This is a genomic window from Saccharopolyspora montiporae (assembly GCF_015209505.1).
GTDB classification, from domain to species: domain Bacteria; phylum Actinomycetota; class Actinomycetes; order Mycobacteriales; family Pseudonocardiaceae; genus Saccharopolyspora; species Saccharopolyspora montiporae.
In genome coordinates, this window is sequence record NZ_JADEYC010000045.1 from 1 (window position 1) to 45,950 (window position 45,950).

Below are 45,950 nucleotides of genomic sequence, written 5' to 3' on the forward strand. Positions count from 1 at the left end.
GGCACCCTGAAAACCTGGGCACCCTGAAACCTGCGTCCCTGAAACCGGGGCAGCTCACTCCCGGATGCGGCGGAACAGGCTGCGCAGCGGGTCGTAGCGGCGGTCGGCCACCCGCTCCTTGAGCGGGATCAGCGCGTTGTCCGTGATGTGGATGTGCTCCGGGCAGACCTCGGTGCAGCACTTGGTGATGTTGCACATGCCCAGGCCGCCGTCACCGCGGGCCCGCTCCGGCCGGTCGGTCGCCTCGTCCAGCGGGTGCATCTCCAGCTCGGCCACCCGCATCAGGAACCGCGGCCCGGAGAACGCCTCCTTGTTCTCCTCGTGGTCGCGGATGACGTGGCAGGTGTCCTGGCACAGGAAGCACTCGATGCACTTGCGGAACTCCTGCGAGCGCTGCACGTCCACCTGCTGCATCCGGTACTCGCCCGGCTCCAGGTCCGCGGGCGGCGTGAAAGCCGGGACTTCGCGGGCCTTCACGTAGTTGTAGGAGACGTCGCAGACGAGATCCTTGATCACCGGGAACGTGCGCATCGGCGTCACGGTGATCGTCTCGTCCTCCGCGAACTCCGACATCCGCGTCATGCACGTCAGCCGCGGGCGGCCGTTGACCTCCGCCGAGCACGAGCCGCACTTGCCCGCCTTGCAGTTCCAGCGCACCGCCAGGTCCGGGCACTGGGTGGCCTGCAGCCGGTGGATGAGGTCCAGCACGACCTCGCCCTCCTCGGCCGCCACCTCGTAGTCCACCAGCTCGCCGCCGCTGTCCGAACCCCGCCACACGCGGAAATGCGCCTGATACGCCACGCCGGTTCCCTCCTCACACCTGCGCTTCGCCCAGTTCGTCCGGCACGAAGTACTTGCGCAGCTCCTCGATCCGGAAGAGCTCCAGCAGGTCCGCCCGCACCGCGGGCTGCTGCTGCTCGGACACCCGGATCCCGTCCCCGTCCCGCTCGCAGACCAGCAGCGTGCGGCGCCAGGGCGCCTCCATCGCCGAGTGGTCGTCGCGGGTGTGCCCGCCGCGGCTCTCGGTGCGCAGCAGCGCCGCCCGCGCCACGCACTCGCTGACCAGCAGCATGTTCGCCAGGTCCAACGCCAGGTGCCAGCCCGGGTTGAACTGCCGGTTGCCCTCCACCGCGAGATCCGCTGCGCGGCGGGCGATGTCGTCCACCCGCTCCTGCGCGCGCCGCATCTCCTCGTCCCGGCGGATGATGCCGACCAGATCGTTCATCACCCGCTGCAGCTCGGCGTGCAGCGAGTACGGGTTCTGCGCGTTCTCCCGGCCCGCGCGCTCGAACGGGAGCTCCGCCCGGCGCGCCGCATCGTCCACATCGGACTGATCTGCCTCGGGGCGGGCGTCCAGCGCGGCCACGTGCTCGGCCGCGCCGACGCCCGCGCGGCGGCCGAACACCAGCAGGTCGGACAGCGAATTCCCGCCCAGCCGGTTGGATCCGTGCATACCGCCCGCGACCTCGCCCGCGGCGAACAGCCCCGGCACCCGGGACGCGGCGGTGTCCGGATCGACCTCCACCCCGCCCATCACGTAGTGGCAGGTCGGGCCGACCTCCATCGGCTCCGCGGTGATGTCCACATCGGCCAGTTCGCGGAACTGGTGGTGCATCGACGGCAGCCTGCGCAGGATCTCGTCGGCGGACAACCGGCTGGACACGTCCAGGAACACACCGCCGTGCTCGGTACCGCGACCTTCCTTGACCTCGGCGTTGATCGCCCGCGCCACCTCGTCGCGCGGCAGCAGCTCCGGCGGCCTGCGGTTGTTGTCCGGATCCTCGTACCAGCGGTCGGCCTCGTCCTCGCTGTCCGCGTAGTTGTCCTTGAACACCTCGGGGATGTAGTCGAACATGAACCGCTCGCCCGCGGAATTGCGCAGCACACCGCCGTCCCCGCGCACCGACTCGGTGACCAGGATGCCCTTCACGCTCGGCGGCCAGACCATGCCCGTCGGGTGGAACTGCACGAACTCCATGTTGATCAGCGCCGCACCCGCGCGCAGCGCCAGCGCGTGCCCGTCGCCGGTGTACTCCCACGAATTCGACGTGACCTGGAACGATTTGCCGATCCCGCCGGTGGCCAGCACCACCGCGGGCGCGCTGAACCGCACGAACCGGCCGGACTCGCGCCAGTAGGCGAACGCGCCCGCGATCCGCCCGGCCGGATCGGTGAGCAGCTCGGTGACCGTGCACTCCTGGAACACCTTGATCCGCGCCTCGTAGTCACCGTGCTCGGCGTGGTCGGCCTGCTGCAGCGACACCACCTGCTGCTGCAGCGTGCGGATCAGCTCCAGGCCCGTGCGGTCGCCGACGTGCGCCAGACGCGGGTACTCGTGCCCGCCGAAGTTGCGCTGGCTGATCCGGCCGTCCGCGGTGCGGTCGAACAGCGCGCCGTAGGTCTCCAGCTCCCACACCCGCTGCGGCGCCTCCTTGGCGTGCAGCTCGGCCATCCGCCAGTTGTTCAGGAACTTCCCGCCGCGCATGGTGTCCCGGAAGTGCACCTGCCAGTCGTCCCGCGAGTTCACGTTGCCCATGGACGCGGCGATCCCGCCCTCGGCCATGACGGTGTGCGCCTTGCCGAACAGCGATTTGCACACCACCGCGGTGCGCAGCCCGCGCGAGCGCGCCTCGATCGCCGCGCGCAGCCCGGCGCCACCGGCACCGATCACGACGACGTCGTAGTCGTGCCGCTCGATGTCCACCATCGACGATCCTTCCGGGTCAGTTGATCAGCCGCGGATCGGCGAACACGCCCGCGGCGATCAGCATCACGTACAGGTCGACCAGCGCCACCGACACCAGCGACAGCCAGGCCAGCAACATGTGCTTGCCGTTCAGCCAGGTCGCCTTCATCCACAGCCAGTAGCGCACCGGGTGCCGCGAGAAGTGGTTGATCCGGCCGCCGACCAGGTGCCGGCACGAGTGGCAGGACAGCGTGTACGCCCACAGCAGCACGATGTTCACCAGCATCAGCACCGTGCCCAGGCCGACGCCGATCCCGCCGTCCGTCCCGCGGAAGGCGATCGCGGTGTCCCAGGTCAGCACCAGCGCCACCAGCAGCGCCAGGTAGAAGAAGTACCGGTGCGAGTTCTGCAGGATCAGCGGCAGCCGGGACTCGCCGGTGTAACGGCGGTGCGGTTCGCCCACCGCGCAGGCCGGGGGTGACGCCCAGAACGACCGGTAGTAGGCCTTGCGGTAGTAGTAGCAGGTCACCCGGAAGCCGAGCACGAACGGCAGCACGAACACCGGCGGCGGCGCCCACGGGCTCAAGTCGGGGAACGGCTGGCCGAAGTGGCTCGCCCCCGGCACGCAGGCCGTGCTCAGGCACGGGGAGAAGAACGGCGCCAGGTAGTTGTGCTCCGGCACCCAGTACCACTGGTTGAGGAACACGCGGAACGTCCCGTAGAGCACGAACGCGGACAGTGCCAAGAAGGTGACCAGCGGCTGCACCCACCAGCGGTCGGTGCGCAGCGTGCGTGCGGAGATCGTGGCTCGACCGGTGGTGGGCGGTGCCGACATGCGCAGACCTCGTCGTCGTGGGTGTCGGACGGCAGGGGCCGGTGCGCGGCGGCACCGGTGCCGGGCTGGCTGGCTGGCTTTCGAGGGTGATCATTGTGCGGCGGCGGGCGGGCCCGCAGGTAGCCCGCCAACCGGCTCAACCCGTTCGAGCGATCCGCCGCGGCCCGGTTCGGTGACGGCGCGCGGCGCTACTGGTACGTGCGCCCGCCGAGGCCCTCGTCGTCGGCATCCCGCCACAGCGACGGGTCGTAGGGGGTGTCCGGCACCAGCACCACGTCGTCCGCGGGTGCGGCGGCACCCCGCTGCTGGGGAAGTTGGCTGGACAGCTCGGTGATGTCGATGTCCAGCCGGTCGATGTCGTTGCTGATCCGGCGCACCTGGGCCGTGTCGCCGTGGTGCGAGCGCAGGGTCGCGACGCTGCCGCGCAGCTGGGACAGCGCCCGCTGCAGCTCGGCCAGCGGGGTCGTCGAGGCCATGCCGAACACCTCTTCCGGCTAGGGGATTCCGGCCTCGACTCTGCCCCGAACCGACCGATGTGACAAGTACCACACTTTTGATCACCGGCATTTCGCCCGACCGGGCTCGCCCAGCGCAGCGGGCCCCGCGCTGCTGCCGGTCAGCGCTGGGAGTCGGCGGTGGCGGGCGGCCGTGGCCTCCGCGCGGTTCGCGCGTAGGCGCTCCGCGTGCCGCCGCGACGACGAGCAGCACGATCCCGGTGCCGAGCAGCCCGACCTGCACCAGGTCGAGCCCCCGGGGCACCGGACTCGAACGGCCCCCGGAAGCTCAGCAGCCCGCGTTCGTGATCAGCACGACGTTCACCGCCACGTACAGGTCATCGACCGGGAGCCGCCGCTGTGCAGCACCGCCCGACGTACCAGCACGGCCACCGCGACCAGCGTGCATGCCAGCCAGCACCCGATCGCGGCCATCCAGCCCGCCGAGCCCTGGGAACAGGCAAAAGTTCCGCAAATCCTGGAGACGTCACCCCGAAAAGAGTTGCGGATGCGGCGGAGCGCGGAACCGTCAGCTGCGGAACACCTTCCGGACATCGGAATCGCGCAGCGCGGAGCGCACATCGGTGTACCGCGCGGCACGGCGGAAGTCGGGCGGACCGATTTCCTGCAGTTCCCCGGCTTCTCGTGCTCGGCGGTGCTCGCGCCGGAGCCCCGGCAACAGCAGCACCGAGACGAGCACACCGGCGGCGAACAGCGCGAACCGCCGCGCGGAACCCTCGGGCAGGAACAGCAGTCCGAGCAGGTTGCCCGCCGAGGGCGCCAGGAGTGCGATGACCATCCGCACCCGCACCCGGCGCGGCCAGCCGCCCGGTCGCGCCGTCATCGCCCGAACACCGCCCGGATCCCGGAGAACCGGGTGACCCCGCGGACATCCGAGGGGACCTGCGGCGGCAGCGCACCCGCCGCCCGCGCCCGTCGGAACTCGCGCAGCTGCAGCGGCACCACGATCAGCATGCCCGCACCGGCGACCAGCACCACCGCGGTGCGCCACGCGTCGTCCGGCAGGTACATCCCCAGCAGGTTCATCAGCACCAGCACGATCACGGCCAGGGACAGCCCCTCATGCATCCGCCTGCGCCGGCGCTGCTCCGGCAAGCCGCGCAGCACGGGACCGGGTTCGGCAGGCATCCGGCCAAGCTGACCCGACCAGCAGATCAACAGCAACGCGGCGAGACCCGCACCACCCGGCCTCGGGCGGCGAGTATGCGCTCGTGCTTGCCCCATCCCGCGATCAGCAACGCCTCAATCTTGTGATTGTCGCCATATGCTCCAAACGGGTCATCTACTGCGAGATGGCCACATAAGCCATTCCTCGTCCGGATCATGAACAGCCAGCTGCAACAAGGAGGGGCGCGCCGTGACGGGACCAGGGTTCGAGGCCGACTACGAAATCATGAACAACGCGAGGCTACGAATTGAAAGCGTCAAGGAAAACCTTTCGGCCAGGCGATGCGTCAACTGGAACACAATGCGGAGAAGGCCACCAGGAATCCTGAAGCCGTCCTAAACGGAAGCTTCTCCGCCACATCAGGAAACGTGACGGTATGGGTGGATACCCTTGGCCGGACGGAATATTACCGAATCGCCCCGAACAGTGTCTTCGAAGGCGACGAAATCCGGCTGATCGAAGGGTTAAACGCGGCAACCCAGGAAGCACGCCGGAAGGCTGATCACCTCGAGTTTGACGAAGAGTCGGACGATGCACGCGCTCAGCCTGCGAGCGAAAGACCGAAACAACAGCCCTCGTGGTACCAGGAGCCTCCGCACGAAGGGAACGCGACGTGGCTGCATTGAACGGGATCCGCGCCGGGGTGCTCTGCCTCGGCCTCGTCGTGGTCGCCAGCGGGTGTGCGCCGCCTGCGCAGGGGTATCGGGACGAACCGGGCGCTTGTTCAGTGCTGTCGGACGCCAGTGTCGTCGAGCAACTCGGTCCGGAAGCCGTGGACATCCCGAACACCGCCGATGTCGAGGACGGGGACGAATCCCGGTCGAGCACCTGCGAATGGGAATCGCTCCACCCACCGCACTGGGGATCGCCCGCCACCGCGTGGATCAAGGTCACCACCCACGTATCGATCACCGACAACCGCGAACCCGACCCGGAAACCGCACGAGAACGCTACCGGTACAGCGGCCTCGCCGGTGAGACTCCCGATGCGCCACCGGACGTGATCGGCGACGCATCCCGGCAACGATTCCGCCCCGGCGACGGAGGGCTCCAGATTGTCGAGGTCGACGCCCTGCGCGCCAATGCACGCATCACCGTCGAATACTCCGGGGGAGGAAACAGGGACTTCGTCCCCTACTCCATCCCCCGCGAGCAGCACGAACGCGCCACCCGGGACATGGCGCGGGACGTGCTGCGCGGCCTGGGGCCGCCGCAGTAGTCCCCGGTCAGCCGTTGCGGGACGGGGCCAGGGGTTCTTCCGCGTCGTCGAGCGGTGGGAAGTCGCGGGTGCGCTTCCGGCGGCGGGCGAGCGCGGTGCCCGCGGCGCTCGCCGAGAGCGCGATCCCGGCGAACGCACACACCACGGCCGGCAGCGAGCCCGTGCCCAGCACCGCGCCGAGCAGCACCAGCAGCAGGCCACCGAAGGCCAGCCCGCGGATCAGCTCGCCGCCCGGATCGGCCTCGTCACGCATCGAGGGCATGCGATCACGCTCCGTCCTGCACGCGGCGGCGGTCCAGCACGAACGAGACCACCCCGGCGATCATCAACAGCAGCCCGCCGACCGCGCACACCAGCCCCGGCACCGAGCCGTTGCCCGCGACCAGGGCGCCGATGACGACGACCCAGGCGACGGCGACCAGCACCATGGTCCGTCGCGACACATCCGACCTGCCCGCACGTTGTCCAGCCACAGCTGGATCCTCGCCCGCCCGAGAGATCGACGGCAAATCGGGTCCCCGCCGGCCACTCGAACCCGGTCCGACCTGCTCGTCCACCGGCACAACCCGCCCGTTTGGTCCACTGTGGACGGATGATCACCCCCGCGAAGTCGTGCTCGCGAATCATTGTGACGGCGTTCGAACCGTGCAACGCTGATCAGACCGGGTCCATCCGGACGGCACCCCGCGTCGGAGGCGGCTGAGCTGCGCAGCACCGCCGGGCGCGGAAGCCGGGACGACCACGCGAGCCGGAGGTGATGCCGCGGCGAACATCCGCCCGCGCAGCGGCGGACCAGCGTGCGCCGGACGAACCGGCCCACGTCCCACCACTTCCCGAACGCGACTGCGATGACTGCGAGGCAGCATTGAGCATCCTCGGTACGCGGGTCGAACGCCGCGAGGACCCGCACCTGCTCACCGCGGGCGGGGTCTACGTGGCCGACCTGGCCGACCCCGCCCTGCACGGGGCGTTGCACGCCACCTACGTGCGCAGCCCCCTGGCCCACGCTCGGATCACCGAGATCGACACCGCCGACGCCCGCGCCATGCCCGGCGTCGCCGCCGTCTACACCGGCGCCGACGTGGACCTGCCGCCGTTCCCGCCGGGCGGCGGGATCAGCGGACCGCCGCCGGAACAGATGGGCCGACCGCACCTGGCGCACGACACGGTCCGGCACGTCGGCGAGCCCGTCGCGGTGGTGCTCACCGAAACCGCCGCCCAGGGCGAGGACGCCGCCGAACTGGTCTCCGTCGACTACGACCCGCTGGACGCGGTGGTCGACGTGGACGACGCGCTCACCGACGACACCCTGCTGTTCCCGGACGCGGGTACCAACACCACCGGCAGCATCGGCGACGCGGACGACGCGCTGTTCGACGGCTGCGAGGTGGTGGTCAGCAAGCGCATCGAGAACCAGCGGGTCGCCCCCGTTCCGCTGGAAGTGCGCGCGGCCGCGGCCGCCTGGGAAGGCGACAAGGTCACCCTGTGGCTGTCCAACCAGAACGCGCAGGCGTGCCGGGACGCGCTGATGGAGAACCTGTCGCTGCCCGCCGAGCGGATCCGCGTGGTGACCCCGGACGTCGGCGGCGGGTTCGGCGCCAAGATCGGCGTGGAGAACGAGGCCGCGCTGCTGGCCTGGCTCGCGCAACAGGCGCAGCGGCCGGTGCGCTGGGTCGAGGACCGCGGCGAGAACATGGTCGGCATGACCCACGGCCGCGCCCAGCGGCAGCGGATCACCGTCGGCGGCGACCGGGACGGCCGGATCAAGGCCTACCGGCTGGACATCGTGCAGGACACCGGCGCCTACCCGCGGATGGGCGCGTTCCTGCCCATGTTCACCAAGATGATGGCCAGCGGTGTCTACGACATCCCGCGGGTCGAGTGCACGGCCCGCTGCGTGGTCACCAACACCACGCCCATCGCCGCCTACCGCGGGGCCGGGCGGCCGGAAGCCACCGCCGCGGTCGAGCGTGCCGTGGACCTGTTCGCCGCGGAGACCGGCATCGACCCGTCCGAGGTGCGCAGGCGCAACCTGATCCGGCCCGAGCAGTTCCCGTACGCCACGCCCGGCGGGATGACCTACGACACCGGTGAGTACATCGCCGGGCTGGACGCGGTGCTGGACGCGGCCGACTACCCCGCGCTGCGCGCCGAACAGGACGAGCGCCGCCGCCGCGGGGACGCCAAGCAGCTCGGGCTCGGCCTGGCCAGCTACGTGGAGATCACCGCGCCGAACAACACCGAGGGCGAGCACGGCAGCGTCGAGATCCGGCCGGACGGCAGCGCTCTCGTGCTCACCGGCAGCTCCCCGCACGGCCAGGGGCACTGGACCTCGTACGCGATGCTGGTCTCCGACGAGTTGGGCATCGACCTCGACCGGATCGAGGTGGTGCACGGCGACACCGACCGCATCCCGAACGGGGTGGGCACCATGGGGTCGCGCTCGCTGCAGCTGGGCGGCTCCGCGGTGCACCGGGCGGCCACCGACGTGCTGGACAAGGGCCGCAAGCTGGCCGCCGAACTCATCGAGATCGACGAGTCCGACCTGGAGCTGACCGGCGGGAACTGGCAGGTGCGCGGCACGCCCGGGGTCACCGTGTCCTGGGCGCAGCTGGCCGAGCGCGCGGGCGGGCTCAACGCCGAGGTGCACTTCACCGAGGATCGGCCCACGTTCCCGTTCGGCACCCACCTGGCCGTGGTGGAGGTGGACACCGAGACCGGCAAGGTCGACTACCTGCGGCACATCACCGTCGACGACGCGGGCCGGATCATCAACCCGGTGCTCACCGAGGGGCAGCGGCACGGCGGCATCGCGCAGGGCGCGGCGCAGGCGCTGCTGGAGGAGGCCTCCTACGACGCCGACGGCAACCCGCAGAACGCCACGCTCGCCGACTACGCCATCGTCACCGCCGCGGAGCTGCCCAGCTTCGAGCTGCTCACCATGGAGACCGGCACGACGCTGAACCCGCTCGGGGTCAAGGGGATCGGCGAGGCCGGGACGATCGGCGCGACGCCCGCGGTGCAGAACGCGGTCGTGGACGCGCTGGCGCACCTGGGTGTCCGGCACATCGACATGCCCACCACGCCCCAGCGGGTGTGGACCGCGATCAACGAGGTCTGAGGAGGACTTCCGTGCACGTTTCCATCACCGTCAACGGCGAGCAGCGCGGTCACGACGTCGAGGACCGCACGCTGCTGGTGCACCACCTCCGGGACGACCGCGGGCTGACCGGCACCAACGTCGGCTGCGACACCACGTCCTGCGGCGCGTGCACCGTGCTGCTGGACGGCGAGTCGGTCAAGTCCTGCACGGTGCTGGCCGCGCAGGCCGACGGGCGCTCGGTCACCACCATCGAAGGTCTGGCCGAGGGCGAGCAGCTGCACCCGATGCAGCAGGCGTTCCGCGAGCACCACGGCCTGCAGTGCGGGTTCTGCACTCCGGGCATGGTCATGGCCTCGGTCTCGCTGCTGGACGAGAACCCGGATCCGACCGAGCAGGAGGTGCGCTCCGGGCTGGAGGGCAACCTCTGCCGGTGCACCGGGTACCACAACATCGTCCAGGCCGTGCTCAGCGCGGCGGAGCAGAAGTCGGGAGCCGCCGAATGATCCCTGCACCGTTCACCTACAAGAAGGCCGGCTCGATCGACGAGGCGCTGCAGCTGCTCGGCGAGCACGGCGATGACGCGAAACTGCTGGCGGGCGGGCATTCGCTGCTGCCGCTGATGAAGCTGCGGCTGGCCGTGCCGGAGGTGCTCATCGACCTCGGCGCGCTGCACGACCTGGCGCACATCACCGCGGACGGCGACCAGGTGCGGATCGGGGCGCTGACCCGGCACCGCGAGCTGGAGTCCTCGGCGCTGCTGGCCGAGCAGGTCCCGCTGCTGGCGCACGCGGCGGGCACGATCGGCGATCCGCAGGTGCGGCACCGCGGCACCATCGGCGGGTCGCTCGCGCACGGGGACGCGGCGTCCGACCTGCCCGCGGTGCTGCTGGCGCTGGACGGCGTGCTGGTGGTGCGCGGGCCGTCCGGGCAGCGCGAGGTCCCGGCGGCGGAGTTCTTCACCGACTTCTTCGAGACCGCGGTCGGCGAGGACGAGCTGCTCACCGAGATCCGGGTTCCGGCGAATCCGGGCGAGGGCTGGGACTTCCAGAAGTTCACCAAACGCGCCATCGACTGGGCCATGGTCGGCGCCGCCGTGGCCGGGGACCGGATCGGCCTGATCAACATGGGGCCGACCCCGCTGCGCGCCCGCGGGGTGGAGGAGGCGCTGGCCTCCGGTTCGGACATCAGCGCGGCGGCGCAGCGGGCCGCAGAAGGCACGTCCCCGCCGGACGAGCCGGGCGCGAGCGCCGAGTACCGTGCGCACCTGGCCCGGGTGCTGGTGCGCCGCGGTCTGGAAACCGCGCGGGCCCGCCGGGCCTGACCGGCTGCGGTGACCGCCCGAGCGCTCGGGCGGTCACCGCCGCGCCCGCGCCACGGCAGCGGTGAGCAGGAACAGCACCCCGCCGAGCAGCCACACCGGGTCCCAGACCAGCACGAAGTACCAGTACCAATGCGTCACCGGGCGGCCGAGATCGAGCGCGCCGCTGAGCACGAGGGCATTGCCGACCAGGCCGAACAGCCCGTGCAGCGTCATCACCAATCCGGCCGCGACGTTCACCCCGGACACCAGCAGCCCCGGCAGCCGCGCGCCCCACGGCGCCACCGCCGCCAGCGCGAGCAGCCCGAGGAGCACCTTGACCAGCGCCGCACCCAGGTTCGCGGGCAGCAGCAGCGGATCCGGCTGCTGTTCGAACGGATGCGCTCCGGTGGTCCCGCCGAACGCCCAGAACACGTTCAGCGCGGCGAAGGCGAACGCCCAGACCGCCGCGGCCCGCGCGGACCACGGCTTGGCGAAGCGCGATGGTTCCTGCACCCCGCCATCGTCCCGCGCGGCGCCGGTGGTCACCCGCGGGCGGTCTCGGCGAGCTGCTCGGCCAGCTGCGGGGTGGCGGCGGCGATACCGGACCAGCGGCGGGTCAGGTCCGGATCGAAGTCCAGGTCCCGGCCGTGCAGGTCCAGCAGCGCACCACCGGCCGCGGGCAGCGCCACCAGCGCCGCGGCCAGGTCGACGATCCGGTGCGTGTCGGATGCGGCATCCAGGAACGCGTCCACCGACCCCTCGGCGACCAGCGCGGCCTCCAGGCAGCTGGTGGACAGCACCCGGATCCGGCCCGCGCGGCGCGCCACCCGCCACCAGGCGTCCGCGGTGCGCTCGTGCGGGCGCAGCAGGTCGACCGCGGCGCCGTCCAGCTCGGTGCGCCCGGACGTGCGGTGGGGGCTGCGTTCGCCGCGGCGGGCCGACCAGCAGCGTCCGGTGTCGAACCAGCAGGTCAGCGACTCGACGGCCGTCCGGTCCCGGACGAGCGTCGCCGCGAACGCGGACAGCGGGACGCCCGCCGCGGCGTTGGCGGTGCCGTCGACCGGATCGACCACCAGCGTCGTGGCCGAACCGCGGTCGACGAACCCGATCTCCTCGCTGAGCAGGTTCAGCCCGTGCTGCGCGGCGACCTCGGCGACCGGTTCCTCCACCAGCAGGTCCAGCCGCATCGCCGCGGTGCCGTCCGCGCCCACCGCACCGGTTTCCGCGAGCCGCGCGCGGCTGTGCGCGGTGCGGGCGGCGCGGAACGCGGTACCGGCCGCGCGCGTCGCCTCGGCCAACACCGGGTGCGTGTCCGACGGCAGCCGCGGATCCGGGTTCGACCAGCCGATCATGCTCATCGCGCACCTCCGGGCAGCACGTCGCGCACCACCGGCCACCGGCCACCGGACTCCACCAGCACCAGATCGGCGCGCAATCCGGACCGCAGCGCACCGCGGTCGTCCAGGCCGGCGACCTCGGCGGGACCGCCGGTGACCAGCCGGACGGCCCGCGCCAGCCCGGTCTCGGCGGCCAACCGCCACACCGCGCCCAGCAGCCCGGACGGCAGGTAGTCCGAGGCCAGCGCGGTCACCAGGCCGCGGGACACCAGTCCGGCGGCCGAGACGTTGCCGGAGTGCGAGTTGCCGCGCAGCACGTTCGGCGCCCCGGCCACCACCGGCAGCCCGTGCTCGCGGGCCGCTTCGGCGGCGTCGACGGTGGTCGGGAACTCGGCGACCGCCCCGCCGCGGGTGCGCAGCGCGACGATCTCCGCGGCCGACTCCGGATCGTGCCCGAGCAACCGGATCCGCTCGCGGCGCGCGAGAGCGCCCAGCCACGCCAGGTTCTCGTCCCGCAACTCGGCCAGCGAGCCGCGTTCGGCGACCATGTCGGTGACGTGCTGCTCGGCCTGCTGCGGACTCATCCCGTCCGCACCGACCAGGTACTCCTCCATCCGGGTGCGGTCGACGTACTGGCCGATGCCCGGGGTGTGGTCCTCGTGCGAGACGAGGGTCGTGCCGGGCAGCGAATCCAGTTGCCGTTCCAGGGCTTTCGCGCCGCCCACCGAGCGGACGTCCAGGCGCAGCAGCAGCCGGTGGTCCACCGGGCCGTCCCGGCGGCGTTGCACCGCCGCGCACAGCTCCTCGGCGGTGCCGATGGTGCGTTCGGTGCCGCGGGCGGTCTTGTGCTGGAACGCGGCGCCGTGGAAGGCGGTGGTGACCCCGGCAGCGGCGAGCTTGGCCTCCAGGGACAGCACGGCGAAATCCCAGGGCAGCAAGGCCGCCGGCCGGGGTGCGCGCTCGCGTTCCAGCGCGTCGCTGTGCACGTCGACCAGTCCCGGCAGGCACAGCGCGCCGTCGCCGTCGGCATCGCAGCCCGCACCCGGCGGGTGGTCCTCGACCGCGGCGATCCGCCCGTCCCGGACGACGATCCGGCTGTCCTCGGCCACCCGATCCGGCAGCACGGCGCGGACGTGGCCGAGCACGTAGTCGGCGGGCACGCGGCCCAGCGGCCAGCCGGTGCGCGTCTCGGTGCTGCTCATGCCGCCACCCCCAACACCTCGTCGGCGCTGCCGGAACGGACGATGTGCCCGTCGGCGAGCTCGACCACCCGGGTGGCCAGCCTGCGGATCGCGTCCAGGTCGTGGAACACGGCCAGCACCGCGACACCGCGGTCGCGCAGCGAACCGATGAGCTGCAGCGCGAGTTCCCGGTTGGCCGGGTCCAGCGCGGACACCGGCTCGTCCAGCAGCAGCAGCTGCGGTGGGCGCACGGTCCCCGCGGCCAGGTTCACCCGCTGCCGCTCCCCGCCGGAGAGCACGCCGCAGTCCACGTCCCACAACCCCTCGTCCAGGCCGACCCCGCGCAGGGCTTCGGCCGCCGCGTCGCGCGCCGGTTCCCGGTCCAGCCCGCGCCTGCGGGCCGCCGCGGCCACCACCTCGGCCGGGCCGGTGCGCGGGGGCGTGGCCAGGAACTGGGACACGTAGCCGAGGTTGCGCCCGCGCAGCCGGGCCAGGTCGCGGTCCGGCAGACCCGCCAGGTCGATCGGGCCGTGCTCGGTGCGCAACACCACGGATCCGGCGTCCGGCACGTAGCTGCGTTGGGTGCAGCGCAGCAGGCTCGACTTGCCCGCGCCGCTGGGCCCGGCCACGGCCACATGCTCGCCGGCCGCGACGTCCAGGTCCACGCCGCGCAGCGAGACGACCTGCCGCCCGTCGACGGTGTGCAGGGTGAACGTCTTGCGCAGCCCGCGCACGGTCAGCACTTGTTCCACTGTGGACCTCACCTTCGTGCCGCGGCGACGAGCCGCTGCGTGTAGGGGTGGTGCGGATCGGCGAACAGCTGGTCGGTCAACCCGCTCTCCACGACCCGGCCGAGCTGCATGACGATGCTGCGGTCGGTGAGCGCCTCGATCACCGCGAAGTCGTGGCTGACCACGACCGCGGCGGTGTCCCGTTCGCCGAGCAAGCCGCGCAGCAGGTCGAGCACCCCGGCGGCGACCGAGGCGTCCAGGCCGGTGGTGGGCTCGTCCAGCAGCAGCACCGGCGGATCGGTGGCCAGCGCCTTGGCGATCTGCACCCGCTGGCGCATCCCACCGGAGAACTCGGCCACCGGATCGTCCATCCTGGACAGCGGGACCTCGACCCGCTCCAGCAGTTCGGCGGCGCGTTCGCGGATCGCGCGGAACCCGCGCCAGCCCGCGGCGGTGAGCCGCTCGGCGACGTTGCCACCCGCGGTGACCCGCAGGTCCAGCCCCGCGGCCGGGTCCTGGTGCACCAAGGACAGCGTGTCCACCCGCAGCGCGCGGCGCACCGCCGGATCCAGTTCGTGCAGCCCGGACCGGCCGCCGTCCACCGCCGCCAGGTGCACGGTTCCCGCGGTGGCCGGCTCGTCGCCCATCACGCAGCGCAGCACCGTCGACTTGCCCGAGCCCGATTCGCCGATCACACCCAGCGCTTCCCCGGCCGCCACGTCGAAGGTCACGTCCCAGGCGGCCACCACCGCACCGGTGCCCGGGCTGATCGCGGTCCCGGTGTCCGGGCCGGTCCCGGCGACCGCGGCCGCCCCGCCGGCACCGTGCACCTTGCCGATGCCCTCCGCCCGCAGCACCCACTCCGGGCGGTCCTCGCCGACCGGGCGGCGTTCGCGCACCTCGGTGCGCTGCGGCGGTTCCGCGGGCAGCAGCGACTCCGGCAACGGGTGCACCTCGTCGGCGGCGTCCCCGGCCGCGAACCGGGTGCACCAGTCGGAGTCGCTGCACACGTACCCGGTCGGCCCGCCCTCGACCAGGAAGCTGGTGCCCGATCCGCAGTAGCCGCAGGACGCCCCGGGCACCTGCTCCACCTCGAACGGCACGTCGTCGAAGGTCAGCGGCAGCACATCGGTGTGCGGCGGGATCGCGTAGATCCGCTTCTCCCGGCCCGCCCCGTAGAGGTTGAGGTGCGCGCACCGGTGCAGCTTGGGCACGTCCCAGCGCGGCACCGGGCTCGTGGCCATCACGTACCGACCGCCCACCAGCACCGGATACCCGGTGGACTTGGTGATCACGCCGTTGCGCACCAGGTCCTCGTACAGGCTCACCCACATCGCCGAGTAGTCGCCGTCGGCGTGCATCCGGGCGCACTCGACCACGGACTTCTGCACACCGCGCAGCGGTTCCGGCACCGGGACCTGGTACACGAGCACCTGTCCCGCGCCCAGCGGTTCCTCCGGGATGCGGTGCCGGGTCTGCACCACCGTGGCCGAGCGGGTGTCGGTGTCCGCGGCGCAGCCGGTGGTCCCGGCGATCATCCGGCGCAGGTTGACCGCGTTCACCCCGCCGTCGTCGCCCTGGTCGATCACCTTCACGGTGTCCGAGCCGCCGACCACGGCCAGCGTCACCTGCAGCCCACCGGATCCCCAACCGCGGGCCACCGGCATCTCCCGCGACCCGAACGGCACCTGGTAGCCCGGCACGCACACCGCGACCAGCGCGGCGCGGCGGATCTCGCGCTTGGCGCCCTCGTCCAGGATGTGCGCGCGCTGCTCGGCGTCCACGGCCATCTCGCGGACCGAGCGCGTCGTCGGTGCGGCGGTCATCGGCACTCCTCCCCGAACGGCTCGGGCACGCGTGGTTGCTGCGGGGCATCCGCGGTGCGCCGGGCCAACTTTCGGTCCACCATGGACCGGAATGTCACGTAGTGCGGCAGTTTCAGGTGTTCCAGGAAGCCGCCCGAGTCCAGCCCGTCGGTGGTCAGCAGCAGCAGCTGCTCCAGCGGGCTGTCCGGTCCGGCGCGGCGCCAGGCGATGTCCAGGTTGGCCATCGCGATCGCCTTGCGCTCGTTGTGCCCGAAGCACAGGCCGTAGCCGACGTCGAACCGGGTGCGGTCCTCCTCGGCACCGTCCAGGTCCTCGATACCCTCGGCCTCGGTGACGCGGATCCGCCCGAACGACACCGGATTCCCGGTGTGCGGGTGCCGCACGTGCAGCCGGATCCGGCCGTGCCGGGTATCGCCGAGGGTGATCTCGTGCACATCGCCGTCCGGACCGAGGATCGAGCGGTACCACAAGCCCACCAGCGCACCGGTTTCCGCGCGCGCCATGCTGGACAGCACCGCCGAGCGCGGTGCGGGCGGGCGCGCGGCCGCGCGGGTGATGTCGAACGGTTCCGGGTCGTCGGCGGGCGGGTCGTGCTGCACGGCCAGGTCGAGTTCGCGCAGCAGGTCCAGGAACCTGCGCGGATGCCGCTGCTCGGCGGTTCCGCCGTCGTCGGCGGGGGTTTCCGCCGGTTCGGGCTGCTCCGGCGGGCCGTCCGGGCGTTCCAGCAGCCTACCGGTGTAGTCGGTGGTGCGGCCCAGCAACTGCGGGCCGTCCGGGGTGCGGTGCGCGGGCACGATCCGCCGCAGCACGGTCATCTGGTCCGGGTCGACCGGTTCGGTCACCGCCAGCCGCGGCAGCGTCGACCGGTAGGCACGGACCAGGTGCGCGGCCTCCAGCACATCGCCCTCGGCCTGCCGGAACGCGTCGGCGGCCACGTGTGGGTCGTACAGCCCGGCCTCGCCCATGATGCGGTCCACCGCCAGCCGGAAGCGCAGCACGATCTGCTCGGTGCTCGCCCACTCGGCGTCGGCGTGGTCGCGGCGGCGGCGCACCAGCCGTTCAGCGGCCAGAATCGCGTCCATCCCACCGCGGACTCCGGAATATCCCATCAGCTAGCTCCTTCGACGCGGGTCGATCGCGGCAGGCCGGCCAGCCGTCCGTCCGGGGCGACCAGCAGCAGGTCCGGTCCGGCCGGGAAACCGGACAGCGCGGCGCGCTGCGCGGTGAAGTCGTCCGGTAGCCCGCGCACCCGCAGTTCCCGGCTGCCCGGCACGCCCGGCCCGGTCAGCTGCAGCGCGGTTCCCGCGCTGAACCCGGCCACGGCCAGGGTGATCAGCGCCGCGCGTTCCGGGGCCGCGGCGCTTCCCGCGGGAAACCGGTGCAGCGGCACGGTGTCGCCGAGAACGGCGGCCAGCCGGGCCCGTTCCGGCGGCACGAGCGGGGATCCGGTCGCCGTGCGCACCGCGTCGTGCTCGGTGTCGGTGAACACCGGGGTGTCCAGATCGGCCAGCGACAGCAGCGGCAGCAGCGCCGCGGGCAGCCCGGCCTCCGGCAGCTCCCGGAGCTCGCCGGGTTCGGCGAGCGCGTCCAGGCTCGCCCGGAACACCAGCTGGGTGGTGTCCCGGTCCAGTTCGGTGGCAGTGGCCATGCGGGGTCCCTCCGGTGCGCCGCGATCCGCGGCGGGCGCGGTCACAGCTCCTCGAATTCGACGATCGTGGGCGCCAGTTCGGCCCATTCCTCCCGGTCGGCGGCCTCCCGCCGCGCCAGCACGTCCTGGCACAGCCGGTCCGCGGCGCCGCCGTCGAGCCCGGTGCGGGCAGCCGCGTCCACGATCGCGGCGGCCAGCGCGGCGGGCCGGTCGTCGCCGAGGCGCAGCGACCAGCCGCGCTGCCCGGCGAGTTCGACCTCGGCGCGGCAGGCCAGCGCATCGCCGAGCAGGAAGCGCTCCTGTCGGACGGGTTCGCGCACCTGCACCGGGACGCAACCCACTTGCGGGCGCACCAGCACGGCCGGTTCGGCGCCCGCGGCGAGGCAGTCGTCGGCCAGGTCGATCAGTTCGGCGGATTCGGCCTCGGCGAGCAGTTCTGCGCGCAGTTCGGTGTTCACTCGTCCTCCGGGGGTCGGTGCGGACCGTCCATCTCGACGACGATCCGCGCGGAATCCGGTCGCGACCACGTGTGACTGGCCAGCACCGGGCGGCCGGTTCCCTCGTCGCAGCTGAGGCTCTCCACCAGCCACACGGGCCTGCCGAGTTCGGTGGCCAGGCCTTCCACCACCTCGGTGTCGGGCAGGTCGTAGCTGACCCGGCACCACGCCCGCACCGGCCGCACTTCGCCGAGCTGGCGCAAGATCGCATCGACCGACTCGACGGCGTGCACGGCGATGGCCGGATCGGGCAGCACGTCGCCCGGCACCCACTCGTTCGACCACGAGGTGAGCAGTTCGTCCACGTAGTACTGCCGGACGAGCAGGTGCGCGGGATCGCCCGCGGGCCGGCGGAGCCGTTCGGCCACGCCCGGCGGCAGGCCCGCGCTGCGCACGTCGCGCACCACGGACCGCGGGTCGCCGCCCGCCTCGCGCACCGTGCGGTGCCAGGACGGGGCGCGGCTCTGCGAGATGGCGTAGTCGATGCGGCGGTTGACGAACGTCCCCGCACCGCGGACCCGCCGCACGAGCAACCGCTGTTCCAGCTCCTGCACGGCCGCCCGGGCGGCGGCCCGCCCGACGGCGAACCGCACGCCGATCTCGTGCTCGCTCGGCACCCGGGACCCGGCGGGCAGGTCCGCCAGTTCCCGGGCGAGTTCGTCGGCTATTTCCAGGTACCGGCTTCTGGCCACATCCGAGAGCGTGGTCGCCGAGCTTGTCCGGACATCTGCGGTGGCGTCAACGGCCGGGACCGGTCAGGTGAACAGCGGGAACACCTGTCGCGCGGATCATCCCGTGGTGCACTGCTCGTCGCGGGTGGTGGCGCACACGTCGCGCACGCTGTCGAAGGTGTGGTCGTCGACCGGGACGAATCCCCAGTACCCGCCGGTGCGGCAATCGCCCGCGCAGAAACCGTTCTCGCGCAGGTAGTCGGCGTTGGCCTTGTCCCGCAGCGCCCCGCTGATCTTCTCGCGCAGCTGCGGCGCGAGGTCGTCGGAGACCGCCAGCGGGGATCCCGGGATGGGATCGGACTTCCACACCACGCGCAGGTCCTCGCGGGCCAGGCCACCGCGTTCCGGGAGCAGCTCGTCGACCATGACGTCCTGCGCGAACCCGGCACCGCACTGCCCGCCGTGCACGGACAGCGCCGAGGCGTCGTGCCCGCCGGCCATGACCGGCTGCACACCGCGCTCCGGATCGATGCCCGCGTCCAGCAGCGCCGCCTTCGGGTACAGGTAACCGGAGGTCGAGTTCGGGTCCACGAAGCACACCTGCCGGTCGCGGAACCCGGACAGGTCCTGCACCGGTGAATCGGCGGGCACGACGCCGTAGGAGCGGTAGGTGGGGTCCTGCCCGCGTTCCTCGGTCTGCGCGGCGACCGGGGTGATCTCCGCGCCGTTGCGCTCGGCCACCACGTAGGACAGCGGTCCGTACAGCGCGATGTCCACCTTGCCGGTGCGCTGGCCCTCGATGACCGCGGCGTAGTCGGTGGCCTTCTGCATGCGCACCTTCTTGCCGGTCTCCCGCTCCAGCATGCGGATCAGCGGTTCGTAGTCCTGTTCCAGGTCACCGGAATCCTCGGAGGGGATGGAGGCGAACACCAGCTCGTCCGGATCGCGGTCGCCGTGCTGTCCCTCCGCGGCGCTCGGGCCGCAGGCCGACAGGACGAACGGCAGTGTGGCCGCGGCGAGCAGCACCCGCGTGCGCCGGGAGAATGGCAGCATGATCGGTCCTTCCGTCAGGTGTCGCGGCCAGCGTGCGCACCGCGGGTGGACCTGCGGCCGTCGCCGGGTGAACCCGCGGCGAACGGGCCGGGATGTTGTCGCCAACCCGACCGGACATGCCCGGCGGCGCGGCAGGTGACCGGGCCCGCGGCTACGGTCGGCGCATGCGCGGTCGCGTTCTGGTGGGCACCTCGGGCTGGGCCTACGACTCCTGGCGCGCCCGTTCTACCCGTCCGACCTGCCGCGGGACTGCGAGCTCGCGCACCTGGCGTCCCGGTTGCCCAGCGCGGAGATCAACGCCTCGTTCCACGCGCTGCCAACGATGCCGCCGCCCGCGCCCCGCTGGACGCGCTCGCCCTCACCGAACGCCTCGCCGCGCGACCATGACCGCCGGCCGCGGTCAGGACGGTGCGCGGGTGGCGTGCCGGGTGCGGAAGTGGTCGGCGAGGTCGTGCTGCTGCCGCTCGTCGAGCACCGCGGTCAGCGCGCGGACGAGTTCGGCGCGTTCGGCAGGAGAGCCGTCCATGCGCTCGATCGCCGCCAGCACGTCCTCGGCCGACTCGGGAACGCCTGCTGCGCCGCCGGTTCCGGCACTGCCGACGTCCGCGCCGTCGTGCGCAGCACCGTCGGTCCCGGTTCCGTTCGTCCCGGTTCCGTCGGTGCCGTTGGCTTCCAGGGCACCGGCGGGCGGCGAATACGCCGCGCGGAACGAGGTCTCCGCGCCCGGTGCGAACATCTCGGCCCACTGGGTGCGCAGCTGGTGCGCGCTCGGCTGCCCGGTGTCGGCCGCGGCCTCGGCGAGGCGGCGGAAGTCGTCGATGCGCGCCACGGCCTCGTCCACCCGATAGTCGTTGTGCACCAACCACCAGACCAGGGTGCTGCCGGGGGTTTTCAGCACGTCCTGCGCCAGGTGTTCCCGCTTGTCGCGCTCCGACTCGCGCCGGCGCTCCCAGAGCAGCTGATCCTTGCGCGCATCGGTGAGCTCGCGCAGCCGCTCGGCGTCTGAATCGGCCAGCGCCACCCGCACGTCCACCGCCCACGCCTCGACCCGCCCGGACTCGTCGTGCCGCACCGCACCGAGCAGCGAATCGAGCCGGTGCTGCAGCAGCGGGTAATCGTCCGGGCCGGTCAGTGCCGCTTGCTCGGCGGCCTGCTCCACCACCAGGTGCACGGCGCGCCCGCCCGGATCGGCGTGCGGCATGCCGGGCGCCTCGGGCACCTGCCGCCAGCACACCCGGGCGGAGAACCAGAACCGGTAATCGTCCGCCGAGCTGCGCAGCGGAATCTCCTGCACCGCGCGGGTTTCCGGATCTTTCGGTTGCGGATCCGGCTGCGGCGTACGGTTTTCCGGCTGCGGCGTACGGTTTTCCGGCTGCGGCGTGCGGTCCGCGGGATCGGTGCGGGCGCGGCGGTGCCGGAGCAGCAACAGCTCGGCGACCGGCACCGGCACCAGCAGCAGCACCACCGCGGACACCGCCCACGACCACACCGGAGCACCGGCCCGCACGCCGAGCACGACCGCCAGCAGGCCGGCGAGGAACGAGAGCACGCGCAGCAGGTTGCGCTGTTCCCGGGTCATCGGTGGGTCCTCCCGCCGTCATCGCCTCGGCACCGGGCCGTCCGGTGCGCGGCACGACCCCATTCGGTACCGGCAACGCGGCACCCTTGGCGAGATCCGAAGATCAGGTCGAACCGATGGGAGCAGGGACGGCGACCCAGCGTCGCGCATGATCATCGCGCCGGCAGCGCACCGGAGTTGCCGGGCGATCCCCGATCGGACGATCGGGTAGCTATCCGTCGCCGCAAGTGCAGCGTCGCGCACGTGCAGTACCGGTCCGATCACCCGTGGCGGGTGTGCGAGCTCTCCTACCTCGCCGCGCCCGGACATGCGACTATCTAGCGGACGGAGTTCCTGCAAGGTGGTGGCAATTGCGATTACCCGGTAGCGCGGTGCGCGGTGCGGCGTGCGCGGCGGCCCTGCTGGTGCTGTCCGGCTGCGGGTTCAGCGGTGCGGAAACGGGCGACCGGCCCCTGCAGGCGGCGATGGCGTTCAGCCCGCAGAGCGGCTGGGACCCGGCCTCGGACGACGCGCTGATCCTGTCCCGGCTCGGCGTGACCGAGACGCTGGTGGACGTCGCGCCGGACGGTGCGGTGCATCCCGACCTGGCCGAGTCCTGGCAGCGGGTCTCCCCCGTCGAGTGGCGGTTCACCCTGGCGCCCGGCGTCCGCTTCCAGTCCGGCGAGCCGGTGACCGCGCAGGCCGCGGCCGACTCGCTGCGCCGGGTGACCTCGTCGGCCGCCCCGCCCCGCGCGCTGCGCGACGTGCTGGCCGGCGTCGACGCGCCGGACGAGCGGACCGTGCAGGTGCGCACCGCGCAACCGGATCCGATCCTGCCGCAGCGGCTGGCCACCGCGAACGCGGCCGTGCTCGCCCCGGGCGCGGTCGGCGAGGACGGCACCGTCGACCCGGCCGCCGGAGCCGGCACCGGCCCGTTCGAGGTGACCCGCGTGCACGGCGTGCAGAGCGTCGACCTGCGGCGCAGCGACAGCTACCGCAGGCAGCCGGCGCACGTGGACGCGGCCCAGGTCCGATTCGTCGACGACGCCTCCGCCCGGGTCAACGGCCTGCGCAGCGGCGAGTTCGACCTGATCGACAAGGTCCCGGTGGCACAGCTGGAGCCGCTGCGCTCGGCCGAGGACGTCGAGATCGACTCGCTGGAGCTGCCGCGCACCACCGCCCTGCACATGAACACCGCGGAGGGACCGTTCGCCGACCAGCAGGTCCGCGAAGCCGCCGAACGCGCGGTGGACCGCACCGGGCTGGTGGACGGGGTACTGCAAGGCGAATCGCTCCCCGCCGCCCGCTACTTCGGCCCCGGCGTGCCGTGGGGCTCGCGGGAGAAGCCGCCCGCGGGCGATCCGGCGGCCGCGCAGCGCGCGCTGACCGCGGCCACCGGTGAGCGGCGGATCCCGGTCACCATCGCCACCTACCCGGAACGCCCGGAACTGCCCGCGCTGACCACCGCGCTGGCCGACCAGCTGGGGCGCGCCGGATTCGACGTGCGCATCGTGCAGGAACCGTCCGACCGGGTGGAACCGAAGATCTTCAACGGCGAGGTGGACGCCGCGGTCTACTCGCGCAACTACCTCGTCGACGTGCCCGACGCGGCGAGCTACCTGGCCAGCGACTTCAGCTGCGCGGGCGGGTTCAACCTGGACCACTGGTGCGATCCGCGGCTGGACGCGCTGCTCGGTGGGCTGGACGCGGTCGACGACCGGGAGCAGCGCGCCGAGGTCTTCCGCGAAGCCAGTGAGCTGCTGGACGAGCACGTGGTCGGCGTCCCGCTGGCGCACGACCAGGACCGCATCGCGCACAGCACCGCCGTGACCGGTGTCGCCACCGACCCGCTGGAACGCGAACTCCTGACCGAGGAGGTCTCCCGCCGATGACCGCGACCGCACAGGCCCCCGCGTCCGTGGTGTCCTATTGGGACGGACGTGCCCGGGACGGCTACGACGCCCAGCCCGGGCAGAACCCGGCCCGCGAGCTGTGGTCGCAGCGGGTGGCGCCGCTGGTGTCCGCGGCCGTCGGCGACGGAGCGCAGGTGCTGGATTCCGGCTGCGGCACGGGTTTCCTGGCCACGCTGCTGGCCGCGCGCGGACACCGGGTCACCGGGCAGGACGCCTCGCCGGGCATGCTGGCCGTGGCCGAGGAGCGCGGCGTCGCCGAGGCGCTGGACGTGCGCTGGCTGGTGGGCCCGGCCGGAGCGCCGCCGGAAGGCCCGTTCGACGCGGTGGTGACCCGCAACGTGCTGTGGACGCTGCCCGATCCCGCCGATGCGGTGCGCGCGTGGCGCGGGGCGCTGCGCCCGGGCGGACTGCTGCTGATCACCGACGGGTTGTGGGGCGCGGCCGAAACCGGTGAACCCCGCACCGACGAGCGCTTCGACACGCACTACTCGGACGTCACCGCGCAGCTGCCCTACGGCGCGGGCCTGGACTTCGACCGCTGCGCCGCGCTCGTGGCCGGCTGCGGATTCACCGGGATCGCCGAGCGCACCGGCGTGTTCGACACCGCGCCGTACCCCAGCGCACCCGGGTTCTTCGTGCTCTGCGCCCGCGCACCGCACGAGCAGCTGCCGGGTTGACCGCCGCGCGCGCAACCGTGCTGCGGCTCGCGCTCACCCCGTTCGTGCTGGCCGGGGTCGTGCTGCTGGCGGTGCTGCTGCCGGAGCTGACCGGGGTGGACGCGGCGCGCAGCGTGCTGTCCGGCCGCTACGCGGACGGCGATGCGGATCCGCAGGTGCTCGAAGCGCTGCGCGCCCAGCTCGGGATGGACCAGCCGCTGCCGCAGCGCATCGCCGACCGCATCGGCGGCCTGCTCACCGGTGATCTCGGCGCGTCGTGGGTGTCCGGGCAGGACGCGGCCGCCGAAGTGCTCGCGGCGGCGCAGATCTCGCTGAGCATCGTGGTCGGCTCGATGCTGCTGTCCTTCGCGCTGGGCTTCGGCACCGGCCTGCTGGCCGCGCGGCGCACCGGGTCGGCCGCCGACCGCGCGGTGCGGGTGCTGAGCAGGTTCGCCGCCGCGCTGCCGGAGTTCGCGCTGGCCCCGCTGCTGGTCGTGGTGTTCGCGGTCGGGTTGCAGCTGCTGCCCAGTTCCGGGTGGCGCGGCCCGGAGTACGCGATCCTGCCGCTGGCCTCGCTGGTGCCGTGCCTGGCCGCACCGATCGCGGTCACCACCCGCGAGCACGCGCGCTCGCTGCGCGAGCGGACGTTCGCCGCGGCGGCGCAGGCCAAAGGTCTCGGCACGGCCCGGATCTGGCTGCTGCACATCGGAAAGCCCGCGCTGCCGCCCGCGTTGGCGCTGCTGACCTACAGCGCGGCCGGTGCGGTCGCGGGCACCACGGCGATCGAGGTGGTCTTCGACATCCCGGGTCTGGGCAGCACGCTGGTGGAAGCGGTGCGCACGCAGGACGTCCCGCTGGTGCAGGGCGGGCTGGTGGCGGCGGCACTGGCCGCGCTGGCGATCGGCGCGCTCGGCGATGCCGCCGCGCTCGCCGCGGATCCGCGGACGAGACGGGGGGCGGCGTGATCGCGCAGTTGACCGCCCGGCCGGTGCGCGCGGGCCTGTCCGCGCTGGTGCTCGCGGTGCTGGTGGCGGGCTGGCTGCGCAATCCGCTGCGCACCGACATGGCCGCGGTGCTGGACGGCCCGTCGGCGCAGCACCCGCTGGGCACCGACGAACTCGGCCGCGACGTGCTGGCCCGGCTCGCGCACGGCGCACCGCTGACGCTGGGTGCGGCGGGGGCGGCCCTGCTGCTGTCGGTGCTCATCGGCGTGTTCGTGGGCGGGCTGACCGGGCGCAGCGGCGGCCGGATCGCGGTGCTGGTGCGCGGGCTGATCGATGTCGCGGTAGCGCTGCCGCCCGTGCTGGTGGCCATCATCGCCGGGCTCATCGGCGGACCCGGCCGGATCACGCTGGTGTTCGCGCTGGTCAGCGTCGGATGGTTGCCGTTCGCCCGGCAGGTGGATGCCCAAGTGGCCGCCGTGCGCGGCGAACCGTGGGTCCGCGCGCACGAAGCGCTGGGCGCTTCGCCGGTCCGCGTGCTGCGCGTGTCGGTGCTGCCGGCCGTGCTCCCCGCGGTCGGTGCGCTGGCCGTCGTCCGGCTGCCTGCGCTGATCAACACGGTCGCCGCCCTGGGCTTCCTCGGCCTCGGCCCGCCACCGCCCAGCCCGGAATGGGGCGCCATGCTGGCCGAATCGGTCGACCACCTGGAAACCGCACCCTGGCTGCTGCTGGCCCCGCTCCTGGCCGTCCTCGCCGTGCAAACCCTCCTCGCCGGCACCGGGCGCACCGACCACCGACCGACCTGAACGGCCTATCCGGGAATGCCGAGATCGCGCAGGTACGCGATCCGGGCGTTGACGGCCGCACGGATCGTGATCCTAGTCGGGCAGGTGATCAACACCGCACGCGCGCAAGGCGGCCCGGGTGGCGAGGTCGACATCGCGGCGCTGGAAGGCTGCCGCCAACGCGTCGGCGTCGCTCCGCGCCAACCGGCCCGGCTCGGGCACGCGGATCTTGCGCAGGTACTGCGACTGGAAGCGCAGGGTGCCGCCGCGCATCCGGCGGCTGCTTGCGGGCGATATGCCGCCCGGTGAGCTGTTCACCGTGCCGCGCGCAATGTTCCGCGAGGCGCGGGTAGCGCTCCAGATCCACGAGTTCGCCGTCGGGCGTCCACGGGTTCACCAGATAGGTCCCGGACCAGGCCAGGTGCCCACCTCTGATGTCGGCGACCATCGCGAGCGGCAGGAGCCGGTCGCGCTCGACCAGGTCGTCGTCCTGCGTCAGGTAGACCTTGTCGGCCCCCGTCGCGATCCCGATGCCCACCCGCGTGCCGGTCGCGGCATCGTGCAAAGGGGCGAGCCGTTTCTCCAGGTCCGCCAGGAAGGCCAGCCGCTCCGGGCTGCCGACCGGCCACGAATCGGCGTGCTCGAACCAGCCGGTCGTCCGGGAAGCGGTGAAGCTGCTCTCCCGAACGGAGGAGGTCGCCCCGCGGCGCGACCATTCCAGCAGTTCTGCGGCCTGCGCACTGCCGAATTCCGCGGTCGTGTCAGCGACGAGCGCGCTGCCTTGCCGGCCGTTGCGCAACACCGTGACCGCGGGGTAGGCGGACACGGGCTCCTCGAAGCAGTCGACCTCGTGCATGGAGAGGACGGCATCCACGGCGAAGTCGCGGCACACGAGCTGCCGCAGTGCCCGCCCGTACTGGTTGCGCATCCACCGGTCCGCGCAGATGAAGCCGAGCGCTCCGCCCGGACGCAGCGCGGAGAGCGCGGCTTCGAGAAAACCGACGTACAGGTCGGCCCGGCCGATCATGCTGGGCCAGCGTTCCCGGTAGGCGATCAACCGATCATCGGGGATGTCCTCCAGGCGAACATACGGCGGGTTGCCGACGACGAAGTCGGCTCCGTGCTCCGCCGGCCCGCGGAGCAGGAAATCCCCGGCCCGCACCCACATCCGCGCGACGCTTTGCGCATCGTCCGGCGGCCACCCCTGCTGCACCAGCGTCTCGGCGACGCGCTCGCGGCTGGCGACCACGTTCCGGGGCAGCAGGTCGTAGGCGCGCACGGATTCCGCCGCGTCGAGGATCGATCTCCCCGCCAGCCCGCACGAGCGGCCGACCCGCTCGGCTACGGCGCCGAGGAAAGCACCTTCCCCGCAAGCCGGCTCCACCAAGGTGCGCGCTGCCAGATCGGTGGACGGGACATAGCCGACCAGGTCGAGAACGAGGTCCACCACCCAGCTCCGGGTGAAGACTTCGCCCTGCTCGATCGCGTCATCGGGGATCCCGCCCACGCACGCGGTGGTATCGGCAGGCAGGTCGAACAAGGTCACCCGCCCCAGCGTAGGCGACTCCGCAGTGCTGCTCCGGGGGCGACCCGCAGCGCGGACCGGTCGACGTGGGCGCGCGGACCGGCACGAACTGCTCCACCGCAACCGGGAGGTCGGCACCGCGCAACCGGGGCGCCTCACCCGAGCCGGCGATGCCCTGGATCACCTGCTGGAGTGCCCCCGGGACGATCCGCTGACCTGCCCGGCGACCGGCGCGCACCTCACCGACCGGGTGGATCGGGTGCTGCGCGCACTGTCCGGTGATGCCTGACCGGACACCCCGGCCGCCCGCCCGAGTGGTACACGGACCCCATTCCCACCCTTCCCGGCGAACACCGCATACACGGCGTTCACCAGCGAATACTCGGCGAAATCCGAGTCCTGCTCGTATGATCCGGCCCATGTGATCGCCATCACTGATCCGCGACCGGGAGGGGGCTGCTCATGACGGGTGGCACCGCGAGCGAGCAGGACAACGACACCGGCGGCGCGCAACCGCGCAACGGCACGGCACTCGTCGTGGGCGCGTCGATCATCGCCGCGTTCGGCGGGTTGCTCTTCGGCTACGACACCGGCGTGATCTCGGCAGCGCTGCTCTACATCCAGCCCGAGTTCGGGCTCGGCGACATGATGCAGCAGATCGTGGTCTCGTCGATCCTCATCGGCGCCGTCGTCGGCGTCATCATCGGCGGTCCGCTCGCCGACCGCCTCGGCAGGCGCAACACCCTGCTCGGCGTCACGGTGCTGTTCACCGTGGCGACGCTGGGGTGCGCGCTGACCCCGTCCACGGGACTGCTGGTGCTGTCCCGCGGATTCCTCGGCGTGGCCATCGGCATCTCGTCACTCGTGGTGCCCAGCTACATCGCCGAGATGTCCCCGCCGCACCGGCGCGGGACGCTGGTCTCGCTGCACCAGTTCATGGTCACCGTGGGCATCCTGGCCTCCTACATCGTCGGCTACGCGCTGTCCTCGGCCGGGTCCTGGCGCTGGATGCTCGGCGTGGCGACGGTTCCCGCGGTGCTCATGTTCTTCGGCCTGCTGGGCCTGCCGGAGAGCCCGCGCTGGCTGCTCACGCACGGCAGGCCGGAACAAGCCCGCGCGGTCCTGGCCCGCACCCGGCCCGCCGACCACGTGGACGCGGAACTGGCCGAGATCCGCGAGGCGGTGCAGACCGAGGGCCGCATCACCTACCGCGACCTGCTGGGGCCCCGCTACCGGCGGTGGATCTCGGTCGGCGTGGCCGCGGCGGGCAGCAGCCAGGTCGTCGGGGTCAACGCGGTGATCTACTACGCGCCGACGATCCTGAAGAACGTGGGATTCGGCGACACCGGCGCGATCCTGGCCTCGGTCGGCATCGGGTCGCTGAACGTGCTGTTCACGATCTTCGCGCTGGTGTTCATCGATCGGCTCGGCCGCAGGCCGCTGATCCTGGGCGGCACGGCGGTGGTCATCGGCGCGCTGATCCTGATCGGTTTCCTGTTCACCCAGCCCGTGCAGGGCACGGTGGCGGTGCTGCTGATCCTGGCGCTCGTGGTCTACCAGTCCGCGTTCGCCTGCAGCCTCGGCATCGCGATCTGGCTGGTCAACAGCGAGATCTTCCCGAGCAGCGTGCGCGGCAAGGCCGGTTCGTTCGGCATCGTCACGCACTGGGGCCTGGACCTGCTGGTGTCCATCTCGGTGCTGACGCTGATCGACCTGTTCGGCGGGGCGTCCGGCGTGTTCTGGCTGTACGCGGTGCTCGGCGCCTGCGGGTTGGTCTACCTGTACCGCTGGCTGCCGGAGACCAAGGGCCGCACGCTCGAACAGATCGAGTCCGACCTCACGGCGCGCTCGGCCAAGCACACCCACGCGGGCTGACCCCCACAGCGCGACGTCCCCGGGTCGCGGCCCGGGGACGTCGCGCGTCGGGTCAGCCCTGCGGCGCCGAGTGGTCGAACGACGCCCAGACTTCGCCGTAGCAGAACGCCGGATCGAGATGGGGGAGCCGGGTGTTGACGGACCACGCCTCCGCCCCCATGCCGTTCGGGAAGAGCCCGGACGAGGGCATCTGCCCGGAGATGTCCTGCGAACGCCCCTCGATGCCCCTGATCCCCGGGATGAAGAACGCGCCGTCCGTGTAGATCCGCACGTTGCCGCCCACCGCAAAACCCCCGGTGAGCCGGAAGAAGTCATTCTTCCAGGTGTACGCGCCGTCGGAGTTTCCCCACAGGCTCATCGCCGAGCAGTCGGCAGTGGCCTCTGCATACCCCTCCTCGACGACCCGCTGCTGCGTCTCGTCCACACCGGCCGCGTCCAGGGCGTCGGACGCGCTCAACTCGGGATTCGCCTGCACCGCCTGCTCGATCAGGTCCGCCTGTTCCTGGGTGATCTCGACTCCCCGCGTCTGCACCTGCGCGAGGGGCTGCTCGTCGGGCTGCTCCGGTTGCGCCGCCGCTGGTCCGGCGGTCCCGACCGCGGAGAGCACGAGTGCCGCGGTAGCGATCTTGCTGAGCGCCTTCATCGGAACCCGGGAATTGCGCATGGATCCTCCGTTCCCGCCGCGCAGCGCGCGGGACTGCGGGCGAATGCCGACAGGTTGGCGAATCGAGTCCTTTATGACCGATTCCGCGGATCAGTCTCAGCCGCGCCGCACCGGTGCGCCACCGCGAACCGCGCACCGTGACCGGACGGGCGAGTTCGCCGCGCTCCGGGGTTCGATGTGCGAAAGATCAGCTCAGGGAGCGGGGGCGAGCGTGCAGGGGAGGCTGCGGTAGCGGCGGACGTAGTGGCCGGTGGCGAACTCGCCGCGCGCGGCGTGCACCGCGAATCCCGGGTACCGGGCGAGCAGTTCCTCCAGCACGACGCGGGCTTGCAGCCGGGCGGCGTGCGCGCCGAGGCAGTGGTGCGCACCGACGCTGAACGCGAGGACGTTGCGCGGTGCGCGGGTGATGTCCAACCGCTCGGCGTCCGGCCCGTACCGGCGCGGATCCCGGTTCGCCGCGGCGTACAGCAGCAGCACCTTGCGCCCGGCGGGGATCGTCCGGTCGCCCAGCTGCACGTCGCGCGTGGTGGTGCGGGCGAGTCCCTGCACCGGGCTGGTGAGCCGCAGCAGTTCCTCCACCGCTTCCGGGATCAGCCGGGGGTCGGCGGCGAGCGCGTCCCGCTGCTCGGGGTGCGCGGTGAGCAGTTCGGCGCCGGCGCTGAGCAGACCGGTGGTGGTGTCGTTGCCGCCGGCGACCATGGTGAACGCGAAGCCCAGGATGCGGATCGGGCCGAGCGGGTCATCATCGCCGAAAACGCCGATCAGGTCGGAAATCACGTCGTCCCCGGGGTCGGCGCGTTTCCACTCGACGAGCCGCTGGAAGTAGTCGAACAACCCGGCCACGGCATCCGGGGTGGCCAACGGGTCGCCGCCCGCCGCGGCCGCGACGATGTCGTCGGTCCACCGGTCGAACTGCACGCGGTCAGCCTCCGGCACGCCGAGGTAGTGCGCGACGACGAAGCTCGGCAGCGGTTTGAGCAGCTCGGCGACCAGGTCCACCTCGCCGCGCCCGGCCAGCCGCTCCAGCCGGCGCACGACGAACTCCCGCACCTGCGGTTCGATCGAGTCGATCCGGCGCGGGGTGAATCCCCGGTTGATCAGCGCGCGGAAGTCGGTGTGCTCGGGCGGATCGAGGAACACCATCGGCGTGGCGTCACCGAGCCCGGCCCGGCGCAGTTCATCGGATTCGACGGTGAGCCCGCGCGCCGAGGAGAACGTCGAAGGATCCTTGGCCGCCGCAGCCACGTCCGCGTAGCGGGACAGCACCCAATAGTCGCCGCGTTCGACGTGGTGCACCGGATCGCGCTCGCGCAGCTGCTCGTACATCGGGAACGGGTCCCGCCAGGTCTCGGCCGACCTCGGAACGAATCCCCGGAACTCGTGCGCAGCCACATCGCGACGGTGCGCCGGTGATCGGCGGGCCCGCACGGCCGGACACCACTCAGCGGGACGGCACTGCTCCGATCGGCGAACCCGGCCCCTCCGGCACCGCGCGACCAGTAACCTCACCGGGACGAGCCACCCAGGAGGAGACCGTGACCGAGGACAGCGAGCGCACCGACGGGCAGGATCCGATGGAGGAGAGCTTCGACCAGCTGCGGCTCAGCGCCACGAGGCTGCGCATGGTGCACGAGGAAGGGCGCAGGCACGTGGGATCCGTCGACACCGGCAACGCGGAGACCAATGCGCTGGTGCAGAGCGTGCTGTCGGAGCTGTTCGAGCGCACCGGCCAGCTCGCCGACGACACCGACCGCACGGTCGAGCACTTCCACCCGCTCTACCAAGCGGACAAACGCGCAGGCCGCGCAGGCCCCGACCGCGAGGCGAGCGAGGAGCCGTAAGCCGCCTCAAGCAGCGGCGCGGCGCCGGGCGCGTGGACACGGCGCCGCCCGCCCCGCAGTGCTTCTCGACCTAGGCCGACTGGTCGAACGTGCCTGCCTTCAGGTCGGTGATGAACGCCCGGAAAGCGGTTGCTTCGACTTCGAGGATGGGGCTGGCTTCGGCTAACTTCGAGTCCCGAATACCGACGAGCCCCGCGGCCGTGCCGAATTCGACGCAGTTGCCTTGATCGCTGCCGCTGTAGGACGACTTCGTGAACTCCACCTGCGTCCAGTTCATGCCCGAGTTGGCCATGCCGCTCAGTCCTTTCGCGCGTTGCTTCCGGCGAACCGGCGTGCCAGTTCGCGCACGAAGTTACGTGACTCCACGGGGCCCGAGGCGACGCCGTGGAGCCTGCCGAGCAACTCGGTATAGCGGTGCACGGCTTCAGGCGGCTTGTCGAGGTAGACCGCATCCCCGTAAATCTCGATGTAGACGATGTCGGTACTGGTGTCGGCGTCGAACCGGAAGATCACGAAGTCGTAGCCGACATCGCCGTAGGACCGGATGTCGAACGGGATGATTCGGATCGTGACGTTCGGCAACAGCGCCAGCTCCGCCAGATGGTGCAACTGCGCAGCCATCACGTCCCGGGTACCGATCTGGCGACGCAGCGCCGATTCACTGAGCACGAAAGAAGCGTGCGGAGCCCCCTCGCCCGTCAACAGAGCTTGCCGCTCTTGCCGCACCCGCACGGTGTCCTCGCCGGCTTTGCCACTGGAGTCATCCCCGCGGCCGTCGAAGATGGCACGGGTGTAGTCCTCGGTCTGGAGGTTCCCGGGCAGGACCTCGGAGGCGACCACCATCACCTCGGTGGCACTGCGTTCGAAGTCGCGGAACGCGCGGAACCAGCGCGGACCGAGGTAGAGCGCGGTCTCGTCTTTGGGGCGGCCGCGACGACGACGCGCGCCCTGCGCCAACTCCCGGCACCACTCCCGGTCCTTCTCAGGCGCCTCGTACAACGCCAGCAGAGCTTCGAGCTCAGCCTTGGAGATGCTGACCTTGCCGTTCTCCACCCGGCTGATCTTGTTGTGCGCCTTTCCCAAGTGCTCGGCGGCTTCGTCCTGGTTCAGGCGGGCGGTCTCGCGCAACCGACGCAGCTCATTGCCGAGCTGTCGCTGCTGCATCGTGATGGTCGCCGACGGGCTGGACACCAAGAGCCCCTTCCTTTGGCCGCTCGACGCGGACGCCACGTTCACCCAGACAGATGTATTTACATTATGTACTTACACTTTTAATCTGGCGATGCCCGGCAAGCCAAGCAGCAGAAAGTACAAGATGTACTTCCATATCACGTGCGCACCCAGCGATTCCCCCGCTCCCGACGCAAACCGAGGACGGACTGGCCACTCTCTCGCTAGGTAGCCCAGCCTTCCCACCCCGTTCGGGCCGAGCGTGAACTGCTGCGCCGCCACCCGAACCCCGTGAACTCCACGGTGCGCAGCCAACAGCAGGTGTGGTCGCCACAGATCGCGCCCCGCTGCGATCCGCCTGCTCGCCGCACCCGCCCGGTTCCGCGCGGCCTGACCTCCCCCGACCCCAGGCCGCGCGGAACCCCTTGCCCACTCACCGACCTCGGAGACACACATGTCAGCACCACCAATCCTGTGCAGCGCACAGCACAGGACAGCTCACGCCGAGATCGGAGCCGTCAGTGCCATCGCGAGGTCCTGCTACCGCGCGCCGATCCTGGTTGAGGCGCTGCAGGAACGGGAATGGCGGCAGCCGAGGTCGAACGCCAACACCGTGCCTGCTCCACCGGCGGTGCAGGCGTGATCCGCCCCTGGACCGACCGACACGGAACCGTACACATCCGCGCCCCGCGCGCCGGCGAGACGGAATGCGGACTGGACGCCGGACTGCACACGAACACCCCGCCCCGGCGGGCGTGCGACGACTGCGTGCGCAGATCGATGGGCCGGGTCGAGACTAGCCATGACGGGACGGCCGCAAAGACGCTCACCGGGCCGCCGATCCCCGGGCCAACGCTCATCGAGCGCGTTGATGCAGGGACAGGAGGGCACCCCGACAGCGAAGACTCGACGTCCACAGGGGATTAGTCGAGGTGTAGCTTGCTCATCGTTCGAGCGTTCGCACCCGCACCACTGGCGACCGAGTGCACGATCCCGTTGTAGACCAAATCCCACAGGTCCCGGTTGTACTGGATCTCCAACAAGCTCAGCAGAACGTAGCCGCCGTGCTCGTCCCGCATCTCCAGGTCCCCACTTCCCATCGTGCCACTGACCTTGACCTCGGCCAGCTCGTACGTGCGCACTCGGGACTTGTCGCTGCGGGCGAACCAATCCGCGCCCGCCGAGAACCCCGGCTGACGACCCCTGAAGTAGAAGAAGACCGGCTGAGCCAGCAGGATCAGCCACATGTACCACAGACCGACCCAGGCAAATCCCCACAACGCCACCGTCATGACAACGGCCAGGGCTGCGGCCACCCACAAGCCGGTCACCACACTGTCCTTCGGCGAGCGCTGGTACCACTCCAGTCTCGGCCTCTCGCCCTCGGCGGGCGACGGACACTGCGCCTGATCAGGGTCAATACCGTTCTTTTCAGCCATATCCGCACGCAGAACCGGCGCGCGCGGAGGACGCGGTTCGCCGGTGATCGTGTCGGGTCGTGGCGCTGCGTGCGGCACTGATCTTTCTCCATCCCTCAAGGCAGGAGATGAAGAACATTTCTGGTCTGCGTCCCAGCACTCGCCCCATTCGCTACGGAATACACGATTCCGTTGTAGACCAAATCCCACAGGTCTCGGTTGTACTGGACCTCCCGCAGGCTGACCTGTGCCCAACCATCATGCTTGTCCTTGAGCTCAAGATTCCAGCTACCGGCGGTGCCGTGGACGGCAACCTCGGACAGCTCGTACAACCGCACATATGTTTCCGACCGCACCGCAAACCATTCGGCCCCGGCCGAAAACCCTTTCGCGCGCCCCACGAGCGAATACAGGGGGATCGGCGACACGACGATCGCCCACATCCACCACACGTAGATCCACTCAAATCCCCACAAGGCCAGGCTCACGAAACCAGCAAGGAATACCGAAAACCATACCCCGATTACGAAGTACTCCCTGATGGAGCGTTGGTACCATTCCAACGCTGGCCCTTCACCCACGGGGGAACCTGGACATCTGGCGCGCGCTGAGCGTCCGTTGTTCTTTTCAGCCATGTCCGCACGGAGCACCGGTGCGCGTGGCGGCCTGGGCTCGCCCGTCGCACTGTCGGGGGTCGGACCTGATTCCGGCATCATCCTACCGATCCTCGTTCTCAGTCACTCGCAGCTGACCAAATGGCGTCGACCTGAAACCGATTCCGACACCAGCCACGCCACCAACGACCGCGCCCACTGGACCCCCGATGCAAGCGCCGATCACGGCTCCACCGACGAAACCACTCGTATTGGACACGACCGATTGCGTGGCGCCCTTGCCCTGCATGACGTCGACACCGACACCAGCAGCCGTAAACACCGCCCCGGCAATCGGAAGTTTCCCTCCCACCTTTGTTGCCCCTCGAAGGAACATGTTCGATGGGGGTTTTGTCCCCTCTGGAACAATCTTGGCGTCCAGGGCCTTGGTGATCCGTGGTGGCACGTACTTGTCCACGAACTGTGATGCCTTCGTGGCGGTTGCCATGTTCACGGCGAACTGCTTTTCCATGGTCCGTTCCGCCGCGATCGTGGCTGCTTTGAGCTTGCCTGCGGGGCTCATGATGCTCTCGCTGGCCATGTGCGAGGCGAGCGCGGGGCTCTTGACGTTGGCCGCGGCGGTCCGCCACGCGGAGGTGCGAGCGGCGATCGCGGCGCCGGCACCAGCGGAGATATCGCCGAGGGTCACCGCGAATTTCGCGGGATCGAAGGTGCCGGAGAGGAACTGGACGACCTGTGCCTGGGAGCTGGTCTCCTTGTCCCGCGCCTTCTGCACGATCTCGCTCGCCTCGCTGTACGCCTGGACCTTCTTGGTGTACTCGGCATTGGCGTGCGCGAGTGCGCCGTGCTGCGCTGCCTCGGCCGGGCTGGCGTTCTCCGGCAACGTGCCCGGGTCACGAGGTGCGGGCCCGGGATCTTGGATCTTGAACCCACGGACGGTGAGACCGCCTTCCCGTGCGATGTCCCGCGCGTCCTGCATCCACTTGTGCACGGTGTTCAGGTCGTCCTGGTGGGTCTCCAACTGAGTGAGCAGGCTGGCGATCAGCAGAGTCTGACTGCTCGCCAGCTTGTCGCCCTCGGTCATCAGCTGCCGAGCACGGTCACCTGCCTCCCCCGTCCACCCGCTTTCCGAGTCCCCGCGAGCGGACACGAAGGCACTCGCGATGTCTTCCAAACCGACGCACCGCTCGCGCATCCACCGCGCCGACTCGGTCAGGGAATCCGGGTCACCGTCGACCTCGGTGTCTAGCTCTGCCATCTCGGATATCCCCTGTTACCGGTCGTGCGGGTGGTCGGCGCCGGGCTGAGCGTCCTGCAGGTGCGCAGTGGAGTCGAGGTCGGTCTCCACGTAGAGATCACGCCCCTCGGCCACCGCATCTCCCACACCGCCTGCGCTGGCCGACATGTTCGCTACGCCCTCGCAGATCGTGCGCATGGCGGCTTCGATCACGGCCGTGATCTCACCCGCCTGCGGAATCGGTGGTTCGCCTGCGTGCGCATCCACATCAGTGCTGGCGTTGCGCAGTGTGCTCGCCACCGACGACAACGTTTCCGGGTCGGCACCGATCCCCATCAGCCCGATCGTCGGGGCGGGAAGCGGATCGGGCTCGGTCTCGGCGAAATCGGGCACCCAGCCGCCGTCGTCGGCGCGGTGCATGGTCCAGCAGTGCCGCGCGGGCTCGGCGAGGAAGTCCTCCTCCACCAGCTCGACCAGGTGCAGGTCCAGCAGCGACCAGGTCAGCTCGAACTGCCAGCCCAACAACGCACGACGATCCGCATCCATCTCCGAATCCTCGCAGAACCGGAACCGTTGATCTCTTCGAGTTAATCCCAGCGCCGTGCCCCCGTGCTGTCGGCGCCCGGCTCTACCGTGCCGTGTGCAGGATCCAGCACGGGCGAGGGACCGGGTCTCGGGGTCACGCGGCCTCCGCAGCCCGGCCACCTGTCCTATCCGGACATGCCGCGCCCGACGGGGTCCGAGCCGATGCCGCCCTGGACCGGGTGCCGGCTCGACGAACCTCTTCCAGACCGGTGCCCCACTACCCGGCACGACGGCCCCAGGTGCCGAAAACCTCGCATCAGCCCGATGAACAGGACGAGTGGCCTCTATGACCGTTCCCGCATCGACTCTCGTGGCCCTCCTCGCGATCAGCGTCTTCGCGGGTGGGGCGGGTGCGCTGGCCGGGATCGGCGGTGGTGCGATCATCGTTCCGGTGCTGGTGCTGGGGTACGGTTTCTCCTTTCAGACCGCCGTTGCCACCTCGCTCGCGGCCGTGATCGCGAACTCGGCGATGGGCGCGTCCACCTATCTGCGGCAGGGCCTCACGCACCTCCGGTTGTCCTTCCGGTTGGAAATCGCGACCACGATCGGCGGCATCACCGGGGGCCTGGCCAGCTCGCTGATCCCGCGGCCGATCCTGGAAGGGGTGTTCGCTGTGGTCCAGTTCTTCGCCGCGTGGTTGAGCAGGCGGAAGACGGCCGGGTCCGCGGTGATCCCGGACGACCGCGGTTCGACATTCCCGCCGGACACGCTGACGACGATGGGTCTGCGCGCGTGCGAGACGGACCGCGGGATCAGCGGTCTCGTCACCGACGAGCACGACGGCACGACCAAGCACTGGACGGCGCGGAAACTGTGGCTGGGCAGCGGGGTATCCGTGTTCGCCGGATTCATGTCCGGTCTGCTGGGCGTCGGCGGAGGATTCCTCAAGATTCCCGCGATGAACATCGGGATGGGGATTCCGCTGCGAGTGGCGACCGCCAGCAGCCAGTTCATGATCGGCATCACCGCCGTGTCCGGATTCCTGGTCTATTTCGCCAAAGGAGATGTGCTGCTGTTCGTCGTGGCACCGATCGTGCTGGGGGTGACGCTCGGATCGCGGGCCGGAGTCATCCTGGCCGGCAAGGTTTCGATCTCAGTGATCCGCTGGGTGTACGTCAGCACGATCGTCGCGTCCGGAGCAGCGTTCGCGCTCTCGGCACTCGGCGTCACCTCGTTGGGCGGTCCATGACGCGGAACGAGCACGCACACCGACCACCGAGGAGTTCGGCATGACCCCGAAAGACCTATCGTCAACGCAGGCGAACAACCTCGTCGTCGCCCGTTCGCTGCGCGCGGTGCTCTACCCGGCGCTGGCCCTGATCGCCTGCGGCCTGATCTTCGCCTTGGTCGAGGGGGAACCCCTCGATGCGGGCGCGGTCGAGTTGTCGCAGATCGTCGCGCTCGACTCCACCGGCACACTGCTCGTCGCACTCGGTGTGCTCGTGCTCGCCTGCGCACCGGTCGTCGCGGTCCTCGCGGTGCTGCCCAGGCTCGTGCGCACCGGACACTGGACCCCGGCCCGCGACGCGATCATCGTACTCCTACTACTCACCCTCGCCGCCACGATCTGACCCGTCGCCGCGTACAACCGTGGCGCCCCGAGGCACATTCGGCCATGTATCTGCCCGCAGGATTCGATTCTCATGTCAACGAAAGGTTCCACTCCTTTCCACAGCCTGCTTCTCACCTGACTGGCGGTACGAAACGTCAGACCGAGAGCAAGATCATCGGTTGATCGACGTCGACGACAAGAGGGGCACATGACGCGCGACGGGCACTATGCGAGTTGTGAGAGGGCCGAGAGCCACAACTGCGCTTGCGGCGTCTGCGGTGGTGCATGGCATGGCTGGACCGGCGCAGTGGAAATCGCCCGAAACCCTGATCCACAACCGCGCCGAGCATTGCGACAAACGGCCGACGACAGGTGGAACAAGGCGTTCGCAAAGTGCAAGACACCAGGACGAGCGACCCTTCCCAAAAAAGCCGCCAGCATGGATTCTGTCATTGCAGATCTCGTCGACCTGCTCTCCGACGACGACGGGCGGAATCGCGACGGGACGTGGCGTCCGCATCACGATGACCTTGCCTCCTCATCGCCCGCAGAACGTGGTCTTCCACTGCCCCGGCACACACGCGGCAGCCACACCCAACCAATGCCCCAGGGCCGAAAGCCCGATCACAACTTTTCGGTCGATGAGCTCCGGACGATCATGGAGTCCGGGTCAACGCTCGACCAGGTCGATGCGCTGGGCACGAAAGTGTTCCAGCAGGCGTTCGACGATATCGCCGAACAGTTCGGCGGAACCGTTCCCATCGAAGTCAAGAAGGCTCTCGCCGATCACTTTTGGTGCGACTTCTTAGCGAATTCCGCGAAATACCTTTCCAAGGGAATCACGATCGCCAAGCTGCTTCCGAAACGGGTTTCCGATTGGATCTCGAAACGGATCATCAAATGGCGACAGGATCAGGATCGACTCCCCCTCGAAGACGAGATAATCCGCACCGGAACGAGGAGCATTTGCAAGCTTCTCTTGGACATCACCAATAAAGTCGATTTGCGGACGGCTCTTCTGGTGGTACGGATCCTGGCGATCCTCACGTGCAAGTCGCCGGAACGCCACCAGGCCGTCAGCAAACATTGCGTGGCCCCCATCAGCAAACATCTCACAGCGGAGACGAGGCGGCGCTTGACCCAGGTCATCGAACAAGAATGGCTCCCCGCCGTGCAGGGGGACGCGGCGCAAACACTGCGCTGAGGACATGTTCCGTCGGCGTCAACGAGCAGCACCGCGTCACCTCCGCAGTAGGGTGTGCGTTCCAGTCATGGACCGCTTCCAGGGTGAGTTCGGTGTCCGGATCGGGTTCGGGCACGCCGAGCGCGGCTCGCCGGCCGCGGTAGCGGCACAGCAGGTCGTATTCGGCGGCCCGTCTGGTCGCCGTGGTCAGACTGGTCGCCAAGAACCGGGCCACATCGGTCATCGCGGCACCGCGTTGCGGGAACTGGAAGTCGACCAGCCGCACGGTTCCCGCACAGCAAAACGGTGCGGAGCCGCCACAAAGGCGACCACCGCACCGCGGGGCCTACGGGGGCTCGGCCCCCGTATGAACATCGACGCCCCGGGAGGATGACCGGAGGTCATCGAACACGAGGCATCACGTGGAGGTGCCGGGAATCGAACCCGGGTCCTCCGACGCATCACCGAGACTTCTCCGTGCGCAGTCCGCTCTGTCTCTACTCGGCTTCACCGGTCACGCGGACGAGCCGGTGTGACAAGCCCAGTCGCTGTTCGGTGTCCCACTAGCTCCCGCGACCGGACCTGGTGGTGAGCCTCCTAGCTGATGCCGGATTCCGGGGCGGAGGCTAACCCGGTCCGACAGAGTTGCTCCTCGCTCAGGCAGCGAGGGCGAACTCGCGCTGACTCTTGTCGGCGCTTATTGGTTGACGGCGACGCTTCACGGTGGTCTCCCGCCTGCACCGGCACGCTTCCCTCGGATCACCGTACGGAGTCGAAACCGTTCACCCCCTTGCGACCATCCGGCCGCTCGACCACGGACCGCGTCCCGGCCCGCTCACCCAGCATAACGCCCGCCCGGGCGGCGATCATTCCCGCATCCCGCACCGGTCACTCCGACAACAGGCGCGCCGGTGTGTCGTGCAGCACCCGGCGCAGGAAACCGTCCCCGAGCCGCTCGTCGCCGTCCGCCCAACCGATGATCGCGGACAGCTGCTCGGCGTACGGGTACGGGATGTTCGGGTAGTCGGTGCCCAGCACCACCCGGTCCTGCAGATCCGCGATCCGGCCCGGCCAATCCTGCGGCAGCGGCGCGAACCGCTCGCTGAACCCGACACCGACCATGGTGGTGTCCACGTGCACCCGCGGGTACCGGCGCACCAGGTCCAGCGCCGCCGCGTAGTCCGGCATACCCGCGTGCGCGAGCACCGCCGTCAGCCGGGGATGGGACCGCAGCACCCGCTCGAAGATGTCCAGACCGGTGTGCTGACCGGGCCTGGGCCCGTTCCCGCAGTGCACGACCACCGGAACCCCGGCCTCGGCGAGCAGCCCCCACGCCCGGTCGAGCTGCTCGTCCCGCGGGTCGAACGCGCCGACCTGGACGTGCACCTTCACGCACCGCGCACCCTCGCGCAGCGCCTCGGCCAAGTAGTCGGGCGCGCCGGGCTCCGGGAACATCGTCGCGGTCGGCACCGCCTCCGGCGTGCTCGCGGCGAACTCGCGCACCCAGCCGTTCAGCCACGCGGCCATGTCCGGCTTGTGCGGGTAGACCAGCGGCGCGAAGGTGCGCACGCCCAGCTCGCGCAGGATGCGGACCCGGGTCTCCTCCGGATACCGGTAGCGCACCGGCCACGCCATGCCGTAGTGCTCCTCGGCCAGGTCGAAGAACGCCCACACCTTGTGCAGCACCCGCTCGGGCAGGAAGTGCGTGTGCAGGTCGACCAGCCCGGGAAGGCCGAGTTCGGCGATCCGGTCCGGGACCCGCTCGTCGTCCGGCGGGCCGGCCACTACGTCCGCTTGCCCTTCCGAGCGCGGCCGATCGCGCGGGCCATCTCCCGCTCGGCGTCGCGCTTGGCCATGTCGCGGCGCTTGTCGTGCGCCTTCTTGCCGCGCGCCAGCGCCAGTTCGACCTTGGCCTTGCCGTCCGAGAAGTACAGCGACAGCGGCACGAGGCTCAGCCCGCTCTCCTGGATCTTGCCGACCAGCCGGACGATCTCATCCTTGTGCATCAGCAACTTCCGGGAGCGCCGCGGCTCGTGGTTGGTCCACGTGCCCTCGGTGTACTCCGGGATGTGCACGTTGCGCAGCCACACCTCGCCGTCGTCGACGGTGGCGAACGCGTCGACCAGCGAGGCCTTGCCCTGGCGCAGGCTCTTGACCTCGGTCCCGGCCAGCACGATGCCGGTCTCGTAGGTGTCGAGCACGGACCAGTCGTGCCGCGCCTTGCGGTTCTGCGCGATCAGCTTGCGCCCGCGTTCCTTCACCATGCGTCCAACTCTAGCTCCCGCCGCGAGCACGCCGAACGGGGTTTTCGCGCGGCGCGGACGGCCACGAGCGCCCCCGGACGCGAAACGGCCCGCGGCACCCGGTGTGGACCGGGCACCGCGGGCCGGTGCCGATGCTCAGAGCCGCACGTACAGCCGCAGCGTCACGTAGCCGGTGATCGCGGACACGGCCGCGGCGACCAGCGCGAGGATCGGCGACACGACGGCTATGTCGCCCCATTCGATGGGTGGGATCACCCCGGCCCCGAACACCGGGGACATCACGCTGTCGATGAACGTGGCCTTCGCGACCACCAGGCCGAGGATCGCCAGGACCGCGCCGATCAACCCGGACACCACCGCTTCCAGCAGGAACGGCAGCTGGGTGTACCAGCGCGTGGCGCCGACCAGGCGCATGATGCCGGTCTCCGTGCGCCGGGTGAACGCGGACAGCTGGATCGTGTTCGAGATCAGCAGCAGCGCGGCCATGGCCTGGATCAACGCGATCGCGAAGGTGGCGTTGCGCACGCCGTTGAGCACGTTGAACAGCTGCCCCAGGTAGTCGGCCTGGTCGACGACGCTGTCCACACCGGCCTTGCCCTGGACCTGCTGCTCCAGCGCCGGGAAGCGCTCCGGCTCGGAGAGCTTCACGCGCAGCGAGGCGGGCATGGCCTCGGCGCGGGCCACGCTCTTGAGCTCCGGCTGGGACTCGAACACCCGGTTGAAGTTGGCGAACGCCTCTTCGCGGTTCTCGTACTCCACGCTGTCCACCCCGGAGAAGCCCTCCAGGTCGGCGAGGATGTTCGCGCAGGGCTGCTGGGCGCAGTCGGTGTCGTTGGCGGAGACGTCATCGGTCATGAACACCACGACCTCGGCCTGGTCCTGGTAGGTCTCCTGCATCTTGTCGATCATCCGGATGACAAGCAGACCGCCGCCGAGCAGACCGACCGAAATGGCCGTCGTCAGAATCATCGCGATGGTCATCGTCACGTTGCGACGGAGTCCGTTGACGACCTCGCTGAATACGAAGCTCGCACGCATCTTGTGTCAGCTTTCCTACCGGTGTCGGGGGTTTGACTCGGGGTGCGGGGGTGGCGCGCTCAGCGCCCGACGCCGTAGACACCGCGCGCGTCGTCGCGGATCACGCGGCCGAGGCTGAGCTCGACCACGCGGCGGCGCATCGAGTCGACGATGGAGTGGTCGTGCGTGGCCATGATGACCGTGGTGCCGGTGCGATTGATCCGCTCCAGCAGCAGCATGATGTCCTGGCTGGTGTCCGGGTCGAGGTTCCCGGTGGGCTCATCGCACATCAGCACCAGCGGCCGGTTGACGAAGGCCCGCGCGATCGCCACCCGCTGCTGCTCACCACCGGAGAGCTCGTGCGGCATGCGGTCCGCCTTGCCGTCCAGGCCGACCAGCTGCAGCACCTCGGGGACCACCTTGCGGATGGTGTGCCGCGGCTTGCCGATGACCTCCAACGCGAACGCCACGTTCTCCGCGACGGTCTTGTTGTTGAGCAGCCGGAAGTCTTGGAAGACACAGCCGATCCGCTGGCGCAGTCGGGGAACGCGCCGGCGCGGGAGCTTGGCGACGTTCCAGTCGGCGACGAACAGCCGGCCCCGACTGGGCACGTCCTCGCGCAGCAGCAGGCGCAGGAACGTCGACTTCCCGGACCCGGACGGGCCGATCAGGAACACGAACTCGCCCTTGTCGATGCCGACCGAGACATCTTCCAGAGCGGGCCGGGTCGACGTCTTGTACGTCTTGGACACGTGCTCAAGCCGAATCACGGGGCGTGAGCCTACCTGCGACCGTTCGAGGGACCGCGCCTCACCCACCCCGCCGACCAGCCACCGGGCGCGCGGGCCCTGCGCGGAGCCCGCCGCCGTGCCTGCGGACGGGCGTCGGTCCGGACACCGCGGCACGTTCCACCCGCGGTGCAGCGCACGGTACGACCGGGACCGACCGGACACATCGGGCCGCCTCGCTAGAACTCCTGTTCGACTCAGCGGCCCCGGCGCACGGCCGGGTCACCGCGGGCGGCGCCGGATCAGGCCGCTTCCTGCTGGCGGCGCCAGCGGATACCGGACTCCAGGAAGCCGTCGATCTCCCCGTCCAGCACGGCCTCCGGGTTGCCGACCTCGTGGTCGGTGCGCAGGTCCTTGACCATCTGGTACGGGTGCAGCACGTAGGAGCGCATCTGGTTGCCCCAGCTGGAGCCGCTGCCCTTGAGCGCGTCCAGCTCGGCGCGCTCCTGCTCCTTCTGCCTGGTCAGCAGCTTGGACTGCAGCACGCGCATGGCCGCGGCCTTGTTCTGCAGCTGCGACTTCTCGTTCTGGCAGGACACGACGATGCCGGTCGGCTGGTGGGTGATCCGCACCGCCGAGTCGGTCGTGTTGACGCTCTGCCCGCCGGGACCCGAGGACCGGAACACGTCCACCCGGATGTCCTTCTCCGGGATCTCGACGTGGTCGGTCTCCTCCACCACGGGAAGCACCTCCACCCCGGCGAACGAGGTCTGCCTGCGGCCCTGGTTGTCGAACGGCGAGATGCGCACCAGCCGGTGCGTGCCCTGCTCCACGGACAGCGTGCCGTAGGCGTACTGGGCGTTGACCTGGAAGGTGACCGACTTCAGCCCGGCCTCCTCGGCGTACGAGGTGTCGTAGACCTCCACCGGGTACTCGTGGCGCTCGGCCCAGCGCAGGTACATCCGCATCAGCATCTCGGCGAAGTCCGCGGCGTCCACCCCGCCGGCCTCCGCACGGATGGTGACCACGGCCTCCCGCGAGTCGTACTCGCCGGACAGCAGGGTGCGGACTTCGAGCGCCTCCAGATCCTTGCGCAGCCGCGCCCGCTCCTCGTCGGCCTCGGCGAGCCCCGCGGAGTCGGCTTCGGCTTCGCTGAGCTCGTAGAGCACCTCCAGGTCCTCCACGCGCTGGCGCATCTCGGTGATCCGGCGCAGGTCGGCCTGGCTGTGCACCAGCTGGCTGCTGACCCGCTGGGCGTACTCGACGTTATCCCAGAGGTCGGGCTTGGCGGCCTCGGTCTCCAGCTCCGTGATCTTGCTGCGCAACGCGTCCAGATCCATCACGCTCTCGATGTTTTCGAGAGTGCTGGACAGTTCCTTGAGCTCGCTTGCGACGTCGGGATTCACAGTGCTCAGGGTACGTCACCGGCGCAGCGCTCCCCACGAGGACGGCCGCTCGGCGCGGGGCGAGCCGCTGCGCCGGGCGACCGAGCGCGTGGCCGGACACCGCGCCCTCGTCACTTCGGGATGTTGTCCAGCAGCTTGATGATGGCCCGGTTGTGGGCGACGGTGAAATCGGCCGCGGCCTTCTCGTACGGGTCGTCGGCGGTCTTGGCCGCGTTCTTGGCCTCGTCCAGCTTCTGGGTGTACTGGGTCCGCGCGGACGCCACGAGGTTGGCGCGCTGCTTGGCGGTCAGCGACCCGGAGTAGACGAGTCGCAGGATGAGCGGGCTGCGGACGTTGTCCGGCCCCGGTTCGGTGTTCAGCCACGTTTTGAAGGCGCGCTTGCCCGCGGCGGTGATCGCGTACTGCTGGCTGGAACGGGGTCCCTGCTTGCCGAGGCGCAGCAGGCCCGCATCGGTGAGCGCCGGCAGCTCCCGGTACACCTGGCTGCGGGTGACGCTGAAGAACCCGCCGAAGCGCTCGGTAGCGGCAGCAACCAGCTGACCACCGGTCTTCGGCCCTTCGTGCAGTAGCCCCAACAGGGCGGCGGATGTCGCGTTCAGCTCGGTCACGGACCCAACGGTGCCACGCCGCCATGATGCTGTCCACAGTGGTCCGCAGATCTGTCCACAGTGGTTGCAATCCGCTGGTCCGAGTGGACGAGGCGTTCGGCCATCAGCGCGAGATCCCGCCGGCCGCCGACCACGCTCGGCGAGCACGGTGGCGGGATGACTGGTCCGAGCGCCCGCGCGCACTGCGCCCAACGGCCGCGCCGTTCCCCTGTCCGAGGGTTCTTGGCCGCGCGAAGAGGTGCTATCGCCGGCGGCCTCTGCACAACGGCGCGGTCCGCGAGGAAGCTACCGGGCACCGCAGTCGAGCACTCGGAGGTAGGACGGTGCATCGGAGTTGGCCGCGCATCCCGTCCCCGGCAGGCGCCGCCCGGGAGCGGCATGCCGTTTCGGTTCAGCGTACTGCCGCCACCAGCAGCTGCGCCGTGTGCGGGCGGGCGATGCGCACCCCGCCGGACCCGGACGGCGGGAGCGGGGTCTGCTCCCCGGAGTGCGCCAAGGTCTGGGCCGCCGACCGGGATTGACGCTCGCGCACCACCGGCCCCGGCCGTGCGCTCGGGCCCCTCGCGCCTCGACGACGCATAGTTCGGCCACCGCTCGCGCACGTCGCGCACGAGAAGGGCCCCGGCCGAAGCCGGGGCCC

51 protein-coding genes and 1 other RNA gene are annotated in these 45,950 nt (G+C 70.7%); 15 read left to right on the forward strand and 37 right to left on the reverse strand.

The window, feature by feature from the left end; translation table 11 throughout:
- Positions 1-54: 54 nt before the first annotated feature.
- The 6 genes from IQ251_RS18870 to IQ251_RS18895 all read right to left on the reverse strand — a co-directional run bounded on the left by IQ251_RS18870 (position 55) and on the right by IQ251_RS18895 (position 5,164).
- Positions 55-801 (reverse strand): succinate dehydrogenase/fumarate reductase iron-sulfur subunit, encoded by a 747-nt coding sequence (locus IQ251_RS18870; RefSeq protein WP_193930300.1) that lies wholly within the window; start codon positions 799-801, stop codon positions 55-57.
- 13 nt (positions 802-814) lie between these two features.
- The gene (locus IQ251_RS18875; protein ID WP_193930302.1) at positions 815-2,707 is read right to left on the reverse strand and encodes a fumarate reductase/succinate dehydrogenase flavoprotein subunit; all 1,893 of its coding nucleotides are present in this window, start codon (positions 2,705-2,707) and stop codon (positions 815-817) included.
- Positions 2,708-2,723: 16 nt separating this feature from the next.
- Positions 2,724-3,521, reverse strand: a complete 798-nt coding sequence (gene sdhC, locus IQ251_RS18880) for a succinate dehydrogenase subunit SdhC (protein ID WP_193930304.1) — start codon at positions 3,519-3,521, stop codon at positions 2,724-2,726.
- A 188-nt stretch (positions 3,522-3,709) separates the two neighbouring features.
- A complete protein-coding gene (locus IQ251_RS18885) occupies positions 3,710-3,997 on the reverse strand; it encodes an Rv0250c family protein (protein WP_193930306.1) in 288 nt (95 codons plus the stop codon).
- Positions 3,998-4,544: 547 nt separating this feature from the next.
- Positions 4,545-4,859, reverse strand: a complete 315-nt coding sequence (locus IQ251_RS18890) for a hypothetical protein (protein ID WP_193930308.1) — start codon at positions 4,857-4,859, stop codon at positions 4,545-4,547.
- Complete coding sequence (locus tag IQ251_RS18895) at positions 4,856-5,164, reverse strand: hypothetical protein (RefSeq protein WP_193930310.1); 309 nt, start codon at positions 5,162-5,164, stop codon at positions 4,856-4,858. The genes IQ251_RS18890 and IQ251_RS18895 overlap by 4 nt, the downstream gene beginning before the upstream one ends.
- A gap of 321 nt (positions 5,165-5,485) precedes the next feature.
- Here IQ251_RS18895 and IQ251_RS18900 point away from each other — a divergent pair, with 321 nt between their 5' ends.
- Positions 5,486-5,830 carry a YbaB/EbfC family nucleoid-associated protein gene (locus IQ251_RS18900; protein WP_193930312.1) on the forward strand — a complete coding sequence of 115 codons (345 nt, stop codon included), beginning with the start codon at positions 5,486-5,488 and terminating at the stop codon, positions 5,828-5,830.
- Complete coding sequence (locus IQ251_RS18905) at positions 5,818-6,423, forward strand: hypothetical protein (RefSeq protein ID WP_193930314.1); 606 nt, start codon at positions 5,818-5,820, stop codon at positions 6,421-6,423. The genes IQ251_RS18900 and IQ251_RS18905 overlap by 13 nt, the downstream gene beginning before the upstream one ends.
- Before the next feature lie 7 nt (positions 6,424-6,430).
- Here the strand turns inward: IQ251_RS18905 and IQ251_RS18910 are convergent, their stop codons facing one another.
- Both IQ251_RS18910 and IQ251_RS18915 read right to left on the reverse strand, forming a co-directional pair.
- On the reverse strand, positions 6,431-6,685 hold the full coding sequence (locus IQ251_RS18910; protein WP_193930316.1) for a hypothetical protein: 255 nt from the start codon (positions 6,683-6,685) through the stop codon (positions 6,431-6,433).
- Between the two features lie 4 nt (positions 6,686-6,689).
- Positions 6,690-6,896 carry a hypothetical protein gene (locus IQ251_RS18915; protein WP_193930318.1) on the reverse strand — a complete coding sequence of 69 codons (207 nt, stop codon included), beginning with the start codon at positions 6,894-6,896 and terminating at the stop codon, positions 6,690-6,692.
- Between the two features lie 392 nt (positions 6,897-7,288).
- On the opposite strand from IQ251_RS18915, the gene IQ251_RS18920 reads away from it, so the two are divergent.
- Genes IQ251_RS18920 through IQ251_RS18930 form a run of 3 tightly spaced genes read left to right on the forward strand, consistent with a single transcriptional unit; the run spans position 7,289 to position 10,847 of the window.
- On the forward strand, positions 7,289-9,544 hold the full coding sequence (locus IQ251_RS18920; RefSeq protein WP_193930320.1) for a xanthine dehydrogenase family protein molybdopterin-binding subunit: 2,256 nt from the start codon (positions 7,289-7,291) through the stop codon (positions 9,542-9,544).
- Positions 9,545-9,555: 11 nt separating this feature from the next.
- On the forward strand, positions 9,556-10,029 hold the full coding sequence (locus IQ251_RS18925; protein WP_193930322.1) for a (2Fe-2S)-binding protein: 474 nt from the start codon (positions 9,556-9,558) through the stop codon (positions 10,027-10,029).
- On the forward strand, positions 10,026-10,847 hold the full coding sequence (locus tag IQ251_RS18930; protein WP_193930324.1) for an FAD binding domain-containing protein: 822 nt from the start codon (positions 10,026-10,028) through the stop codon (positions 10,845-10,847). Before IQ251_RS18925 ends, IQ251_RS18930 begins: the two co-directional genes overlap by 4 nt.
- Positions 10,848-10,880: 33 nt before the next feature.
- Here the strand turns inward: IQ251_RS18930 and IQ251_RS18935 are convergent, their stop codons facing one another.
- The 11 genes from IQ251_RS18935 to IQ251_RS18985 all read right to left on the reverse strand — a co-directional run bounded on the left by IQ251_RS18935 (position 10,881) and on the right by IQ251_RS18985 (position 21,349).
- Positions 10,881-11,339: a DUF3995 domain-containing protein gene (locus IQ251_RS18935; protein ID WP_193930327.1), complete on the reverse strand. Its 459-nt coding sequence runs from the start codon at positions 11,337-11,339 to the stop codon at positions 10,881-10,883.
- A gap of 29 nt (positions 11,340-11,368) precedes the next feature.
- Entirely contained in the window at positions 11,369-12,184 is an 816-nt protein-coding gene (locus IQ251_RS18940) for an inositol monophosphatase family protein (protein WP_193930329.1), read from the reverse strand.
- Complete coding sequence (locus tag IQ251_RS18945) at positions 12,181-13,365, reverse strand: alpha-D-ribose 1-methylphosphonate 5-triphosphate diphosphatase (protein WP_193930331.1); 1,185 nt, start codon at positions 13,363-13,365, stop codon at positions 12,181-12,183. The genes IQ251_RS18940 and IQ251_RS18945 overlap by 4 nt, the downstream gene beginning before the upstream one ends.
- Positions 13,362-14,096: an ATP-binding cassette domain-containing protein gene (locus tag IQ251_RS18950; RefSeq protein WP_193930339.1), complete on the reverse strand. Its 735-nt coding sequence runs from the start codon at positions 14,094-14,096 to the stop codon at positions 13,362-13,364. Before IQ251_RS18950 ends, IQ251_RS18945 begins: the two co-directional genes overlap by 4 nt.
- An 8-nt stretch (positions 14,097-14,104) precedes the next feature.
- Positions 14,105-15,901, reverse strand: coding sequence for an alpha-D-ribose 1-methylphosphonate 5-phosphate C-P-lyase PhnJ (locus tag IQ251_RS18955; protein WP_193930341.1), 1,797 nt, complete (start codon positions 15,899-15,901; stop codon positions 14,105-14,107).
- Complete coding sequence (locus IQ251_RS18960; RefSeq protein WP_193930343.1) at positions 15,898-17,010, reverse strand: carbon-phosphorus lyase complex subunit PhnI; 1,113 nt, start codon at positions 17,008-17,010, stop codon at positions 15,898-15,900. Before IQ251_RS18960 ends, IQ251_RS18955 begins: the two co-directional genes overlap by 4 nt.
- Positions 17,010-17,549, reverse strand: coding sequence for a phosphonate C-P lyase system protein PhnH (phnH, locus tag IQ251_RS18965; RefSeq protein ID WP_193930345.1), 540 nt, complete (start codon positions 17,547-17,549; stop codon positions 17,010-17,012). The genes IQ251_RS18960 and phnH overlap by 1 nt, the downstream gene beginning before the upstream one ends.
- 41 nt (positions 17,550-17,590) lie before the next feature.
- On the reverse strand, positions 17,591-18,007 hold the full coding sequence (locus IQ251_RS18970; protein ID WP_193930348.1) for a phosphonate C-P lyase system protein PhnG: 417 nt from the start codon (positions 18,005-18,007) through the stop codon (positions 17,591-17,593).
- The gene (locus tag IQ251_RS18975) at positions 18,004-18,738 is read right to left on the reverse strand and encodes a GntR family transcriptional regulator (protein WP_193930350.1); all 735 of its coding nucleotides are present in this window, start codon (positions 18,736-18,738) and stop codon (positions 18,004-18,006) included. The genes IQ251_RS18970 and IQ251_RS18975 overlap by 4 nt, the downstream gene beginning before the upstream one ends.
- A gap of 96 nt (positions 18,739-18,834) precedes the next feature.
- On the reverse strand, positions 18,835-19,770 hold the full coding sequence (locus IQ251_RS18980; RefSeq protein ID WP_193930352.1) for a phosphate/phosphite/phosphonate ABC transporter substrate-binding protein: 936 nt from the start codon (positions 19,768-19,770) through the stop codon (positions 18,835-18,837).
- 400 nt (positions 19,771-20,170) lie between these two features.
- Positions 20,171-21,349 (reverse strand): hypothetical protein, encoded by a 1,179-nt coding sequence (locus tag IQ251_RS18985; protein ID WP_193930354.1) that lies wholly within the window; start codon positions 21,347-21,349, stop codon positions 20,171-20,173.
- Between the two features lie 350 nt (positions 21,350-21,699).
- On the opposite strand from IQ251_RS18985, the gene IQ251_RS18990 reads away from it, so the two are divergent.
- From IQ251_RS18990 to IQ251_RS19005, 4 genes are read left to right on the forward strand one after another with little or no spacing between them, the layout of a single operon-like run.
- The gene (locus tag IQ251_RS18990) at positions 21,700-23,220 is read left to right on the forward strand and encodes an ABC transporter substrate-binding protein (RefSeq protein WP_193930356.1); all 1,521 of its coding nucleotides are present in this window, start codon (positions 21,700-21,702) and stop codon (positions 23,218-23,220) included.
- Complete coding sequence (locus tag IQ251_RS18995; protein WP_193930358.1) at positions 23,217-23,918, forward strand: class I SAM-dependent methyltransferase; 702 nt, start codon at positions 23,217-23,219, stop codon at positions 23,916-23,918. The genes IQ251_RS18990 and IQ251_RS18995 overlap by 4 nt, the downstream gene beginning before the upstream one ends.
- Positions 23,915-24,862, forward strand: a complete 948-nt coding sequence (locus tag IQ251_RS19000) for an ABC transporter permease (RefSeq protein ID WP_193930360.1) — start codon at positions 23,915-23,917, stop codon at positions 24,860-24,862. The genes IQ251_RS18995 and IQ251_RS19000 overlap by 4 nt, the downstream gene beginning before the upstream one ends.
- Positions 24,859-25,644 carry an ABC transporter permease gene (locus IQ251_RS19005; RefSeq protein WP_193930363.1) on the forward strand — a complete coding sequence of 262 codons (786 nt, stop codon included), beginning with the start codon at positions 24,859-24,861 and terminating at the stop codon, positions 25,642-25,644. The genes IQ251_RS19000 and IQ251_RS19005 overlap by 4 nt, the downstream gene beginning before the upstream one ends.
- Before the next feature lie 88 nt (positions 25,645-25,732).
- Here the strand turns inward: IQ251_RS19005 and IQ251_RS19010 are convergent, their stop codons facing one another.
- Positions 25,733-27,169 carry an Eco57I restriction-modification methylase domain-containing protein gene (locus tag IQ251_RS19010; RefSeq protein ID WP_370591503.1) on the reverse strand — a complete coding sequence of 479 codons (1,437 nt, stop codon included), beginning with the start codon at positions 27,167-27,169 and terminating at the stop codon, positions 25,733-25,735.
- Positions 27,170-27,194: 25 nt separating this feature from the next.
- On the opposite strand from IQ251_RS19010, the gene IQ251_RS19015 reads away from it, so the two are divergent.
- Together IQ251_RS19015 and IQ251_RS19020 are read left to right on the forward strand one after the other, a co-directional pair.
- Complete coding sequence (locus tag IQ251_RS19015; RefSeq protein ID WP_193930365.1) at positions 27,195-27,437, forward strand: hypothetical protein; 243 nt, start codon at positions 27,195-27,197, stop codon at positions 27,435-27,437.
- Positions 27,438-27,610: 173 nt separating this feature from the next.
- Positions 27,611-29,023: a sugar porter family MFS transporter gene (locus IQ251_RS19020; protein WP_193930367.1), complete on the forward strand. Its 1,413-nt coding sequence runs from the start codon at positions 27,611-27,613 to the stop codon at positions 29,021-29,023.
- 52 nt (positions 29,024-29,075) lie between these two features.
- Here IQ251_RS19020 and IQ251_RS19025 read toward each other — a convergent pair whose 3' ends face one another.
- Together IQ251_RS19025 and IQ251_RS19030 are read right to left on the reverse strand one after the other, a co-directional pair.
- A complete protein-coding gene (locus IQ251_RS19025) occupies positions 29,076-29,687 on the reverse strand; it encodes a hypothetical protein (protein ID WP_193930368.1) in 612 nt (203 codons plus the stop codon).
- 192 nt (positions 29,688-29,879) lie between these two features.
- Positions 29,880-31,079: a cytochrome P450 gene (locus IQ251_RS19030; protein WP_370591504.1), complete on the reverse strand. Its 1,200-nt coding sequence runs from the start codon at positions 31,077-31,079 to the stop codon at positions 29,880-29,882.
- Between the two features lie 143 nt (positions 31,080-31,222).
- Here IQ251_RS19030 and IQ251_RS19035 point away from each other — a divergent pair, with 143 nt between their 5' ends.
- Complete coding sequence (locus IQ251_RS19035; protein ID WP_193930370.1) at positions 31,223-31,528, forward strand: hypothetical protein; 306 nt, start codon at positions 31,223-31,225, stop codon at positions 31,526-31,528.
- A gap of 70 nt (positions 31,529-31,598) precedes the next feature.
- Here the strand turns inward: IQ251_RS19035 and IQ251_RS19040 are convergent, their stop codons facing one another.
- The 6 genes from IQ251_RS19040 to IQ251_RS19065 form a co-directional block, all read right to left on the reverse strand.
- A complete protein-coding gene (locus tag IQ251_RS19040; RefSeq protein ID WP_193930372.1) occupies positions 31,599-31,820 on the reverse strand; it encodes a DUF397 domain-containing protein in 222 nt (73 codons plus the stop codon).
- A gap of 5 nt (positions 31,821-31,825) precedes the next feature.
- A complete protein-coding gene (locus IQ251_RS19045; RefSeq protein WP_370591505.1) occupies positions 31,826-32,719 on the reverse strand; it encodes a helix-turn-helix domain-containing protein in 894 nt (297 codons plus the stop codon).
- A 902-nt stretch (positions 32,720-33,621) separates the two neighbouring features.
- On the reverse strand, positions 33,622-34,137 hold the full coding sequence (locus IQ251_RS19050; protein WP_193930375.1) for a hypothetical protein: 516 nt from the start codon (positions 34,135-34,137) through the stop codon (positions 33,622-33,624).
- A 95-nt stretch (positions 34,138-34,232) separates the two neighbouring features.
- Positions 34,233-34,751: a hypothetical protein gene (locus tag IQ251_RS19055; protein WP_193930377.1), complete on the reverse strand. Its 519-nt coding sequence runs from the start codon at positions 34,749-34,751 to the stop codon at positions 34,233-34,235.
- Between the two features lie 82 nt (positions 34,752-34,833).
- Positions 34,834-35,988 (reverse strand): hypothetical protein, encoded by a 1,155-nt coding sequence (locus tag IQ251_RS19060; protein WP_193930378.1) that lies wholly within the window; start codon positions 35,986-35,988, stop codon positions 34,834-34,836.
- A gap of 15 nt (positions 35,989-36,003) precedes the next feature.
- Positions 36,004-36,513 (reverse strand): hypothetical protein, encoded by a 510-nt coding sequence (locus IQ251_RS19065; RefSeq protein WP_193930380.1) that lies wholly within the window; start codon positions 36,511-36,513, stop codon positions 36,004-36,006.
- A 325-nt stretch (positions 36,514-36,838) separates the two neighbouring features.
- Between IQ251_RS19065 and IQ251_RS19070 the strand changes: the two genes are divergently transcribed.
- The 3 genes from IQ251_RS19070 to IQ251_RS19080 all read left to right on the forward strand — a co-directional run bounded on the left by IQ251_RS19070 (position 36,839) and on the right by IQ251_RS19080 (position 39,308).
- Positions 36,839-37,741, forward strand: a complete 903-nt coding sequence (locus tag IQ251_RS19070; protein ID WP_193930382.1) for a sulfite exporter TauE/SafE family protein — start codon at positions 36,839-36,841, stop codon at positions 37,739-37,741.
- Between the two features lie 40 nt (positions 37,742-37,781).
- Positions 37,782-38,123, forward strand: a complete 342-nt coding sequence (locus IQ251_RS19075) for a DUF1634 domain-containing protein (protein WP_193930384.1) — start codon at positions 37,782-37,784, stop codon at positions 38,121-38,123.
- Positions 38,124-38,312: 189 nt separating this feature from the next.
- Positions 38,313-39,308, forward strand: coding sequence for a hypothetical protein (locus tag IQ251_RS19080; RefSeq protein WP_193930387.1), 996 nt, complete (start codon positions 38,313-38,315; stop codon positions 39,306-39,308).
- On the opposite strand, the gene IQ251_RS20360 is transcribed toward IQ251_RS19080, so the two are convergent.
- From IQ251_RS20360 to IQ251_RS19125, 9 genes are all read right to left on the reverse strand, one after another.
- The gene (locus IQ251_RS20360) at positions 39,250-39,573 is read right to left on the reverse strand and encodes a DUF1679 domain-containing protein (protein WP_193930389.1); all 324 of its coding nucleotides are present in this window, start codon (positions 39,571-39,573) and stop codon (positions 39,250-39,252) included. The two genes, IQ251_RS19080 and IQ251_RS20360, sit on opposite strands and share 59 nt — an antisense overlap.
- A gap of 134 nt (positions 39,574-39,707) precedes the next feature.
- Positions 39,708-40,077: a transfer-messenger RNA gene (ssrA, locus tag IQ251_RS19090) on the reverse strand.
- Between the two features lie 98 nt (positions 40,078-40,175).
- Complete coding sequence (locus tag IQ251_RS19095; protein WP_370591506.1) at positions 40,176-41,072, reverse strand: amidohydrolase family protein; 897 nt, start codon at positions 41,070-41,072, stop codon at positions 40,176-40,178.
- Positions 41,072-41,551, reverse strand: coding sequence for an SsrA-binding protein SmpB (gene smpB, locus IQ251_RS19100; RefSeq protein WP_193930397.1), 480 nt, complete (start codon positions 41,549-41,551; stop codon positions 41,072-41,074). Before smpB ends, IQ251_RS19095 begins: the two co-directional genes overlap by 1 nt.
- Before the next feature lie 135 nt (positions 41,552-41,686).
- A complete protein-coding gene (gene ftsX, locus IQ251_RS19105) occupies positions 41,687-42,589 on the reverse strand; it encodes a permease-like cell division protein FtsX (RefSeq protein ID WP_193930399.1) in 903 nt (300 codons plus the stop codon).
- 59 nt (positions 42,590-42,648) lie between these two features.
- Positions 42,649-43,338, reverse strand: a complete 690-nt coding sequence (gene ftsE, locus IQ251_RS19110) for a cell division ATP-binding protein FtsE (protein WP_193930401.1) — start codon at positions 43,336-43,338, stop codon at positions 42,649-42,651.
- 260 nt (positions 43,339-43,598) lie between these two features.
- Complete coding sequence (gene prfB / locus IQ251_RS19115; RefSeq protein ID WP_193930403.1) at positions 43,599-44,702, reverse strand: peptide chain release factor 2; 1,104 nt, start codon at positions 44,700-44,702, stop codon at positions 43,599-43,601.
- Positions 44,703-44,812: 110 nt separating this feature from the next.
- Positions 44,813-45,310: a PadR family transcriptional regulator gene (locus tag IQ251_RS19120; RefSeq protein WP_193930405.1), complete on the reverse strand. Its 498-nt coding sequence runs from the start codon at positions 45,308-45,310 to the stop codon at positions 44,813-44,815.
- A gap of 391 nt (positions 45,311-45,701) precedes the next feature.
- Positions 45,702-45,842, reverse strand: a complete 141-nt coding sequence (locus tag IQ251_RS19125; protein ID WP_193930407.1) for a hypothetical protein — start codon at positions 45,840-45,842, stop codon at positions 45,702-45,704.
- Between the last annotated feature and the right edge of the window lie 108 nt (positions 45,843-45,950).

Coding starts and splice junctions, on each gene's coding strand:
- IQ251_RS19070 (WP_193930382.1), top strand. CDS start 36,839: ATGACCGTTCCCGCATCGACTCTCGTGGCCCTCCTCGCGATCAGCGTC.
- IQ251_RS18940 (WP_193930329.1), bottom strand. CDS start 12,184: ATGAGCATGATCGGCTGGTCGAACCCGGATCCGCGGCTGCCGTCGGAC.
- IQ251_RS18980 (WP_193930352.1), bottom strand. CDS start 19,770: ATGCTGCCATTCTCCCGGCGCACGCGGGTGCTGCTCGCCGCGGCCACA.
- IQ251_RS18885 (WP_193930306.1), bottom strand. CDS start 3,997: ATGGCCTCGACGACCCCGCTGGCCGAGCTGCAGCGGGCGCTGTCCCAG.
- IQ251_RS18890 (WP_193930308.1), bottom strand. CDS start 4,859: ATGACGGCGCGACCGGGCGGCTGGCCGCGCCGGGTGCGGGTGCGGATG.
- IQ251_RS18930 (WP_193930324.1), top strand. CDS start 10,026: ATGATCCCTGCACCGTTCACCTACAAGAAGGCCGGCTCGATCGACGAG.
- smpB (WP_193930397.1), bottom strand. CDS start 41,551: ATGGTGAAGGAACGCGGGCGCAAGCTGATCGCGCAGAACCGCAAGGCG.
- IQ251_RS19065 (WP_193930380.1), bottom strand. CDS start 36,513: ATGGATGCGGATCGTCGTGCGTTGTTGGGCTGGCAGTTCGAGCTGACC.
- IQ251_RS18900 (WP_193930312.1), top strand. CDS start 5,486: ATGCGTCAACTGGAACACAATGCGGAGAAGGCCACCAGGAATCCTGAA.
- IQ251_RS19060 (WP_193930378.1), bottom strand. CDS start 35,988: ATGGCAGAGCTAGACACCGAGGTCGACGGTGACCCGGATTCCCTGACC.
- ftsX (WP_193930399.1), bottom strand. CDS start 42,589: ATGCGTGCGAGCTTCGTATTCAGCGAGGTCGTCAACGGACTCCGTCGC.
- phnH (WP_193930345.1), bottom strand. CDS start 17,549: ATGGCCACTGCCACCGAACTGGACCGGGACACCACCCAGCTGGTGTTC.
- IQ251_RS19050 (WP_193930375.1), bottom strand. CDS start 34,137: ATGGCTGAAAAGAACGGTATTGACCCTGATCAGGCGCAGTGTCCGTCG.
- IQ251_RS19080 (WP_193930387.1), top strand. CDS start 38,313: ATGACGCGCGACGGGCACTATGCGAGTTGTGAGAGGGCCGAGAGCCAC.
- IQ251_RS18895 (WP_193930310.1), bottom strand. CDS start 5,164: ATGCCTGCCGAACCCGGTCCCGTGCTGCGCGGCTTGCCGGAGCAGCGC.
- IQ251_RS18960 (WP_193930343.1), bottom strand. CDS start 17,010: ATGGGATATTCCGGAGTCCGCGGTGGGATGGACGCGATTCTGGCCGCT.
- IQ251_RS18955 (WP_193930341.1), bottom strand. CDS start 15,901: ATGACCGCCGCACCGACGACGCGCTCGGTCCGCGAGATGGCCGTGGAC.
- IQ251_RS18995 (WP_193930358.1), top strand. CDS start 23,217: ATGACCGCGACCGCACAGGCCCCCGCGTCCGTGGTGTCCTATTGGGAC.
- IQ251_RS18875 (WP_193930302.1), bottom strand. CDS start 2,707: ATGGTGGACATCGAGCGGCACGACTACGACGTCGTCGTGATCGGTGCC.
- IQ251_RS18910 (WP_193930316.1), bottom strand. CDS start 6,685: ATGCCCTCGATGCGTGACGAGGCCGATCCGGGCGGCGAGCTGATCCGC.
- IQ251_RS18985 (WP_193930354.1), bottom strand. CDS start 21,349: ATGACCCGGGAACAGCGCAACCTGCTGCGCGTGCTCTCGTTCCTCGCC.
- sdhC (WP_193930304.1), bottom strand. CDS start 3,521: ATGTCGGCACCGCCCACCACCGGTCGAGCCACGATCTCCGCACGCACG.
- IQ251_RS19055 (WP_193930377.1), bottom strand. CDS start 34,751: ATGGCTGAAAAGAACAACGGACGCTCAGCGCGCGCCAGATGTCCAGGT.
- IQ251_RS19040 (WP_193930372.1), bottom strand. CDS start 31,820: ATGGCCAACTCGGGCATGAACTGGACGCAGGTGGAGTTCACGAAGTCG.
- IQ251_RS19075 (WP_193930384.1), top strand. CDS start 37,782: ATGACCCCGAAAGACCTATCGTCAACGCAGGCGAACAACCTCGTCGTC.
- IQ251_RS18945 (WP_193930331.1), bottom strand. CDS start 13,365: ATGAGCAGCACCGAGACGCGCACCGGCTGGCCGCTGGGCCGCGTGCCC.
- IQ251_RS19025 (WP_193930368.1), bottom strand. CDS start 29,687: ATGCGCAATTCCCGGGTTCCGATGAAGGCGCTCAGCAAGATCGCTACC.
- IQ251_RS19020 (WP_193930367.1), top strand. CDS start 27,611: ATGACGGGTGGCACCGCGAGCGAGCAGGACAACGACACCGGCGGCGCG.